We start from the raw sequence: 56,447 nt of genomic DNA on the forward strand, positions 1-56,447 counted from the left end.
ACGCGAGCGAGGCCGACTCGCTGACGGTGAGCTACTGGATCCAGAAGGGCTCTGACGCGTTCAGCGAGAACCCCGACCCGAACACCGGCGAGGACCTGATCGTCGAGTACCTCGACCAGAACGGCGACTGGGTCGAACTCGACCGCGTCGAGGACACCGTCGAGTCCGGCGCCGAGTTCACGACGAACTTCACCGTCGAGGCCGACGCCGCGCTCCACGACGGCTTCCAACTCCGATTCCGGCAAGAGGGCGCGTCGGTCACGTCCGGCGACTACTGGCACGTCGACGACGTGTCGGTCGCCGCGACCGACGGGGCCGAGACCGCCCCAATCCAGAAGTCGGGCCAGACGGTCTCGCACGCGTTCGATCAGGCCGGTACCTACGACGTGACCCTGACGGTCGCCGACGGCGACGGCGCGACCGACGCGGTGACGAAGCCCGTCGAGGTGATCGAGGACCAACAACAGCCCCAGTCGATTCCGGAGGCGGTCGCGGGTCAGGACGGCACGGTCGACACCGGCGAGATCCAGCAGGCGATCAGCTGGTGGGTGAACGACGAGCCGGTTCCGGACACCGACGGCGAGACCATAGACACCCAGACGATACAGACGCTCATCGACCTGTGGGTCGAGAACGCGACGGTCGCAAACGGGGGTGAGTCCCCGTGACCCGCGAGGTCGGCGCCACGTTCGGGCGAGCGCTCGCGCTCGCCGTCGCCGCGCTGGTGGCGGTCGCCGCGATCGGCCCCGCGGCCGCGATCCCCCAACCCGCCGGCGCAATCGGACTCGCACAGACGCCCGAGACCACGACTGTCGCCCCCGGTGAGACGGTCACCCTTGAAACGACGATCAACGCGACGGGCTACAACGCGCCCGGGCTCGCGGTGAGCCTGCCCGACGGCTGGAGCGTCCAGAGCCAGTCGACCGACGGGCCGTTCACGTACAAGTCCGCCACCGACGAGTGGGTCGGGCTCTCGGGCGGCGAGTACACCGTGACCTACACCGTCGCCGTCCCCGACGACGCCGCGGCCGGCGAGTACACCGTGAGTGCCGACGGCTCGGCTATCGACCCCGAGACCGACGCGTTCGTCGAGGCCACCGACGGCTCCACGGTGACGGTCCAGGACGACTCCACGACCGATCCCGAGCCGGAGCCCGATCCCGACCCGACGACCGTGTCGGTGAGCCAGTCAGCGAGCGGTCAGGTCGCGCCCGGCGGAACGGTGACGATGACCGCGCAGGTCGACGCGACCGGACTCGACGCGCCCGCGCTCGCGGTGGACCTGCCCGACGGCTGGAGCGTTCAGAGCCAGACCGCCGACGGCCCCGCGAGCTACAAGCCGGCCACCGGCGAGTGGGTCTGGCTCGCCGGCGACGTCGATGCCGTCTACACCGTCGAGTACGTGGTGGCGGTCCCCTCGAACGTGCCCGCGGGCGAGTACACCCTCACGGCTGAGGCGTCGGCGCTCGACGCCGAGGACACGCAGGTGACCGACGCGGCCGAGACGACCGTCACCGTCGCCGAGGACGACGGCCAACAGCCCGCCGGACCGTCGACGGCCGCCCGTCTCTCGCCGTCGAGCGAGTTCGCAGGCGTCGATCAGATGGCGACATTTGACGTGGTCGTCGACGCCGCAGACGGCGGCATCGGAGTCACCGACTTCACCGTGTCGGTCGCCGACACCGAGGTCGCCGCCATCACCGACGCGTCGCTCGCGGAGAACGGCACGGAGGGTCTCAGCGACGTCGAGATCGCCGAGGACGGCTCGTCGGTGAGCGTCGAGTCAGTACTCATGGACACCGGCGACACCGGGTCGGTGACCCTCGCGACTGTCACCGTCGAGACGGCCGCGGAGGGCGCGACCGACCTCGATCTCACCGTCTCGGCGCTCGGGACCGAGGGCGGGACCGCCTACGTGGTGACCGAGACCGTCGGCGCGACGCTCGACGTCTCGGAGCTGGTGGTCGGCGACGCGGCGAATCCGGCCGCCGACCCCGACGGCGACGGCGTCTACGAGGACGTCAACGGCGACGGCGCCGTCGACATCACCGACGTGCAAGCGCTCTGGAGCGCCCGAAACGACCCGACGGTCGCGAACAACCCCGGCGCGTTCGACTTCAACGGCGACGGGTCGTTCAGCATCCTCGACGTGCAGGCGCTCTACAGCCAGGAGCTGGGGGCCTGACCCTCATGACGAGAACGATCGAGACGCGACCCGCGACGATCGCGGTCGCGGGGCTCGTGGCGCTCGTGCTGGCGGTGCCGGCGGTCGGCGCCGCGGGCGGGGCGGCGGTCGGCCTCTCGTCGGCCGCCGAGCGGACCGCGGTCGGCCAGACCGCGACGTTCGACGTGGTCGTCGACAGCGCAGACGGCGGCGTCGGCGCCTACACCGCGACCGTCTCGGTGGCGGACCCCGACGTCGCGGCGATCACGGGCGTCGAACTCGCCGGCGATCCCGTCGAGTCGGTCGAAGTCGCCGAGGACGGCTCGTCGGCCGACATCGAGGCCGCGCTGATGAACACCAGCGACGCCGGATCGGTGGTCGTCGCGACCGTCACGGTCGAAGGCGAGGCGGCGGGTGCGACCGATCTGGCCCTCTCGGTGTCCGAACTCGGCGACGAGGACGGCACCGCGTACACGGTGACCGACGAGACCGGCGCGACGCTCGACGTTCGAGCGAACGACGCCGAAGGCGACGGTGCACAAGAAAACAGTGAGGACGCGAACGGCGACGGCGACGCCGACGTCGTCGGCGCCGACGGTGAGAGCAGTGGCGACCCCGACAGCGACGACGACACCGACGCCGCTACCAGCGACGGCGACGGGGCCGACTCGACGTCGCTCGCGACCACGACGACCGTCGCCGACGGGTCGGCCGACACCGCGTCGACGGCGACTGAGACGACGGTCGACCGAACGTCGGCTCAGACCGATCCGGGATCGGCCGACGACGGCGACGGGGGCGCCGACCGCTCGGACGGTCCGGCCCTCTCGGCCGTGTTCCTGCTCGTCGCGGTCCTCGCGGCGCTCGCGGCCGGCGCGGTCGTCGCGTTCCGCGACCGATAGCGCCGGCTATCGTCCCGGAGCTCTCACGCCGGGACTCAGGTCGGCGCTAACGCGTGATCGTGTGAGCGTAACGTCCATAGGCGCTCAACAACCAAGTTCGTGCGAGCCGTCGTCGGTCACGCGACGACGGCGCCAGCGGAGTCCCCCGCCGCGACGCCGATCGCGCGATACGCGCCATGACCGACACCGCCCGCCTCAAGGACGTGGTCGAGATTCTGGGCATCTTCTCGATGTTCGGGCTGAGCGTCTTCGCCTACCTCGCGTGGTGGCTCGCGTTTCACAACGGCGGGACCGTCCGGATCGACGTGACCGCGTTCGGCGAACTGTGGCTCGAATACCTGCTCTGGCTGGTCGTCACGCCGCTGATCACCCTCGGGCTGTACTACTACGTCGAACGGGGCGGGCGCTCGGGGTGAGACGCCGGCGAACGGAAACGATTTTGCCGGGTGTCGTCCAACTCGGCGAGCGTGTTCGGCGTAGACGAGGCGGGCAAGGGTCCGGTGTTGGGGTCGATGTTCGCGGCCGCGGTCGCGGTCGCCGACCCCGCGGTCCTGCCCGCTGACGTGGACGACTCGAAGCGCATCGCGCCCGACCGCCGCGAGGCGCTCGCGGCGGGTCTCCGGGCCGACGACCGGGTCGCCGTCGGCGTCGCGGAGGTCCCGACCGACCGGATCGACGACCCCGAGACCGACATGAACACCCTGACCGTCGCGGCCCAGGCAGAGGCGCTCTCGGCGGTCGCCGCCGACGGCGCGTCGGGGGTCGTCGACGCGGGCGACACCAGCGAGCGACGGTTCGCCCGACGGGTCGCCGACCGGGTCGACGCCGACGTCGATCTGACCGCGGAACACGGCGCCGACGAGCGTCACGCGGTCGTCGGCGCGGCGAGCGTCCTCGCCAAGGTGGCCCGCGATGCCCACGTCGCGGAGCTCGCCGCCGAGTACGGCGAGGTCGGATCGGGCTACCCGAGCGACCCGACGACCCGCGAGTTCCTCGCGAGCTACGTCGCAGAGCACGCCGAACTGCCCGAATGTGCGCGCCGGAGCTGGTCGACCTGCGAGGACGTGCTGGCGGCCCACGAGCAGTCGGGGCTGGCGGAGTTCTAAGCGGGGTCGGGAGAGACCCGGTCGCGGTCGCCCGAGACGAACCGATCCCCGCCGGTCGATTCGGCCCGGTCGTCCGAGAGGGGGAGTTCGACCGCGAACGCGGTCCCGTCGGGGCCGGTCTCGACCAGTTCGACCGTCCCGCCGTAGCGCTCGACCAGCGTCCGAACGAGGTAGAGCCCGAGGCCGTGGGTGCCGCCGGTGTTGTCGCTTCGCTCGAACAGCGCGTCGCGCTCGTCGGCGGGGATTCCGGGGCCGTTGTCGGCGACCCGGACCGTCACCGTCTCCGCCGACTCCTCGACGATAACCTCGACCCGCGGCGTCTCGCTGTCGTTGTGCTCGACCGCGTTCGTGAGCAGGTTCGAGAACACCCGGGGCAGGAGGTCGTCGGCCTCGACGCGAACGTCGGCCGGGACCGACGCTTCGATTTCGACCGACTCGGCGGTGGCTCGGAGGTCCGCCACCTCGGCGAGAACTATCGCCGAGAGGTTCTCGTCTCGCAACTCGACGGTGCCCCGAGTCGCGGCTATCAGCACCTTCACGTCCCGGATGACGCCCGTCATGTCCCGGCCCTGCCGGTGAATCGTTTCGAGGCGTTCGCGGGCGTCGTCGTCGAGGTCGGCGTCGTCGAGGACCATCGAGGCGTAGCCCGTGATGACGTTGGCGGTGTTGAGCACCTCGTGTCGGAGGAGGCTGTTGAGGTAATCGAGGTGCTGGTGGTGCATCTCGGCCTGCTCGGCGCGGACGGTGGCACGCTCGGCGGCGCGCTCGCGCTGGATGGAGCGGGCCTCCACGACGCCCACGAGGAGGCCTCCGATGCCGCCGACGGTCACCGTAAAGCGCACCCACCCGGCCAGGACCAGGGCGGAGTCCGGCGACCAGACCGCCATTATCGGGGCGTTTATGCCGAGGTAGAATCCCATCCCGCCGAAGAACCACGTTTCGATGCGCGGATACCGGTCGGGAGTGAGTTCACTCCGGTGGAGCCAGTACCCGCCGTACAGAATCACCGCACTGGCCAAGAGGGTGATCGAGAGGCTGACGAGAAACCCCGTCGAGAGGTACGCGTTCACGTTCACTCCCTTGAACACCACCCACTCCGCAGCGAAGATGAGAACGAACAGTACCCCGGAACCCGATATCATCGCGGGCGTTCGATTCGAAGAGAAAAACCGAGACGAGATGGCGTCCATACCCTTTGGTTCGAAACGCGAATTAAATAAGTTGACACCAATTACCAGCGCTGATAACGAGGCGGGAGGCGCGGTGGCGTTCTTACGTGTCGGTCATCAGTCGCCGGAGGATGTCGCCGTACGCCGGCCGCGTGATCAACACCCCGACGAGGACGCCGAGGATGGTCACGATGGCGAAGCCCTGGAGGTCGCCGAGCGACAGCACGGCGAGCGGGCTCATCGCGATGATGGTGGTCGCCGCCGCGGCACCGATGACCCAGAACGCCTTCCGGAACCGGCTCTGGAAGACGCGGTTGGAGTTGACGTCGCCCTCGGCCATCACCTCGTCGGCGATGATGATGAGGTCGTCGACCCCGGTCCCGATGACCGCGATGAAACCCGCGATGTGACTCAGGTCCAGCGGCAACTGGACCGCCGCCGCGAACCCGAGCAGGATGACGACCTCCGAGAGCGCGGTCACCAGCATCGGCGCGGCGACCTTCGGATCGCCGTACCGGAAGAAGACGGTGAGGGCGACCGCGAGCACCGCGACCAGCCCGGTGATCAGCGAGTAGAGCTTGAACTCCTCGGCGAGGCTGGGCGCGAGGAAGTACGAGGTGCCGTCGTCGAGGTTCAGCGCCGCCGGGAGCGACCCCGCGTTCAGGTGGATCTGGAGCTCGCGGGCCTCGGACATGTTCGTCGTCTGCATGATGAATCCGGGGTCCTGGACGAACTCGCCGCTCTGCATCGTTCTGGCGAGACCCGAGCCCATGCTCGCGGCGTAGACGGTCTCGTTGTCGACCACGGTGTACAGGCAGTAGCCGGGGTTCTCGGGGTCGTCGCGGTACCGACAGGACTCGACGCCCTCGCCGGTGAACCCGAACTCGTTCATCGCGTTCGAGTAGTTCCGGGCGGCGTCTTCTTCCAGCGTGAGCGGGACGTGGGGTCCCCGGCGAGCCGAGTCCTGGGCCGAACTGATCCGGCTGAAGTCACCCTGCGTGAGCAGGGGTACTCGGCGGTACTCGGTTCCGTTGTCGCCCTGAACCGGGAAGCCGGCGACGACCTGGACCTTCCCGCGTTCGGTGACGAGGTCCTCGACCTGACTCTGGTTGGCGTTTGGCATCTCGATGACCACGAAGTTCTCGCCGTCGGCGGTCTGGACCTCCTGGACCCGGCCGCCGGCGAGCCCGGCTTGGGAGATCTTGTCGCGGAGGATCCGGACGATGGTGTTACGGGTCGCGTCGGTGACGCCGGCCTGGATCCGGTCGTACTCGTAGCCCGCCGCATCGAGCGCCGAGCCGAACCGCTCGGTTGAGACGTTGCCCACGAGGAGTTCGACCGTCGTCGTCTCGTTGGCCGACTGGGCGAGCCGGACGGTCACGTCCGAGGCGTCGGCGGCCGAGATGTTCGCGGCCACCCGTCGCTCGATCTGTCCGGGCGAGGTCTCGCGGGGCACGTCGACTTCGTAGGCGGTCTGGCCGTCGACGGGCGCCCGAATCCGGGTCCCGCCCGACAGTTCGAGCCCGAACGCGAGGTTCGTCGGGCCGCCGGCCTCCGCGACCAGCGACTCGTTGGTCGCGGCGTCGTCGCTACCGCCGACGCCGGGCGCGACCAGCGCGTAGACGCTGACCGCGATGAAGATCGCGAGCAGGATGACCCGCCAGTTGTCGCGCCAGTTCATCGGGCCACCCCCTCGAACTTCCACCAGCGAAGCAGACTCAGGTTCAACATGTAGGTGTTCATCAGGTCGGTCGCGAGCCCGAGCACGAGCACGAGCCCGATCGACGCCAGCAGATCGATGCCGAACAGGTACGCGACGAGCGCCATCACCGCCATCGCCGACAGCGAGGTGAGCGTCATCGTCACGCCGGTCCGCATCGCCCGGTAGGTGCTCTCGTAGAAGCCGCCCGACCGGCGGATGATGTGGTTGTTCAGCAGGATGTCGGAGTCGACCGAGTACCCGATCAACATCAGCAGGGCCGCGACGGTGCCCAGCGAGAGCTCGATCCCGAGGAGGTTCATCAGCGCGAGCGGGATCACGATGTCGCTGAACGCCGAGAGCACGACGGCGATCGAGGGGACGAACGTCCGGAACATCAGGAACACGAGCACGCTCATCCCGGCGAACGCGAGCCCGAGGCCGTAGAGGGCGAGCTGTTGGGTCGAGGACCCGAAGCTCGCGGAGGTCCCCTGCACCGACTTGACGGGGTCGCAGTCGGGGTTCTGGGCGCAGGCCTGGGTGGGCTCTAAGTTAGAACGCGCCTGCTCGGCGATGTTCTCGGCCTCCGGCGGGAACGTGACGATGTACGTGTTCGCCTCCGACCGGACCGGACTGACCGACACGACGTCGGCGTCGAACTGGTCGGGGAGTTCGGAGGACGGCGTCGCGGTCTGGACTCTGAGCTCGGTACCGCCGGTGAACTCGGTGCCGAGCTGTACGGGCGCACCGGTGGTGACGTACCACCCGGCGAGCACCAACAGCGCGACGGCGAGCAGGGCGAGAGGGATCGCCGCGAGCTGTCGGTTCGTGTACCGGGTGTAGTCGACCTCCGGCACTTCGAACGCTACCATATGGGAGAGGAATGTGGGTCGGCCGTGGATAAGTGTTCTTATCGCCGCTCACGGCACGCAACGTATCCCACGGGAACAAGGCTCAAAGCGTTCGCGCGCGTAGTCCCGAGCATGGGAACCGAGACCGACTCCGAGGCCGACCTGCGTGACCGCCACAGCGACCTCTCGCCGGCCGACCGGGTGGTCGTCTCCTACCCGGAGGACCTGAGCGACTGGGGCCGATTTCAGGTCGAGAAGCCCTCCTTCCGAGGGTTCCTCCGGAAGACCAAGACCGACCGCGTCAGGCAGGGCGACGTCTGGGAGGAGTTCGTCGGCGTCGGCTGTTGTGGCAACACGTTAGACGTGCCGCTTCGCGTCGAGCGAATCGAAGGCGGCGAGACGTTCGGCCCGGACACCGAGATCACCTACGAGGTGCGAGAGGCCTGCGACATCGCCGGCGGCTGGCAGGTCCAGAGCGAGGGCGGCCCGAACGAGGTGTAAGCCCGGCGTCCGGGGATCGTCGAGATCGGGTGTCCCGCCCGCGCCGACCCGGCCCCGTCCCACTCGGAGTGGCGACGCAATCTCCGTCCCACTCGGAGTGGCGACGCAACCCTCGGCCCGGTCGTGAGTCGTTCTCCGACGACCGGATCGCCGCCGACCGCTACTCGGCCGCGTGGTTCTCGACGGCCTCGTCGAGGCGGAACTCGGTCCGGAGTCGGAGCCGGGGGACGGATCCGACGGTCCCTTTCGTGCCCGGCTTGCGCGTGGTCGCGCGTTCGACGGTAGCCGAAACGTCGGCGCCGAGGCGGTCCCGAAGCTCCGCTTCGAGCCGACGGCCGCTCTCCTCGGCGTCGAGCAACACGTCGACGGCGTCGGATCGCGGGCGCACGTCGACGACCTCGGGACGGCGTTCGACCCACGCCGTGAGTTCGGGGTACGCCGTCTCGCCCAGCGTGTCGCCGATCGCGGCGTACGTGCCCGTGAGGTCGGCGAGCCGCCAGTATCTGGTGAGCGCGTACGGGTCGATGACGTTCTGGCGGCGGGTCTCGGAATACGCGTTCGCGACGACGTCGGCGTCGGCGAGTCGGTCGTAGTCGGCTTCGAACACGACCCGGCGCTCGTCGGTCGAGTCGCCGTCGGGGGTCCACGTCGCCTGCCACTGATACATGGCGGCGGGTATTCGACCCCCTCCTATCAACTTTCACCTTTCGGCCGTCTCGGATCGAACTCGCTCGACATCCCGGATCGACGGCGGCGGCGAACAGCTCGACCGGACCACTGCCGGCGAACCGGTGGCTCACGCGGTCGAAAAACAGATTCTCGCGGTCTGTTCACGGCATGTAGCGGACGCTCACCACGCCCGCCTCCGACCGGACCTCGACGCGCGAGACCCCGAGCCGGGCGGCCCGCGTGAGCGTCGCTTCGTCGTCGAGGACGTCTTCGACCGCGCTCTCGGTGTCCTCGGGCGGCACGGTCAGGACGTGAATCTCACCGGTCCCGGCCCGCTCCTCGCGGGCGACCTCCCCGACCGGCTGGGCGTCCGCGAGTTCGCGCTCTTGGACCGTCGGCGGCTCGTCGCTCCGCTCGGTCGCGAGCGGGCGCCGCTCGTCGACTTCGATCACCGACCACGTCAGGTTCATCGGCGGGTCGGGCGCGACCGTCGCCTCGACGGCGTCTCGCTCCTCGACGCCGGGGTTCGACGAGAGGGTGTGGACCTGTCCGCCCTCGACGTCCTTCAGCACCGCCGATTCGTTCTCGGCGTGAGTGACGAGGAAGGTGCTCGTCTTCTCGGACTCGTCGGTCATGGGCGTCGGTAGGCGCCGCGCGCTTTTCCCGATTGCGTTTGCTACCGCGCGAGCCGGTGGACCGCGAGGATCGCCGCGATCCCGAGCGCCGGCGGCGCGAGCGCGTAGACGGCCGGGAGTGCGTAGAGGAACTCCACCGCGGGCGCGAGGAGCGCCGGCGGCGCCTCGCGGGCGTCCGGCGGTGCGGAGATCAAAAGCGAGACGTACAGCGAGGCGACGAACAGGTAGCCGGCGAGCGCCGCCAGCAGGTCGGCGCGGGCGCTCGCGGTGCCGCGGCGGTGCTTGCGGGCGGTCGAGAGGACGGGCCCGATCAGCACCGCGAGGAGCAAGGCTCCCCCGACGATCAGGAAGGCCCGCGAGAAGGTGGCGAACTCCGAGCCGCCCACGGTGGCGAAGATCCACACCGGGAGCGCGAGCACGACGAACGTCGCGAGCAGCGCCGACAGCAGTGCGGCGACGACCGCGTACGACTGGAGCAGTCGGGAGTCGGTCTCGGCGAACGCGGTCCGAAACGACCCCCTGATGAGGCTCCGGGAGTCGTCGGTCCGGGGCCGGGCGTCGGCCTCGACGTCGGGCTGGTCGGCCATCTCGTCCGGACGTTGGGACGACGGGCTCAAAAGCGGTGCGATGGGTCGACCCGGCCGGCGGCGGGCCCGGACCACCGCACTTTTTGTCGGCGCCCGACGCGGATTCGGACGACACCATGCGCGTAGACCTCGGCAACGCACTCTCGGACGTCGCCGACCCCGGCGTCTCCCGCACAGCCCTCGAGGAGCTCGACGACCGCGTCGCGGACGCCAACGAGCGGATCGAGGCGGGCCGGGCGGACCGCGAGCACGGCTACGCCGCGCTGAACCTCCCCGAGACCGCAGACCCCGACGCGATCCGGGCGGCGGTCGAGCCGTTCGCGGACGCCGAGGCGGTGCTCACCGTCGGCATCGGCGGCTCCGCGCTCGGGGCGGCGACGATCGCCGACGCGCTCGACGCCGAGACCGAGGCGTACTTCCTCGACAACGTCGACCCCGAGCGCGTCTCGGCGCTACTCGACGATCTCCCGCTCGACGCCACTGCGGTCAACGTCGTCTCGCGGTCGGGCACCACCGCCGAGACGCTCGCGAACTTCCTCGTCGTCCGGGAGGCGATGGCCGACGCCGGCGTCGATTGGACCGACCGGACCTTCGTCACCACGGGCGAGGAGGGGAACCTCCGGCGGCTCGCCGCGAAGCACGATCTGCCCGCGCTCGACGTGCCCGAGGGCGTCCCCGGGCGATTCTCGGCGCTGTCGACCGTGGGGCTCGCGTGCGCGGCCATTCAGGGTCACGACCTCGACGCGATCCTCGCGGGCGCGAGCGAGGAGGCCGACCGGCTCGCGGGCTCGCTGTACGACTCGCCCGCCTACGCGTACGGCGCGGCGACCTACGCGCTCGAACAGCGGGGCGCGGCGGTCAACGCGATGATGCCCTACGCCGAGTCCCTGGAGACGTTCGCGGAGTGGTTCGCACAGCTGTGGGCCGAGAGTCTCGGGAAGGACGGTCGGGGCCAGACGCCGGCCCGCGCGCTCGGCGCGACCGACCAGCACTCCCAGCTTCAGCTCTATCGGGCCGGCCCGCGCGACAAGCTGGTCACGCTCGTCCGGCCCGCCAACCGCGACGACCGGGCGATCCCCGAGACCGACCTCGACGGGCTCTCGTACCTCGGGGGCTCGACGCTCGGCGAGCTCCTCGACGCCGAGTTCGAGGCGACCGAGGCAAGCCTCGCGGCGGCCGGCCGGCCCAGCGTCCGGCTCGAGATCGACCGGGTCGACGAGCGGGGGCTCGGCGAGCTCCTCTACGGAATGGAGGCCGCTTGCGTCCTCTACGGCGAGCTCGCGGCGATCGAGACGTTCACACAGCCGGCGGTCGAGTGGGGCAAGCGGGCCGCCCGGGGACTGCTGGGCGGGGGCGACTTCGAGGAGGTCGACGCCGTCGCCGACAAGACCCGACTGCTCGTCGAGTAGACCGCAAACGCAGGGCCTTTAGCTCGGCCGTTCGTCCCCCGTGGCATGGAAGAGCGTTCGTTCGCGACGGCGGGAGTCGCCCTCGGCGGCGTCGCGCTCGCGTCGGCGGGCCTGCCGTGGGACGCCGCGGGCGCCGGACCGGTCGAGAACGTCGTCCTCGCCGGGCTCGGCGCGGCCGTGACCGCGGCCTTCTCGCTCCGGCGCCACGGCCTGCTCGCCGCCGGCCCCGGCGGACTGCTCGCGGGCGTCGCCAGCCTCGCGGTGGTCGGCCACGCCGCGACCGCGGTCGGCGGCGTCGCGGCCGGCGTGACCTCGCCGCTCGGGGTGGCGCTCGCACTGATCGGCGGGGTCGGCGGCGCGGTCGCCGCCTACGGCGACGCTCGCGGGATTCCCGACCGCGCCGGCGCCGCCATGGGGGCGTTCGCCCGCGGTCTCGGGCTCGGGTTCGCCGGACTGGTGGCGATCAGCGCGTGGACGAGCGTCGCGGTGTCGCTGTGGGCCGCGGTCGTCCCCGGCGAGATCGGTCGGCTCCAACAGCTCGTCGTCGGCTCGGTCGCACTCGGGCTCGGTACCGCCACGGTCGCGCTGGTCTACTTCGGGGCGACCGACCGCGAGTGGTCGTACGTCGACGTTCGAGCGCCGGATCTAACCGACGCGGGCTACGCGCTCGCCGGCGTCGCGATCCTGTTGGGGCTTCAGTACCTCCTGACCGTCGCGTTCGGACAGCTCGGCATCACTACCGCCAGCCACAGCATCGAGCGCGCGGCACGGCAGGGCAATCACGAGCTGTTGTTGTGGCTGATCCCGACGGCGTTTCTCGTCATCGGGCCGGGCGAGGAACTGCTGTACCGCAACATCGTCCAGAAGTCCTTCTACGAGACGTTCTCCGAACGGGGCGCGGTGGTGGCCGCGAGCGTGGTGTTCGCGATCGTCCACGTCCTCGCGTACCTCAGCCCCGACGTCGGCGCGACCCTCGCGACGCTCTCGGTCGTGTTCGTGCTGTCGCTGGTGCTCGGGGTCGCGTACCGCCGAACCGGGAACCTCGTCGTTCCGATCTTCATCCACGGCGCGTACGATGCGGTGACGTTCGGGGCGCTGTACCTCGAACTCGCCGGCCAGACGGGACTGGTGTGAGGGCGGCGGGCTCGCCGGCGTCCGCCCCGCGTCGGCTTCACGTCTGACGTAGCTTTAACAACGACAGCTACATTTGGAAGAAGCGATGGAGCGTAGTTACTCGATTACCTTCGATCCGGACCGCGCAAAGCGGGTCGAGGCGCTGGCTCGCGAGTACGACCTCACGACTCAGGAGGTCCTCGAACAGCTCGTGGCGGTCGGGCTCGAAGAGATCGATCCCGAAAGTTAGGCGTTCGAGGGGTTCTTGCGCGAGAGTTCGCTCCCGCAGATCGGACACCGGTCTTTGTTCTCGTCGAACTCCCGACCACAGCCCTGACACTGGAACCGCCAGTCGCGCTGTTCGGAGATGCCCTCGCGGGCGATCACCTCGACCGCCACCTCCATGTGCTCGGCGACGTTCTGCATCGCGTAGTCGTCGGTCACGAGCGTCGCGTCGAGCTCGAACGCGGCCGCGATGAGTCGGATGTCGGTGGTCGACAGCTCCTCGCGGTCGCCGGTCTCCCCGGACGCCCGCCTGACCTTCTCGACGGTGTCGTCTCTGGGGATGTGGATGTGCATCCCCGATCCCTCCATCGCGTCGAAGCGATAGGCGCTCTCGTCTTCGAGCTCCTCGCGGACCATCGGGATGGTCGCGGTCTGCTCGTCGGTGTGGTACTCGTTGATAAACGTAGAGGAGTCTAGAACGTTCATTTACCGCTGGACGACGATGTAGTCTTTGACTGCCTGCACGCGCGTGACCGGTACCTGAAAGCGGCCCCGGTCGTCGGCGTCGAACGCTACCGAGCCGGCGTCAAGCTCCTCGTCGGGCTCGACGAGGAGATCGGCGAGTTCGCCGGTCTTCAGGTCCATCGTGATGTTGTACAACATGCCGAGCTCTGTCCCGTCCGACCCCATGACTGCTTTCCCCGAGAGGTTTTCGGCGAGGATTTCGGGCATACCCGCCAGTTATTGAGCGCACCCACATAAACTGTTTGGGGTGCGGGCGGGGAGCGTCGCCCCGGCCAACGAGCGCCGTCGGGAGCGCAACCGCTCGATTTCCGGGGCGCGGTCGGATCGGGCGCCGAGCGGGGAGCCTCGCAAAAGTTAAATGCCGCGCCCGGTACCTTCACAGTAAGAGACCTTCTCTCCGGGTGGTATCCATGTCTGACACCGACGCGCGCGAGAACGCGCAAGGACTTCGAACGCCTATCGTCGCGGTGCTGGGCCACGTCGACCACGGCAAGACTAGCCTGCTTGATAAGATTCGCGGCTCGACGGTGATCGAGGGCGAGGCCGGCGCGATCACCCAGCACATCGGGGCGACCGCCATCCCGCTCGACGTGGTGTCGAAGGTCGCGGGGAGCCTCGTCGACCCCACCGACTTCGACCTCCCCGGCCTGCTTTTCATCGACACGCCGGGCCACCACTCGTTTACGACCCTGCGCTCGCGGGGCGGGGCGCTGGCCGACATCGCCATCCTCGTGGTGGACGTCAACGACGGCTTCCAGCCCCAGACGCTCGAAGCGATCAACATCCTCAAGCAGTCCCAGACGCCGTTCGTGGTCGCCGCGAACAAGATCGACACGACGCCCGGGTGGAACCCGAACGAGGACACCCCCGTCCAGCAGACCTACGACGACCAGAGCGACCGGGTCCGGGGAGACCTCGACGAGAAGCTCTACGAGATCATCGGCGAGCTCAGCGACGAGGGATTCTCGGCGGACATGTACTGGCGGGTCCAGGACTTCCGGGGCAACATCGGCGTGGTGCCGGTGAGCGCCGAGACCGGCGAGGGCGTCCCCGACCTCCTGACTGTGCTGATGGGGCTGGCCCAGCGGTATCTCAAAGAGGACATGGCGATCGACGTGACCGGCCCGGGCGCGGGCACGGTGCTCGAAGTCAAAGAGGAGAAGGGGTTCGGCACGACCCTCGACGTGGTGCTGTACGACGGCATCGTGCGCGAGGACGAGACCGTGGTGGTCGGCGGGAAGAACGAACCCATCGTGACCGACGTGCGCGCGCTACTCAAGCCGCGCCCGCTCGCCGAGATCCGGACCGAAGACCGGTTCGAGAAAGTCGAGGAGATCGCGGCCGCCGCCGGGGTGAAGATCGCCGCGCCCGAACTCGACGACGCGATGGCCGGCGCGCCGGTCCGGGTGGTCCGCGATCGGGACATCGGCGAGGTCATCGCCGAGGTCGAGGCCGAACTCTCCGAGATCGAGGTCGCCACCCAAGAGCAGGGCGTGGTCGTGAAAGCCGACACCCTCGGGAGCCTGGAGGCCATCGCCAACGCGATGGCGGAGGCCGAGATCCCGATCATGCGCGCGGAGGTCGGCGACGTCGCGCCCCGCGACATCAGCGTCGCCTCCACCGCGGCCGAGGACAAGCACAAGACCATCCTCGCGTTCAACGTCGACGTGCTGACCGACGCGGCCGAGCAGGCCGAGGAGTCGGACGTGAAGCTGTTCGAGAGCGACGTGATCTACCGGCTCATCGAGGAGTACGAGGAGTACGTCGAGGAGCGCGAGCGCGCCCAGCAGGAGACGGTCCTCGACAACATCACCCGGCCCGCGCGCTTCCAGATCCTGCCCGATCACACGTTCCGCCAGAACGACCCCGCGGTGGTCGGCGTCGAGATCCTCTCGGGCACGATCCGGAAGAACAGCCACGTCGCGATGTTCGAGGGCAACGAGCCCACGCGCGTCGGCGAGCTCAAGGGGATCCAAGAGCAGGGCGACGACGTCGACGAGGCCCGAAGCGGCAACCGGGTCAGCGTCGCGATCGACGGGCCGACTGTCGGTCGCCAGATCGAGGAGGGCGACGAGCTCTGGATCGAGATCCCCGAGAAACACGCCAAGATCCTCGAACAGGAGCTCTCGGAGGACATCCCGGGCGACGAACTCGAAGCGCTCCAGATGTACCTCGACAAACAGCGCAAGCGCGACCCCTTCTGGGGGAAGTGATCGGGCCCCCGAGACCACGTATTCCGGACTGTTTATAACCCGAATTAGTACTGGGCTGCCAGGTATTAAAAAAAATGCCATAAATCCGGTTTATTGGACTTCTGGGAACTTCTACTACGTCTTTAAACGGTTTGAACGCCGAAAAACGGTCGTGTTTAGTTAAGGCTGAAAAGTGAGGCGTGGTGATTTTATGCTGGTCTATGGCAGAAATCACACGCCTCAGTGGCTGTAGCGACTGGATCGAGTTAGATTTTGTGGAGCGAGAGCGGACACCGAGCGAGCTGATGAGCCTCGGTATTCGACTTCATTTAGCTGGACTCTCGCTTTCGAATACCGTTAATGAACTTGAGAAGTTCGGTGTCCAACGGTCACGGAAAGCCGTTCATGATTGGGTGCAGAAAGCTAATCTACAGCCCGCCATCGACGCCAGTCCGGATCAGATTGCGGTGGACGAAACGGTGATCCGCATCGACGGCCAGCAGTACTGGCTGTACGCTGCCGTCAATCCCGACTCGAACAAATTCCTGCACATGCGGTTGTTTTCGACGACAACAACGGCGTTGACTGAACGGTTTCTGCAGGAGTTACGCGAGAAACACGATGTTGAAGATGCGGTGTTTCTGGTTGATCACGCCCAGCATCTCAAAACAGCACTCCAGCGAGTCGGGCTCCGATTCCAGACCGTTCGGCATGGGAATCGGAATGCTGTCGAACGTGTTTTCCGAGAGATAAAACGCCGAACTTCCTCGTTTAGTAATAGTTTCAGCCATGTCGATCCAACAACAGCGGAATCGTGGCTCCAAGCCTTCGCCGTCTGGTGGAACTCGCTAAACTAAACACGATGCGAAAAACGGGGCCGCCATTGAAGTGCGAGCCGTGGCTCACCGCCGAACGGTCCCGCCGGTAGCCGAATGACGCTCTGAAAACACGTCGGGGGCGTTCGGTTCTCGCTCGGGCGGGGGTCGTGCTGTCGGCGCTCGCGGTCGCCGAGCCGTCGGTTTCGACTCGACCACCGAAGCGGGTGAGTCGGCGGCCGGCTATCGAGCCGTCGGCGTGATGTCGTCGCCCATGGCCTGCTTGACCTGGAGAGCGGCGCTCGCGGCGAGGCCGCGGGCGACTTCGGTCTCCTCGTGGGCAACGAGGTCGTCGCCGTCGAAGTCCTCGGCGTCGGGCTGGAACCCGGCGCTGACGGGGTGGCCGACCGGCGGCTGGACCGCCACCTGGGCCTGCGGGCCGTTCCCGTCGTTCGAGACCTGCGAGCCCACGACGTACTCGTCGGGCAGGAAGTCCCGCGTTCGGGCGGCGATGGAGGCGACGCTGGTGCGAAGCGACTCCTTCTGCTCGGCCGAGAGTTCGGGGACGTCCGTGTTCGCGCGATGCCCGGCCTGCGTCACGCCGGGGCTACCCGCGTAGGGGGTGTTGCCGTTCATCTATCTGACGACAGTCCATTAGGGCCCCACCTAATAAAACCTCTCGACCGCGGAAGATTCAACAGATCGGCTCGCTCTCGCCGTAGACGGCGAGTACGACCGCCGTCGCGTACGTTCCCGGCTCGGCGTCGGCGCTCGCGGTCTCGATCCGCTCGTCGTCGAACGTCCACTCCCGGAGGTCTCGGCCGGCTTCCAGCCCCGCCCCGACGCGCTCGCGGACGTCCTCGGGGTCGGCCTCGCCCGCGACCTCGTAGAACAGCCCCGGGCCGGGGCCGGTCGTCCAGCCGAGTCCCGCGGTGACGCCGCCGGGACCCGCCCGGGTCGCGCGGGCCTCGACCACCGTGAGTCGCTCGCCCGCGGGCCCGAGGTCCGGGGCGGTCCCGACCGCCTCGACCGCCGCGTCCGCCGGGACGACCGACGAGACGGCCACGAGGTTGTAGTTGTGGACGTTGGCGTCCGCGAGCGCGGCGTCGTAGGAAGCCATCTCGGTTGGGCCGGTGGCGGTTCCCCACACGACCCGAATCGTGCTCATAGCCGGAGGGAGTCGTCGCGAGCGCTAAGGGATTGCGATTCGGGGAGCCCGTGGGGGCCGGCGTCGGGCGAACCGACGCCTACTTTCGGCCCGCACGCCAACGCCACGTCCATGGCGATACGCTTCGTGACGAGCAACGAGGGGAAAGTTCGGGAGGCCCGCGAGTACCTGACCGACGAAGTCGAGCAGATCGACTACGACTACACCGAGATCCAGAGCGACGACCTCGCGGAGATCGCGGTCGCCGGCGCCCGGGAGGCCTTCGAGGCGACCGGAAGCGACGAGCCCGTCGTCGTCGACGACGCGGGCCTGTTCGTCGAGGCGCTGGGCGGATTTCCCGGGCCGTATTCGGCGTACGTCGAGGACACCGTCGGCGTCGAGCGCGTCTGGCGGCTCGCAAAACCGGAGGACAACCGGCGGGCGCGATTCCGGGGCGTGGTGGCGTACTACGACGGCGAGCGCGCCGAGACGTTCGCGGGCGCGGTGCCCGGCCGCATCGTCGCGCCCCGCGGCGAAGGCGGGTTCGGCTACGACCCGATCTTCGAACACGAGGGCGAGACGCTGGCGGAGATGAGCACCGAACGCAAGAACGCCATCTCCCACCGCGGGCGCGCGCTGGCGAAGTTCGCCGACTGGCTGGCCGAGCGCGAGGACTGACCAGATCCGGGCGCGGCGGTCGACGCGGGCCGATTTCGAGGCGCGCTCGGCCCGGAATTGGGCCGTTACGCCGCCCGATATCCGAGTAATCGCGTGCTACTTGGACAGCCAGCCCGTCTACCGCCGCCAGTACGACGGCGTGAACACGATCAGCACCGACAGTATCTCCAGCCGACCGATCCACATCAGAAACACCATGTAGAGCTTCGCGGGAATCGAGAACGGCAGGAAGCTGTTCATCGGTCCGACGATGCCGACGCCGGGACCGATGTTGCCGAGGGTCGCGATGGTGACGCTGATGGCTTCGAGCCCCGTGAGGTCGACGCCAGTCCGGAGCGCGTCGAGGAAGATGAGGACGGTCGAAACAGCGAAGATCGAGAAGAACGCGAGGACGAACACGAACACGCCCCGGAGCGCCCCCTCGTCGATCACCGTCTCGGAGAGCCTGATCGGGCGGACCGCTTCGGGGTGGACCGTCGTGAACAGCTCCCGGCCGATCGACTTGCGGATCAGGTACCACCGGACGATCTTGATCGAGCCCGCCGCCGACCCGGCCGATCCCCCGAGAAACATCGCGAGCAGGAGGACGACCTGCGCCGAGGCGTCCCACGTATTGAAGTCCATGCTCGCGTAGCCGGTGGTCGTCACCACCGCCGCGGTCTGAAAGAGGCTCTGGCGGAGCGCGTTCTCGAAGGCGCCCGGGATCGCGCCGACGTTCTCCGGTACCGATTCGAGGCCGAGTCCGCTGAACAACAACCCCCAGAGGAGCGCCCCGACGACGCCCATCGCGAACAGGTACGATCGAAACTCGGCGTTGTCGGTGAGCCGGCGGGGCTCGCCGTTCAGAGCGTGCCAGAACAGCGCGAAGTTCGTCCCGGCGACGATCATAAAGGCGATCATGGCCCACTGGATCGCGGCGCTGAACGCCTCCGCGCTCCGGGCTTCGGGCGAGAATCCGCCGGTGGGGAGTGTCGTCAGCGCGTGGGCGACGGCGTGGTAGAAGTCCATGTTCGGCGCGGCGCCCACGTAGCCGAGCGCGTAGTAGACCCCGATTGCGAGCACGGTGAACCCGGCGTAGATCTTCCAGAGCGCCCGGGCGGTGTCCTGAATCCGGGGTGTGAGCTTCTCGAGCGAGAGGCCCGGAGCCTCCTCTTTTATCACCTGTGCGCCACCGACCGACAGCTCCGGGAGGATAGCGACCATGAGGACGATGATTCCCATCCCGCCGAGCCACTGGGTGAGCTGTCGCCACAGCAGTACCGACCGCGAGTGGGTCTCGAACGAGATGTCGCCGAGCACGGTCGACCCCGTGGTGGTGAAACCGCTCATGCTCTCGAAGAGGGCGTTGACCGGGTGAGCGATCGTCCCGTCGCCCGCCACCAGATACGGGATCGTTCCCACGATCGGCACCGCCAGCCAGGTGAGCGCGACGAACAGGAACCCCTCACGACTCCCGAGTTCACGGTCCGAGCCGAGGCGTTCGAGCCCGGCACCGAGCACGACCATCGCGGCGATAGTCACCAGAAACGGTACCGGGCTCTCGCGGTAGTAGAGGGCCGCGACCAACGGAAACAGCGGCGTCACCGCCAAGTACTTCAGAACACGTCCCAGAAGGCGTAGGGTCGCTTTGTAGTCGACGTAGACGCCGGATCGCATGCTCATACGGAGGAATGACGCCCCAGCACTGAATAGGCGATGCCTCTCGGCTCGCCTACCCGCCCACAGTCCGAACACCGCCGACCGGACACATACGCGAACCCGCAGTTCCGACTGGAACAACACCACGGTCTCTGGCCGGCGACCGCGAGGCCCCACCGCGGGCGTCGGCGTCGAGTCGCGCCGACCCCAAGCACGTCGGCGCCCGTCGAGACGGACTGACTCCCGCGTTGGCGCGAGCGGGGTGCGAAACGCCGAGGGAACCGATTCTACTATATAAATTGTTCGGCCGTTGCACCGGTTTTTTGTTTCATTACTCTCTCTAACCGTTCTATAAACGGTTTCACCGCTTCTCGGCCAATAATGAGTCATAATCGCGGTACGTGGCGCCGATGAACGATTCGAACGCCACCCAACAGAAGGGGGTTTTTATGCTCGTATCAGCGCAAGAGGAGACCGAGAGGAAAGTCACGATGGCTACACAAAACCAGGGGTTCGAGGCGATCTCGGAAACGTGCGATGAATGCGGCCGCGAGACGCCACACGAGGTGTCCGTCCAGATTCGGACCGAGAGTCAAAAGCGCGAGAACGCGGAATTCTCCCGCGAACCGTACCGTGTCACTGAGTGTCAGGTCTGTGGCGCGTCGGCGAGCCAGCGGATGAACAACGCCTGAGAGCTTATCTCGGGGGGTGTCGTGCGTCGTGGTTCGGTGCGGCGCAGTTTTCACGCCGCCTACTTCGTCGTGATCTCACAGCCGTCCTCGGTCACGATGATGGTGTGTTCTTTCTGGCTGACCAGCGCGCCGTCCTCCTCTTTTAGCACCGGGTAGCCGTGGACGATGTCGTTCATCTTGAGCCGGCGCAACGCCATCTCCGCCCGCGAGACGTCGAGCCACCGGGTGGCGAACGGGAGCGTCCGGAACTCCTCGGTGATCTGTTCGAGCGCCTGGCGGGCCTGACGGTCACGGACCGACCCCTCGCGTTCGAGCGCGAAGATCTCCTCGTCGTTGCCCTCCGTCACCTTCCCGGTGCCGTCGGTTGCGAACGGCTCGATCGCGACCACGTCGCCGACTTCGAGCTCGACCCCCTGCGAGACCGCACGGTTCGGGATGTTGGGCGCGGTGTGTTGCTCGTAGTGGTCGAGGCCGTGGCCGGTGAGGTTCACCACGGGGTTGTAGCCGTAGCCGTCGATGACCGACTCGATCTCGGCGCCGATGTCGCCGGTCTCGACGCCGGGCTCGACCATCTCGACCGCCGCCTCTAGGGCCTCCTCGCTGGCTTCGACGAGCTCGGGGGTGCCCGAGAGGTCCACCGTGATCGCGGTGTCGGCGATCCAGCCGTCGACGTGGACCCCGATGTCGAGGTTCACCATCTCCTCGCCGAACTCGGTGTCGTCGCCCGCCGCCGGGGTTGCGTGGGCCGCCTCCTCGTCGACGCTGATGTTGACCGGGAAGGCGGGCTCGCCGCCGAGTTCGCGGATGCGGTCTTCTGCGTACTGGGCGACGTCGAGTTGGGTCGCGCCGACTTCGACCCGTTCGGCGGTTTCGGCCCGCACCTGCGCGAGGATCTCGCCCGCCTCGCGGTGCTTCTCGTACTTCTCGGCCTCGAGATCTACGTGACTCATGGCTGGTCGTTCGCCCGACCGAGCAAAATGGTTTGCGTCTCGGCGCGTGTGTCCGAAAACGCGGCTCGCAGGGCGGGATCTGTGGCGACACCGCTGGCGATATTTGCGGGCGTTCACATGTCACTAACTTATTAGGGGCCTCGTACCGGCCGCTTAATCCTCCTGTAACCCGGGTAATAGCCCGTCAACCCGCCAAACGGTGCGAAACGGTAGGCCCTGTTTATTGGCGGGTCCGGCGATATGATGGCACGCCTATGCAACGAGAAACTGGCGCAGTAGTGATGGCGATGCTCCTGATGGTCGCCGGCGTCCCGCTGGCGACCGCCGGGGGGTCGTCGACGACTGACGCCGCGAGTCCGAACGGAGTTACCCTCCAAAACGCGACCGTAGATAGCCTCCAACTGGAGAACGTCACGGTCGAGAACGCGACGATCGAACAGTTGAACGTCGACACGGTCGAGGTAGAGAGTCGCGACGAGACCCTCGAAGACGCGACCCTCGAAAACGTCCGGCTCGGGGACCTCTCCTTCGAGAACGTGACGGTCGAGAGCCTCGAGACCGGCTCCGAGAGCCTCTCCCAGCAGTTGAGCGGGAACGCCTCCGTCGAGGCGGTCACCGTCTCGGAACTCACTATCGAGCAGATGAACGTCTCGGAGCTGACCGTCGACAGCCTCCGTCTCTCCAGCGGGGCCGGCGCGGAGACGGCCGAGGACACGGACGCCGAGGCTGACGAAGGGACCACCGAGGAAGAAGCCGATGCCGCGGCTGACGAAGAGACCACCGAGGAAGACGCCGATGCCGCGGCTGACGAGGAAACGACCGAAGCGGGCGCAGACGAAGAGACGACTGAGGCCGACGACGGCCTCGGTGCCGACGAAGAAACGACCGAAGAGGCCGACGCGCCGGAAGAGACGACCGAAGGCGCGGTCGGCGCGGACGAGGAGACGACAGAGGAGGCCGCGCTTCAGGAAGAGACCACGACCGACGAAGACGCGGCGGCCGACGAAGAAACGACTGAAGCAGACGCGGCGGCCGACGAAGAAACGACCGACGAAGACGCGCCAGAAGAGACGACCGAGGATGCTGACACGGCTGACGAGGAGACGACCGAAGAGGCAAACGCTACCGAGACCGCCGAGTCCGACCAGCAAATGGACTCCGTCGACCTCGATAGTGCGACCATCCAGACTGTGGACGTGCAGTCGATGAGCATCTCGAATCTCGTCGTCCAGAACCTCGACACCGGCGACGTGGGGGCTGACACGGCCGGCGAGGAGGAGACGACAGAAGACGCCGAAACGACCGAGGAAGACGCCGACGCGGCGGCCGACGAAGAGACGACTGAAGAGGCCGACGACGGACTCGGTGCTGACGAAGAAACGACCGACGAAGACGCGCCAGAAGAGACGGCCGAAGACGCGGCCGAAACCGCTGAGGAGACGGCTGAAGCGGCCGGCGAGGAAGCCGAAGAGACCGCCGAAGACGCGGTCGGCGCGGACGAGGAGACGACCGAAGAGGCCGCACTCCAGGAAGAGACTACGACCGAGGCAGATGGGGCGGCCGACGAGGAGACGACCGAGGAAGACGCCGACGCGGCGGCTGAGGACGAAGCGACCACCGAAGCCGATGACGGTCTCGGTGCTGACGAAGCGACCACCGAAGAAGCTGACGCGCCAGAAGAGACGGCCGAAGACGCGGCCGGCGGGGAGGACGCCGAGCAGGAAACGACCGCATCCGGCGAGACGATGATCGAGAGCGTCTCGGTCCAGAGCGTGAGCGTCGAGGACGCGACCGTCGGTAGCGCCACCAGCGACCGGTCGACGGCCGGCGACGGCGACATCACCATCCTGACGATTCAGGATCTCTCGGCGCCCTCGGAGGTCCAGACCGGTGACGACTACACCGTCGAGGCCACCGTCGTCAACAGCGGCCAGAGCCAGGCCGTCGAGCAGGTGTCCTACCGCATCGCGGGCAACGTCATCAAGTCCCAGTTGACCCAGATCCCGGCCGGCAACGCGACCACCGTGACGTTCAACGTCTCGGAGATCTCGTTCCCCGGCGGCGAGTACACCCACGGGGTGTACACCCGCGGCACCAACCAGACGGGCACGCTGATGATCAACGAATCCGAGCAGGCAGACGAGCAGATGAACGTCGACGAGGAGACCACGACCGAAGCGGCCGAGGAGACCACCGAGGACGGCGCTGAAGCGGAGGAGACGGCCGAAGAAGAAGCCGGCGGGGCTGAGGAGGAGACGACCGAAGAGGAAGCTGACGCGGCCGAAGAAGAAACGACCGAAGAAGACGCCGACGCCGCGGCCGACGAGGAAACGACTGAGGAAGAAGCTGACGCGGCCGACGAAGAAGAGACTACCGAGGAAGACGCCGACGCGGCGGCTGACGAGGAAACAACTGAGGGAGAAGCTGACGCGGCCGACGAAGAGACCACGACCGCAGAGGCCTGAGCCGCCACTGGACTCGCGGGCTTTTCTTTCTACGCAGTCCGACTCGCGTAGCGACGCGGTCAGTCGCCGCTGTGTACCGCGGTCTGCATCCCGTCGCTGTTGAACGCGCTCCCGGCCTCGCCGTCGGCGTCGAGAACGATGACGCCCGCCGACGCGCCGGTGAGCTCTGCGAACTCCTCGATGGCGCGGTCCGCGGCGCGCTGGGCGCCGAGCCCGGATTCGAGGTGACGGACCGCGCGTCGGGTGAGCGTCGCCTTCGCGATGTCTTCGCCCGCCCCCGTGGCGCTGGCCGCGCCCGCCGGGGCCGCGAAGAAGCCGCTACCGATCTGGGGGACGTCGCCGACTCGCCCCGCCAGCGCGAGCCACCGCCCGCCCGTGGAGGTGGCGGCGGCGAACGCCTCGCCGTCGGTGGCGACCGCGCCCACCGTGTCGGCGCCGCCGAACTTCTCGCGGAGCCACTCGAGGTGCTCGCTCGGGGAGCCCTCGGGCGTGTCGTAGCCCTCCCAGCGCTCGCGGGACGACTCGGTCCACAGGTCGACGCCGGTCTCGACGCCGAAGTCGGCCGCGAGATCGACCGCGCGGTCGCCCGAGACGAGGACGTGGGGGGTCTCTTCCAGCACGACGCGGGCCGCCGAGACGGCGTGTTCGACGCCCGGCATCGAGCAGGCCGCGCCCGCCCGGCGGTCGTCGGTCATCACGCCCGCGTCGGTCCGGACTTCGCCGTCGCTCTGGACGGCGCCGCCGACGCCCGCGTTGAACCGCGGCGACGATTCGAGGACTCGGACCGCGCTTTCGACCGCGTCGACGACCGACGACGCCTCGGCGCCGGTCGCGGCCGCGTCGTTCAGGACCTGCTGTCTGGGCTCGGGTTCGTCGGGGGTGTCGCCCGCACCGCCGTGTACGATGACCTTCATGTCAGGGTGTGGCTCGGGAGACGATTTAAACCAACCGAACCGGTGGCGCGGCGGTCCGGCGACCGATCGGGGTCGGCCGCGAGAATCCGACTCGAAAGCCCGCCGAACGCCGACGGCGTGAGGCGACGCGGGCGGACGGTATCGGTGGACATATGCCGGGGCGCTGACCCACCACCAGTATGGATCGAGCAACGCTCGTCGCGGTCGTCGCCGGCGTTCTCCAGGGGATCTTCGAGTGGCTCCCCATCTCCAGCGAGGGCAACATCACCGTCTTTCTCACCGCGCTCGGATCGACGCCCGCGGCCGCGGTCCAGTTCTCGCTTTTCCTCCACGCCGGCACCGCGATATCGGCGGCCGTCTACTACCGCGACGAACTTCGGAGCGTCCTCGCCGGGCTCTCGTCGTGGCGACCGCGCGAGGCGTTCGCCGACGGACACGCCACCCTCACGTTCCTCGCGGTCGCGACCCTCGCGTCGGGAGTCGTGGGGATCGCGGCGTACGCCACGCTTGAAACCGCCGTCTCGGCGCTGACCGGCGGGGCGTTCGTCGCGGTCGTCGGCGTCTTGCTCGTGGCGACTGGCGTCCTCCTCCGCGTGGCCGGCGACGGCGAGCGCGACTCGCGCCGGCCGCCGTCGGACGGCACCGGGTTCGGCACCCGCGACGACCCCGACCTCCTCGACGCCGTGCTCGTCGGCTCGCTCCAGGGGCTCGCTATTCTCCCGGGCGTCTCGCGGTCGGGGACGACCACCTCCGCCCTGCTGTTCCGGGGCCACGACGGCCCGTCGTCGTTCCGGCTCTCGTTTCTGCTGTCGATACCGGCGGCGCTCGGCGCGGGCGTGCTCACGCTCGCCGACGGCGGCGTCCCCGGGGTCGCGCCCGCCGCCGGCGCCGTCGCGCTCGCGACCGCGGCGGTCGTCGGCTACCTCACCATCGACGCGCTGATGCGGGTGGTCGAACGGGTCCCGTTCTGGGGGATCTGTGTGGGGCTGGGCGCGCTGGCGATGCTCGGGGGCGCGGCGCTGGCGGTCTGATCGCGGCGTCCCAGCCGATACACCCAGATCTCGTCGACTCCGCCCGACACAAAGGTTTTGTCGGCTCGATCCGTCACACCGGACGAGCCGCCCTGATTCGGCTCGGTGTAACGATGGACATAGATAAATTCAGATCCGAACACGTCCCGACCGACTCCGACGAGACGTTCCAACTCGAAAACAGCTACACCCTCGACGTGGCCGTCGACGGCTCCGTGATGGCGAAAGCCGGTTCGATGGTCGCCTACACGGGCGACCTCTCGTTCACCGGCCAAGCCTCGGCCGAGGGCGGCATCAAGGGGTTCCTCAAGGAGGCCGCCTCCGGCGAGGGCACGCCGGTGATGGCCGTCGAAGGCGAGGGCCACGTCTACCTCGCGGACCACCAGAAGAAAGTGCAGGTGCTCGAACTCGGCGCCGACGACGCCATCACTGTCAACGGCGAGGACGTCCTCGCGTTCGAGTCGGGGCTCTCCTACGAGATCGACACCATCGACAGCCTTGCGGGGTCGTTCGCGGGCGGGCTCACGAACGTCTACCTCCAGGGGCCGGGCCACGTCGCGATCACGACCCACGGCGACCCGCTGGTTCTCGACCCGCCGGTATCGACCGACCCGAGCGCGACCGTCGCTTGGAGCGGGACCTCGCCCGACGTGGAGATCAACAAGAGCCTCTCCGATATGGTCGGTCAGGAGTCGGGCGAGCGCTTCCAGTTGAACTTCGACGGGCCGGACGGCTTCGTCGTCGTCCAGCCCTACGAGGAGCTGTAATCGGGTCGCTCCGACCGCGGCTCGGGCCGTCGGCGAACCGTCGATCCGCGAAAGCCGAACCTTGATACGCCTTCTGCTTGTTGCACTACCTATGACAGTTCGCGCCGCCGTCGTGTTGGCCGCGGGCGAGGGCACCCGACTCCGGCCTCTCACCCGCAACCGCCCGAAGCCGATGCTCCCGGCCGCAGACCGCCCCATCCTCGAACACGTCTTCGACGCGCTCATCGGGGCCGGGATCGAACGCCTCCACGTCGTCGTCGGCTACAAGCGCGACCGCGTCCAGGACTACTTCGGCCCGACCTACCGGAACGTCCCGGTCAACTACGTGGCCCAGAACAAGCAACTCGGGAGCGGCCACGCCCTCCTCGAGGCTCGCGAGGCCGTCGCGAGCGAGGACGGCTTCCTGGTGGTCAACGGCGATCAGGTGATCGAACAGCGGATGGTCGAGGACGTGCTCGACGCCTTCGAGGACGACGACGGGGGCGCGATGCTGGCGGTCACCGAGCAGTCCGACGTCTCTCACTACGGCGCGGTCCGCACCGAGGGCGACCGCGTGATCGAACTGGTCGAGAAGCCCGAGACCGACGAGTACCGCCTGCTCAACGCCGGCGTCTACGCCTTCGACGCCTCCATCTTCGACGCCGTCGACGAGACCCCCCGCGTGCGAGGCGAGCTCGCGCTGACCGACACGCTGTCGCGGCTGATCGACGAGGACGTGGCGGTCGGCGGGGTCACCACCGAGGGGCTCTGGGTCGACGCGACCTACCCGTGGGACCTGCTCGACGTGTCTCGGGAACTCCTCTTGGGGGGTCGGGTGACCGAGCCCGAGCGCGGGGAGGCGGTCTGGGTCGCCGACACCGCGAACGTCCACGAGGACGCGACCCTTCAGGGGCCGGTCGTCGTCGGGCCCGACTCGGAGGTCCGACCGGGCGCGGTCGTCGGTCCGTTCGCGGCGGTCGGTCGGAACGCGACCGTCGGCGCGAACGCGGTCGTCTCGCGGTCGGTGCTCGACACCGACACGCGCGTCGGGCCGAACGCCACCCTGCTGGACTGCGTGACCGGACAGGCCGTCTCGCTGGGCGCCGGCACGACGGTGCCGGGCGGGCCGGGCGACGTGCGCGTCGAGGACTCCGTCTACGAAGGCCAGCGCCTCGGCACGCTGGTGGCCGACCGCGTCCGGGCGGCCGGCGACGTGAGCTTCGCGCCCGGCACGCTGGTCGGGCCGAACGCCACCCTCCACACCGGCGTCTCGATTTCCGAAAACGTCACGGAGGGCGCGGAGGTGTTCCGGTAGCATGTGCGGCATCATCGGGTGTACGGGCCGGGAGACCGAGACCCTCGACGTCCTCCTCCACGGGCTCGACACCCTCGAGTACCGCGGCTACGACTCGGCGGGCGTCGCGCTCGCCAACGGGACGGTCGAGGTCTGCAAGCGCGAGGGCGAGATCGACCGCCTCCGGGCGGCGGTCGACCCCGCGATGGACGGCCCGGTCGGTATCGGCCACACGCGGTGGTCGACCCACGGGCCGCCGACCGACGAAAACGCCCACCCACACACAGACTGCACCGGCGACGTGGCCGTGGTTCACAACGGGATCATCGAGAACTACGACGAGCTCAAGGCCGAGCTGACGGCGGCGGGCCACGAGCTCGAGAGCGACACCGACACCGAGGTCGTCCCCCACTTCATCGAGGACGCGCTCGCCGACGGGATGAGCCGCGACGAGGCGTTCCGGTCGGCGGTCGCCCGCATCGAGGGGAGCTACGCGCTCGCGGCCGTGTTCGCCGGCTCCGAGGCGATTTTGGCGACCCGCGAGGGATCGCCGCTGGTGGTCGGAGTCGGCGACGACGCGGCGTACCTCGCGAGCGACGTCCCCGCCTTCCTCGAGTACACCGACCGCGTGGTGTACCTCGACGACGGCGAGTTCGCGCGGCTCGAATCCGGCTCGTGGACCGTGACCGACGCCGAGGGCCGACTGCTCGAGAAGTCGATCTCGCAGGTCGAGTGGGACGCCGAGGAGACCGCAAAGAGCGGCTACGACCACTACATGCTCAAGGAGATCCACGAACAGCCCCGGGCGCTCCGGAAGTGTCTGCGGGGCCGGGTCGACGAGCTGACCGGGACGGTCGACGTCGAGGCGCTCGAGGGGCTGACCGCCGAGTCGGTCCAGTTCGTCGCCTGCGGGACGAGCTACCACGCCGCCCTCTACGGCGCCCAGCGCCTCCAGGCGGCCGGCGTGCCCGCACAGGCGTTTCTCGCAAGCGAGTACGCGACCGCGCCCGCGCCGGTCACCGAGGGGACGCTCGTGGTCGGCGTGACCCAGAGCGGCGAGACCGCCGACACGCTGGCGGCGCTCCGGCGTGCGCAGGCCCGAGGCGTCGAGACGCTCGCGATGACGAACGTCGTCGGCTCGACCGCCGCCCGCGACTGCGACCGGACGCTGTTGATCCGGGCCGGCCCCGAGATCGGGGTGGCGGCGACCAAGACCTTCTCCTCGCAGGTGGTCGCGTGCAACCTGCTGTCGGCGACGCTTGCCGACCGCGGCGACTCCCGAGAGATCGTACAGGCGCTCCGGGACCTGCCCGGACAGATCCAGGAGGTGCTCGACGCCTCGCGCGCGGAGGCGGTCGCCGAGCGGTTCGTCGACAGCGACGGCTACTTCTTCATCGGACGGGGCCACCAGCACCCCGTCGCGCTCGAGGGCGCGCTCAAGATGAAAGAGATCACCTACAAACACGCCGAGGGGTTCCCGGCGGGCGAGCTGAAACACGGGCCGCTCGCGCTCGTGACCGGCCGGACGCCCGTGTTCGCGATCGTCACCGGCACCGACGAGGAGGCGACCAAGACCGTCGGGAACGTCAAGGAGGTCGAGGCCCGCGACGCCCCCGTGGTCGCGGTGACCGACGGCGCCTCGACGGTCGACCGCTACGCAGACGCGGTGTTAGAGCTCCCAGAGACGGAACCGTGCGTCGCGCCCGTGCTGGCGAACGTCCAGTTACAGCTGGTGGCCTACCACGTCGCGAACAAGCTCGGCCGATCGATCGACAAGCCCCGGAATCTGGCCAAGAGCGTGACGGTCGAGTGAGGCGACCGACCGCCCGTCGCGGTGTCGGTCCGGGCCCTCGACCCGCACGATTTATTCTCGCGCGGCGGGAGGTCAGCCCATGGCTCGCGTCCCGTACGTCGATCCGGAAGACCTGCCCCCGGACAGACAGTCGCTACTGGACACGCTCTCGGACGAGGCCGAATCGAGCGACGCCCACTCGCTGGGCGGCGAGACGCTGAACGTCTATCGGGCGATGGGGAACAACGCCGACCTCCTGGCGGCGTTTCAGACCTACGGGTCGGCGGTGTGGGACGAGAGCGGACTGTCGGCCCGCGAGCGGGAGTTCGTGATCCTGTCGGTCGCGTTCCACGCCGACTCGGCATACGAGTGGCACCAGCACGTCCGGGTCGCGCTCGACGAAGGGCTGACCGTCGAGGAGATCCGGGCGGTCTCGGGCGGGGACCGCGAACGGTTGGACGAAGACGCCCGCACGCTCGTCGCGTACGTCGGCGCGTTCGTCGACGGGACCGTCGACGACGACGACCACGACCGGCTCGCCGCCCGCTACGACGACGAGACGGTCGTCGGCATCGACCTGCTCGCGGGCACCTATCTTGGCCTCGGGCGGGCGCTCGACGCGCTCGCGGTCGAGACCGAGGTCGAGTTCGTCGGGTGGGACCTACAGAACCGCTGAGCGCGGCTCGGACCGCGGGTCGGGCGACGGCGGTCCTCAGGCCGTCTCGCACCAGTCGACGGCGGTGAGCGCGACGGTCTGGGCGACTTCGACGAGCGAGTCGACGTCGACGTACTCGTCGGCGCCGTGGACGCGGCCGCCGGTCGGCCCGACGCTCGGACACGGGATGTCGTAGTAGTTGACGTAGAACCGCTCGTCGAGCCCGGCGAGCCCGCCGGTCCACTCGCCGTCGGCGCCACAGACCGCCTCGGCGTTGCGTTTGGTCAACTGGGCGAACTCGTGGTCCGTGTCGAGGTAGTGGGGGTTCGCGTTCCACCCGAACCACTCCAACTCCGGGGGGTTGTCGGCGAGCCACTCGTCGGCCTCGACGACCGACCCGACGGCCTCGCGGACCTGTTCGCGGACCTCCTCGCGGGTCTCGCCGGGCGGCCACCCGATGCGACACTCGACGGTCGCCTCGTCGGGAACCGTCGAGGGCCAGTCGCCGGACTCGAAGATGCCGACGTTGAGGTTGGTCACCTCGCCCTCGGCGTCCGGATACTGGTTTACCGCCGGCTCGAACGAGATCCGGGACTTGCGCTCTCGGTCGAGGTCCGCGAGCGCCTGAACGATGTCGACCGCTTTGTTGATGGCGTTGACGCCGGCGAACCCGTGTGCGGCGTGGGCCGCCGTTCCGGGCACCGTGATCTGGAAGTACATCGCGCCGGCGCTCGCGACGCCGACGTTCGGGACGCCGTACGGCTCGGTGATGATGGCGGCGTCGGGGCGATACCCGCGTTCGAGCGCCGAGAGCGCGCCGCCGGTCCCGCCCGCCTCCTCGTCGATGGTCGACTCGATCACCACGTCGCCGGCCAGTTCGACGCCGAGGTCCCGCAACGCTTCGATGGCAAAGACGTTGGCCGCGAGGCCGCCCTTCATGTCGCAGGCCCCGCGACCGTACACCCTGCCGTCCTCGCGGGTCGCGGTCCACGGGTCGTGGGTCCACTTGTCTTCGGTGACCGAGACCACGTCGATGTGACCCGCGAGCGCGATCGACCGGCCGGTTCCGGTCCCCTCGACGGTGGCCGCGACGTTCGGCCGGTCGTCGTAGCCGTGTTCCTCGTAGGTGTTGGTGTCGAAGTATCCGGGGTGGTCCCGGAGGGCCTCGACGTCGGGCTCCCAGACGTCGACGTCGAGTCCCATCGACTCCAGCTTCTCGACGACGACCGACTGGGCCGCTTTCTCGTGGCCGGAGACCGACGGTTCCTCGATCAGGTCCGCGAGCAACGACAGCATCCGATCGCGGTTCTCGTCGACGTACGAGCGAATCTCGCGGCGGAGCTCGGAGTTCATGCGTGAGTATGTCACGCAAATGACTGCAAAAAGTCTACGGGTCTCGGAGGGAGAGTCCCGACGGAAAACCGCACGGTCGGCCCCGCGGCGACTCGGACGGCGAGCGGTCGCCGTCAGTCCCGGATCAGCGCGTCGACCACCGACGGGCCGGCGGCGTCGACGGCCTCCCGGATCGTCGCTTCGATCTCGTCGGGCGACTCCGCGCGGTGGGCGGTCGCCCCGTGGCTCTCGGCGTTGGCCGCGAAGTCGACCCCGGGGTCGAAGTCCATGCCGGTGAACTCGTAGTCGGACTCCTCGCCGCCGAGCATCCGGAGCGTGTTGTCTTTCAGGATGCGGTAGTTGCCGTTGTTCGCGACCACGACCGTCAGATCGACGTCGTAGCGAGCCGCGCTGTACAGCGTCTGGGGGTAGTAGAGGTACGAGCCGTCGCCCACGAACCCGATCACGTCTCGGTCGCCGCCGGCTTCGGTCTCGGCCATGGCCGCCCCGACGGCCGCCGGCAGGCCGTACCCGAGCCCGCCGCTCTTGTTCGAGAGGTAGCCCTCGGCCTCGAAGTCCATCTCCCGGCGCAGGGCGATCCCGCTCGTGACGGCCTCGTTGACGACGAGCGCGTCGTCCGTGGCGTTTCGAATCGCCTCTGCCAGTTGGGTCTTGGTCGCCGGGCCGTCCGCCGGGGGCGATTCGTCGCTTCCGCCGACCGAGTCGGAGACCTCCCGCACGCGGGCCAGCCGCCGCTCTCGCTCGGCGTCGTCGACCCTGCCGGCGACGTCGTCAGCGATGGCGCCGAGGATGCGTCCCGGATCGCCGACGACCGCGACGTCCGCCGGCTCGTTCTTGCCGACCTCCCACGCGTCGTCGCTGACGTGGACGAGCGTGGCGTCGCTGGGAAGCCGCTCGCCGGCGTACTTGAAGGAGGTCGTGTCGGTCGACCGCCCGACCAGCAAGAGCACGTCGGCGCCGTCGGTCAACTCCGCGACCGCGTCGCCGTCGCCGGGGAAGCTCGACACCCACTGCTCGTGGCCGGTCGGCATGTTCACCTCGCTCGTGATGTACTCGCCGTGGACGCGGGCGCCGCTGACCTCGGCGAGTCGCGTCGCGCTCTCGACCGCGTCGCTCCCCGACCGGGCGATGGCGTCCCCGAGGACGAACACCGGCTCGTCGGCGTCGACGATGGCGTCGGCGGCCGCGGCCACCTGCTCGGGGTCGCCGGCGCCGGCGTCGGGGATCGCTCCGAGTCGCTCGGGCGCGTCGTCGGTCTCGTCTCGCATCACGTTGGCCGGGAGCCCGAGGAAGACCGGCCCGGTCGGCGGGGTCAGCGCGACCCGGACCGCGCGCCGAAGCATCGTCGGCAACGCCTCGACGTCGGTCACCTCCGCGCTCCACTTGGTGAAGGGCTCGGCCATCTCCGCGACGTCGCCGTGGAGGATGGGCTCCTCGTGCTGGAAGTCGGTGCTGTAGTTGCCCGCGGTCACGAGCAGGGGCGCTCCCGCGAACTCCGCCCCGTAGAGGTTCCCGAGCCCGTGGGCCAGCCCCGGTGCGACGTGGAGGTTCACGACGCCCAGCGGGAGGACGTCCGGGTCGACGTCGGCGTGCTGGCGGCGCGTGGACGCATAGCCCGCGGCCATCCCGACCGCGACGTCCTCGTGGAGGCCGAGCACGTAGTCGATCCCGGTGTCGGGCAGGGCGTGGACCACCGGCAGTTCCGTCGTCCCGGGGTTCCCGAAGAGTTTGCTCACGCCGTACTGGTCTAACGCGTCGAGGAACAGGTCGGCTCCAGTCCGTGGCATTCGGTACGATATCTCAGCAAAGCGCCTTAACTGTTCGTGCCGCTCGCCGGGACACGACGGGGGCTACTCGCGGTCGGGCCGGTCGGGCGGCTCCGGCGGTTCGAGCGCGGCCCGGAGGAGCCGAACCGAGCGCGCTCTCGCGAGGGCGTCCCACGGCGCCGTGATCCGGGTTCCCGCGAGCGCGAGTCCGAGCGCGACGACGCGGACGAGGATCGCCTCGGTCGAGAGCGAACCGGCGAGTCCGACGAGGGCGGTGTTCGCGAACACGCCGAGCGCCGCGACGAAGCTCACAGCGCGAATCGGGGCGTCCCGGAGCGCAGTCGTCGTTTCGGCGCCGAGCTCCCGGAGACCCGAGGCCAGCCAGACGCGCTCGACGACCGGCCCGACGCGGTCGAGGAGCGCGACGAGCGGACCGACCGCGTAGGTGTCTCGGAGGTCGATGACGATGACGTCGGGGTCGGGGTCGGTCGTGAGCCATCGATACAGCGCGGCGTTCCGGACGTATCGTCCGAGGCGTCGGCCCGCGCGCGCCAGCGTCGACTGGCTACTCGCGACACCGAGATCGCGCGCCGACCCCGCCCAGACGCCGGCGAGCCACGAGGCCGCGAGCCAGACTCGGACCGACTCCACGGCAGACCGGGCGACCCCGACCGCCGTCGACCCGTCCGTCGCACGGTCGGATTCGGCGACCATCAGTTCCCGGGTGAAAACGCCGTGACGTGTCCGTCGAGGGTCACCGGGCCGAAGTCGAGTTTCAGCTGTCGGCCGACTTCCAGGGGTTCGCCCTCGAAGCGGACGCCGTCGTCGGTCTCGGTGGTGTTGAGAGTCAGTTCGAGTGTCACGGTCTGCTTTCGCGGGTGGGTCCGCTCGTGGAGGTTCCCGTTCTGGTCCTTGACTACGACTTCGGTCGGCCGGACCGACTTGTTCTCGACGGCCGCGACCGATTCGGAGTCGATCGGCCCCTCGGGGACGGCGTCGGCGACGTACGGCTGGACGCCGCTGATTTCGAAGGCGACGGTGGTGGTCGTCTGGCGATCAGTGTTCGTCTGTTGACCGTCGTCGCCGAGGACCAACGCCGCGCCGGCGGCGACGACCGCGAGAACGAGGAGGACGGCGAGCGCGTCGATGATGTTGACGGTGCCGAAGAGCCGGCCCTTGTCGTCGATGAGATCCATAGTTCGTGACTCCGTCTCTGTGTTCACAAGCGTGGTCAGGCCGGTCGTTAAACTGTTGTGTTTCTCGCGCGGATCGCCTCCAGTACGGGGGAGCGGTTGCCGCCACCCTCGTCTCGACGTTCCACGTCGAACTGAGCCGCGAGATTCCGGCGCTATTTCGCCACACGCCACCGGAAACAAACAGGTAAGCTGACGTTTTGGGGTGAGTAGGGATCGGTATGCTACAGATTGACGCGGACCGATTCCGGGAGAGCTTCGAGTCGTACTCCGAGATCGGCGCCACCGACGACGGCGGCCTGCATCGCCTCGCGCTGACCGACGCCGACGAGCGGGTCCGCGAGACCTTCGTCGCGGACCTCGAATCGCTGGGGCTCGACGTCCGGGTCGACGCGGTCGGCAACGTCTTCGGCCGGCGCGAGGGGACGAATCCGGACGCCGATCCCGTCCTCGTCGGCTCTCATCTGGACTCCCAGCCGTACGGCGGGCGCTACGACGGCCAACTGGGCGTGCTCGCGGCCCTGGAGACGCTCCGAACGCTCGACGACGAGGGGATCGAGACCGACCGCCCGATCGAGATCGTCGACTGGACGAACGAGGAGGGGTCTCGCTTCCAGCACGCGATGCTGGGAAGCGGGGTGTTCGCGGGCGTCACCGACCTCGACGAGGCGCTCGCGCTGACCGACGCCGACGGCGCCAGTCTGGGCGAGGAACTCGAACGCATCGGCTACGCCGGCGACGCCGACGTCTCGCCGTTCGACGTCCACAGCCACCTCGAACTCCACGTCGAACAGGGGCCGACTCTCGACGCCAACGAGACGTCCGTGGGGGTCGTAGAGGGCGTCTTCGGCATGGCGTGGCAACGAGTCACCATCCGCGGGGAGTCCGACCACGCCGGGCCGTCGCCGATGCACACCCGCACCGACGCGATGGCCGCCGCCGCGGACGCCGCCTCGGAGCTCAACGACCTGCCGAACCGACTCGGCCCGGACGCGGTGGCCACCATCGGGGAGTTCTCGGTCGAGCCCGACTCGGTGAACGTCATCCCGAGCCGCGCCGAGTTCACCGTCGACGTCCGATCGTACGACGACGCGCTGGTCGCCGATGCCAAGGCCGCGATCCGCGACGAGGTCGAGGCGGCGTGTCGGCGCCACGGTACGGACTACGAGATCGAAGACGTCTGGGAGATCCCCCACACCGAGTACGATCCGGAAGTGCGGAAGGTGGTCGCCGACGCCGCCGAAAGAGCCGACGTTTCGTACGAACGAATCGTCAGCGGGGCGGGCCACGACGCCAAGTACGTCAACAATCTGGCGCCGACCGCGATGGTGTTCGTGCCCTCGGTCGACGGCATCACTCACAACGAGGCGGAGTTCACCGAGTGGGACGACTGTGTCGCCGGCGCGAACGTCTTCGCGAATGCGACCGTAGAGCTGGCGACGGAGTGACGCTCACTCGATCACGTCGACGGGATCGCCGACGCGGAGCGTTCGTCCCCGGTCGGACTCGGGAACCCGGGCGATGAGCATCAGCGTGTAGTAGTGGTCGAACGCCTCCTCGTCGGCCCAGTCGGGGAACGTCTCCTCGCGTTTTTGGACGAATCGCTCGCGGAACTCGGAAAGCGGCTCGCCCGTGTCCGGGTCGCGCTCGGGGACGACACACCGACCGCAGGGCGTGACGCCCTCGAACCGAACGCCGCCGACCGCGAACGCGGGCGCGTCCTCGCCGACGAATCGGTCCTCCCAGAACGCCGGGACGCCCGAAACCTCGACGTTGGCCCGGTGGCGTCGACGCGCGCTCTCGACGCTCATTCCGTCGAACCACGAGGCGACGGTCTCCAGCGTGGCGGTGCTGACGACCGACGGACCCATCTCCCGGCGGTCGACGAACCCGAGCGTCCGATCCCGACGGAGCGTCAGGTCGGCCTCGAAGGCGTCGCCGAACCAGTCTTCGGCGCGTTCGCGGTCGCGAGCGTCGTCGAGGTCGAACCGATTGGTCTCGTCGCCGGGGCTCGTGACCGTGAACTCGCCCGACTCGGGGTCGAAGTCCGTCCGTAGGTCGTGGACCCGGTCGGTTCGCTTGCCGTTGATCACGTCGCCGTCGGCGTCGAACAGCGCGAACTCCCGGTCGCGCGCGAGGGTACCGCTGTCGAGGATCGCTGTCGCGTCGACGTCGATTCCGTCGAGGCCCTTCACGGGGTAGACCGTGAGCCGTTCGAGCTCTGGCATGGGTGCTGTTCTCCTAACGGCGCGCCACGTATTTCAGTCTACGTGTGGAGCCCGCCCGTCCCGGTGCGTGGGCCCGGGTCCGGCTCGACGCGCTGGCGGCGCACGTCGAGCGGTCGGGCTGGCTGTCGTCGGCTCACTCGTCGACTCGGAGCGGCGGCGACGCGCTGACGACGAACAGCGCGCCACTCCCGACAGCCGCCGCGAGCACGCTCATTCCCACGCCCACGACCTGCACGGACAGTTCGAATCCGAGTCGGGGCGTCGCGGCGCCGATGGCACCGCCCATCACGATGGGCGTGAGCGTCGAGGTCAGCCGCCCGGTCCCCTCGCCGAGGCTCACGAGGCCGCCCCGGAGGTCCGGGGGCGCCAGCGTGGTGATGATACTCCGGTACAGCGAGAGCACGATCCCGAACCCGACGCCCATAACGACGACCCCGAGGAAGGCGATCGGAAGGCTCCCGGCGGCGAACACCACACAGAGCCCGCCGCCCATCGCGGCGTTCATCGCGACGAGCGGGTAGAGCCGGCTCTCGAAGCGCGCCGTGATGCGACCGGCCTGGGTCGCCGCCAAGGCGTAGCTCAGGCTCCCGACGGCCGCCAGGAGCCCCGCCTGGGCCGGAGAGCCGCCGAGGAGATCGACCACGAGGATCGAGTTGTAGGTGAGAAACCCGAGCCAGACGACGTTTGGCGTGCCCCGCGCGAGGATCATCGCCCACGCGCGCCGCTGGGCGACGAGTTCCCGGAGGTCGGCGAGCTGACGCCGAACGGGCGCGTCGTCGGCGGTCGGGTCGACGTCGGGGTCGACCGGCTCCTCGAACCAGACGTAGACGACCGCGGCGATGGGGAACGCGATGGCATACAGCAAGAACGGGTACTGCCACGCCACGCCGACCAACACGCCCGCGCCGAGCGGGAACACTGTCTGGGAGAGCCCCGAGCCCGTGAATCGGAGTCCCTGTGCGGTCGCCTCCTTCGTTCCCGCATAGAGGTCGCCGATGCTGGTGATGATGATCGGCGTGAGCGAGGCGAACCCGATGCCCTGGAGTAATCGGAGAAAGAGTGCGACCCGGAAGTCGGTGGTGAGCGCGATCGCGGTGCCGGCCGACCCGAACACGAGGAGTCCGAACAGGATCACCGGTCGTCGCCCGTACCGGTCGGCGATCACGCCGATGATCGGGATGACGACGACGGCGGGCGCCGTGAACGCCGACATCAGCAGTCCGATGTTCGCCGGCGTCGCGCCGAACGGGCCGATGAGCGACCCGAGGACCGGCGAGAGCAGCGCCGTGCCGAGCGGCGGGAGCAGGTTCGCGACGAAGAGCAGTTGGAACGGTCGCTCGGTGAGGACTTCGGCGTCCGCTCCGAGGACCGACGAGAGGGAGGCCACAGGTAGTGGTTGCTGCGGTGGGGATTAAATATGGCTGTCCGTCTCTGCTGGGCTTTCAGGTTGGTAGGTAGTAACATTGTGTCCGCGGCGAGGCGAATGGCTCGCAGGTTCTGGGCGAGTACGATCGCGAGTGACCTACCAATTATACTGAGGCGGGCTACGCGCTATTGCTTTGATCGTTCCGCTGAAGGTCTGTCTGTGCATGGTTATCAACCCCAGAATCGGGGATGGGAATCATTTCCTCTTGAATCCCTGTCCCGTAATTGGTCTATCAGGTTTGCAATTCGCCCGTTAGAGCGATGTCCTTCTTGATCGGGTGGTCGCAGTGGTGAACCGTCCCATTCTGGGTCGTGAGGACGACTCATGCAGGTTCGATTCGTGTGTTGGTGATACGTGCGCGACGGCTCCGCAGCCTCGTTTGACTGTTCCGGCTGTGATGCCGTTCACTGTCTCCGATTCGTTGCCAAAAGGTTTGATTGTGGCTGTCGTGGTTGTCTGTTTGCCCGGAAAAATGTTGCCGTTTCGATTGATGACCAGTAATGTGTGAGTATCCGTGAGGATTGAGAGTGTTTGACCGAGTCGGACCGGGCGGCCGAAGAACTCCCGCTGATCGTTCAGATACACCGTCTAATAATTTACACCGAGAGCGACGCGTTTCTTCTGGGCGCACTGTCTAGTTGAGCCAGTTTGAGGAACGAGCAGGCCGTTGAGTTTCTTGATCAAGATGCTCGCAGACCTGCTCAAACGGAACGTAGAGACGGACTTAGAAGAAACTGGGGAGGATAAACGGACGGCGGCGCCCGTTAGGGCGTTCGCCGTCCGGCTTCACGAAACAGGCTGTTCGCTTCGGGAAACAACAGTAATTTGTCGGTCTTAGACGTTCAACGGTCTCACGGAGCGGTCTGGAGGTGGGTGCATCTGCTGGCTGACAGCGGGTCGCGGTTGACGAGACCGCTGTCAAGATTAACGGTGAGTGGTCTTGGGTGTATGCTGCAATCGACATCGAGACAAAGGTACTGCTCGATGTCGCGTTGTTTGGGCGGCGTGGCACTGACCCAGCAGCTACGTCTGCATCAACTCACCGAGAAATACGATCTCTCGGATGCAACGTTTCTCGTCGATGGTTACGTCTATCTGACTGCCGTCTTACGGTTAAGATTGATCAATCGGCTCGACTACACTGACCGAAACCACGTCGAAAACTGTGCCGTTTCGAGTAGTTAAATCCGGCGCGAGCGCGTCATATTCGGTTTGATGGGAACACAGATTGACTCACCGATCGACAGTTCATCTCCATCATCCGTCGGGGCTGAGTTCTACTCGCTGCTCGACGCAGTCGACAGCGAGTCTATAGCCGATGATTTCGAGATCGGCACCTACACCGCCAAACACGACTTTGTCAACCATCTCAAAGTCGCCGTCTTCGAGGGTGTACACCCATCCGACTCGCTCGACGAGCTCGCTGAGAGAACGGACACGCACGATGAGTTAGAGTACATGGCTGGCTCGACCTTCTCTCGACTGACGAACGACCGCGACTACCGCGCGGTCGTTCGTCTCTTCTTCGAGCTACTCCACTCACCTCAGCTCTACCACCAACGTGGTGTCCAACGCAAACAACTCGACTGGCTAGAGCGAGCTGTTGTGGCGACTGATTCCACGAATCTCACCCTTACCCGGTCGGTCGCAGTCCCTAGCGAGAGCCGTGCTACCGAGATTTTGCACGTGATAGAACCAGGTGAGAAGGGCCTTCATTTCAATCTTGCCGCACGCGTTGACGGCAACGCCAAGCATCCGCTTGGCGTGACGCTCACGCCAGGCGTGATGCGGGAACCGACTCAGTTCGACCATCTCCAGAGCGATGTCGAGGTCTTTGCAGACCTCGACTCGCCGATTCACGTGTTCGATCGTGGCTATCTCGATTACGAGCGATTCTGCTCACTCAAGAAGCAAAACAAGGACTTCATTTGTCCGCTCCAGACAGACGCGCGCGTCGACGTCCTGGAACACGTCCAGGACGTCGAGATTACCGACGAACAGGGGACACGACACCTCCGCGATGAACGAATCGAGCTCGCTGAGACCAACGAAGAATTCCGCCGCATCGTCTTCGAAGACGTCGATAGCGAAGAACTCGCGTACCTGACGACGTTGTCGTCAGGATACGCTCCCGTAGAGGTGATCAGCATCTACACGCTTCGAACCATGGTCGAAATCCTCTTTCGAGAACTGAAACAGTACACGAATATTGAGAATTTCCACTCACAGTCGCTGAATGGCGTCTTATTCAAGATATTCTGTACGTTGATTGGGTATGTGCTTGTCGAGTGGTTCCGGCAACGCCACCCCCTGCAGGGTGGCGTGCCGGGAACGATTCGCACAATCCGAACGCGGTGGAACACGTCGCTGCGAACCTATGGCTGAATACGTCTCGCGGCGATTGGAGCGCCGCCGCTCCAGCGGCGGCACTCCTCAGTCGGTTAGTTTCTCGTCAACATCCGGGAGCTGATCCGAGATGGACGCCCTCTCTCCAGGTTGTTCTTCCTGAGAATGTTGTGCTGCTCGAGCACAGATACGGTCGTCGACTCGAATCTATTGCGTCGCTTGCTCGGTGACTTTATCAACTCGAAATGGGACAGGTCGAAAAGTGGTTTCACACCCCCAAGATGCGGATCGACCGCTTCCACAACTCAGGGGTGGGCAGTCAGGCGAGCGTCCGCGAGTAGCTTGAACAGTTTGTGCATTACTATAATCGGCAGCGACCGCACCAAGTACTCGACGGAAGGACACTAACTGAGGAGGTGCTGAACTAGGCAGTGAGCTTCTGGGTAATTAGAATCCAAAAGTACTTATTCATACAGCAGTAGATGACAAGTAATCAATGGCAATCGTTCCTTCCCCTCGCTCCATCTCACGCTTCGTACTTGACGTTACGGATAGGGTCCAAACGGACGGAAAATCAGGATTAACATGGGCGGGACTTCGAGCGTATCAGCGACTCTGCGTCGACAATTTTCCAGAGCTATTTGACTATCCATGGACAAATGCTTTTAAACGTGATTGGGATGTCCTTATTCTTCTTGACGCTTGTCGACTTGACTTACTCCAAGACGTCGAAACCCAGTACGACTTCCTAAAAAATGCACAGCAAGATTCAGTGTATTCACCAAGTGGACTCTCGCATGGATGGATGGAAGCTACGATAACGGAAGATGTTATTAATACTATAATAAAATCCACGTATATTACTGGAAACCCTCACACAGAATTTGTTGAGATGACAAACCAGTTTGCTCAACTTGACGAAGCATGGCGTAATGACTGGGACGATAGTTTAGGAACAATTCCAGCGAGACCACTCACTAACCGTGCTATTTGGTATTGGCGGAACACGGATACTGACCGGATGATCGTCCACTATATGCAACCACACTTCCCCTCTATTCCGTGTATTGAGATAGGTTCTGAGTTGAGTATAGATAAAATTGGATCTGAATGGAAAAATAGCGTTTGGGATAGACTGCGAAAAAATGAACTCACTTATGAGCGGGTCTGGGACGCATATAAACAAAACTTAGAATATGTTCTCGATGACGTCCAACTCCTCCTTGAAAATATTGACGCTCAACAAGTAGTAATCAGTGCAGACCACGGTAACGCTATCGGAGAATACGGTTTCTACGGCCATGGGAAGATACCACTCACCTGCGTTAGAGAAGTTCCATGGTACGAAGTATCTGCCACAGATGATAGAACACACGAACCCCCGAAACCAAATCGGAACCCTGAGGATAGTGTCGGAACTAAATCTAAGCTACGCTCACTAGGTTACCTTGAATAACCACCATGAAATTGTCAGTTCTCCACTTAACTAATAATCTAAAAAGTGGAGCAATTCCACACACTATTATTGAGCTCTCCCCACACCTCTCAAAAGAGTTCAACATATTTGCGGGCGGGCTTCTGGCAGGAAGTGATGCCCGAGTTAACGAAGAAGTAATTAATGAGTTAGAAGAGGTAGGAGTGACCCCACTACGATTCCAGTTTGACGTAAAACCGTTCTACAAGGCCATTCGTGAATTATATAATTCATTAGAATGTATAGATATATTACATACACATCTCGTCCGATCCGGCATCTTTGGGCGTGTTCTTGGCAATATCGCCGGTACACCCTGTATAGTTTCAACTGAACAGTCTGTGCATACGGCTGACCAATACAATAAGAAACAGCGCTTTCTAAACAGTGTAACACTTCCACTCGCAGATTATGTAGTACCCATCTCATCAGCAGTAGAGAAATCGTTTAATTGGTGGGTGAAGTCAACGATACCTTCAAATCGTCGGAGAATTATTCACAATCCAGTTGATGGTAAAAAGATTCAATCATATCGTGAGGGGTCGATTGCTAGTCCAATTAGACCATTCATTTCGCAATCTTCACCGATTGTAGGTAGCGTAGGCAGACTTGCACCGGTAAAGAACCACGAACTTCTTCTGGACGCTGTTGCACCACTTACTGACCAGTATCCTGACCTTGGAGTCGTACTCGTCGGGGATGGTCCTCTTGAAGCAACTCTTCGTGAACAGGTGCAGCAGTTGGGTATAGAAGATTCGGTGCTATTTACGGGCCGAATCGAACGGAGTATGGTTTACACTCTCCTACACGAATTCGACGTGTTCGGAATGCCATCACTCCACGAAGGACAGGGGATCGCGCTCTGTGAGGCGATGTGCGCTGGGACACCGATTGTAGCGTCAGATATCCCAGTATTTCGTGACATTCTCGGTGACTCGGGACGACTCGTTGACTTCCATGCCGAAGACTGGTCGTCCGAACTTCGTCAAGCAATTTCGGAGAACGACGTAAGAGAGGATCTTCAAGTTCGCGCACAAGAGAAATTTTCCCCGCAAAAGACAGCCGCCTTATATGAAGAAATATATAAAAACTCATTGAGGAACAGTGACTGAGGGGTTGTGATTAACTTGAAATAATATCTCGCAAGGATCTAATTATTAATGTGATCTCGTCTCTAGAAACACCACCGATACCATATAGTATTATAAAGTAAAGTACAGCCGATGAGAGAATGGTGAACCAAATATTCTCGATCCACAACTGTCTGGCCAGGATATACATGAGGATGGCCGCGGTTCCAATCTTATTGACACCGGGAAAATGACTGTGAATTCCTAATTTCGAGCGAGACCATAATAGGATCACTGACAATACTAGCAGATATGAAACAACCGTCGTGATTACTGCTCCGAATAAGCCGAGTATCGGGATGAGGATAGCATTCAGGATGACGTTAATTACTGCGCCAGAGAACCGAATAGAGGCTATCCTCTTCGGGGATTCTGCCGCAAAAAACAAACTACTATAAAGACGAATCAGACTCCAAAGTGCTATGCCTATCCCGAGAGCAGGCAAAAGGTTCGCTGCCTGGACTGCGATTGACTCAGGTGCGATTAATCTTAGCAGAGACTCTCCTACAAGGAGGAATCCCAAGATTGAGGGGACACAAAGCGTTAGAAAATACCGCACGCCAGAGTTGAGGTATTGAATCGCCCTCTGACTTTCTCCGTCTTCCCAGAGGTTACTAAATTCGGGGAAAAATGAATTATTCAGCGGGAGTGCGAACAGGAGTATGAGGTTAGAAACTTTGTATGCAGTAGTGTAAACACCAACTGCGGTCGGCCCAAGGAAATAGCCAATGAGAAGTCGATCTGCACGGCTTAGAAATCCGCTCGAAACCTGACTAATCATAAATAGTGCTGAGTAATCAAATATACCTGGAATAGTTTGGAATTTAGGTACAGTGATTCCGATTCTCCGAATGACATCCGCCTGTAAAATAAGGAAAAAACAAATTTCTATGCCAATGATAGCAGTAACGACATCAGATAAGGATCCTGACATTATTACAACAATATAACTCACCATGCCTATCGTCACATACGTTTTCAAACCGTCTATGATCGAATAGAGTTTCAAAAACCTAGACGACTTGTAATAGTTTTTGACTATTCTGTTTAGGATACTAAGTGGCACAAGAACTGAACCCATCTGATACATTGCAGTATACTCTGTGTCTCCTAACGTCAGAGTTGAGATCTGACTTGAGTAAAAATAAAGAATCGCAGATATAGCGAACCCTATTAATGCAACAAAAGCTAATACGTCAAAATATATAATACATTTTTCTTTTTTATCTGTGCATCGCTGGAAATATCTGATGAGACCAGCATGGAGCCCTAGCCCAAATATTCCTGCAAATAAATTTGTGACGACAAGGAGCTGAGCGTAGGCTCCATAGGCGCTGGTACCGAGATAAAATGTGATAATGGGTATGAAGAAAATACCACGTCCTTTTTGTGCTATCTTAACAACTGTAGAAACAATAACATCTGATATTATCTTATCTTTCATTTTTATTTCTATAATATATAAAAATAATAGGAGAAAGTAATAATAAATGGTTCGAAATCAACCAGAGAGCATTATTACCTAACTCTCCAGAGGCTACCGAGGCAAGACAGACACTGTACACAAGTAAAAAAACAGGAGAGTGGCGGTTCTTTACGAGAGTCTGGTAGAGAAGTCGAAGTGTGAACCCAAATAAGAGTGCTCCAACAATGATAGCAACGAGGCCACCATCAACGTATAACCGACCAATCATTCCGGGAGGTCTTCCACCATTTGCATCTGGACGGAATATTCTTCGAATTAATGAACCCACCGTAAGTACCGGTTTATCGGGCCAGACTGATCGAGGAATATAGTTGAGTGGAACTCGGAAAACAAATGTCCCCCAGAAGTACCCAATCTGTTCCGGAACAATTGATACTGTTACGAGGAGGTTATCTAAGTGACTATTATGGATGCCGAAGGTCAATATTTCGATGAGCCTGGCAGTATCGAACGACCCCGTTAGATCTCCCCCACTACGAAGACCACCCGAAACGACCGTACCGATTCCGATAAGTACGCCGAGCACTGGGAGTGACAACTGCTTCACTCGACGGTGTAAGCGATCAGCAGTGAAGTGGATATGACCCGACTTCGTTTCGAGAACGGGATATATATGCACGTAGTACATCATAATAACTGAGATTAATATTATCAGAATAACCTGTCCGCGACCTCCTAATAGGAAGAAGAAACCAGAAATAGGAATGAGTGGAAGTAAGTGCGCGATCCCTGTTCGATTCCCGTCAATAAGCGTCCCAGTTATCCAAACAAGATAACCAATGTACATCGAACGGGCACCCAACTTGAAATGCGTCGCTCCATCGAACACGTTACTTCGCGGTTCCATCGTCGTATAGAGATATAAGAGGTTCCAATCAAGTGCAGACGCCACGAGTAGGATGTAGGACAACGTACCAAAGACCATGTACAGTAATCCAGCACGGCGGAACATCGTTCCGTCGTGGTCCCCGGAATCAGAAAAGAAAGTAGGTACCGTAATCCACCGCTCGATTTTAAAGTAATAGCCAATCAGCAACATCCCGTAGAATAGCACGTATAGTACTGAAACAATGAAAAACGCCGTAGAAAACTCCCAAGAAACCCACTTAGGATATCTAAAGTAGGGGTCTTGGAGATACACACGATCGAATATCGCTACGGTGGTCATGAACATAAATATTGAATAAAATACAATTGGTTCGAAGATATCGAACGTACCTCGAATGAGAGAAACAACGGTCGGAATCGCACAAACTAGAAAGAGTAATGCAATCAGCACAGATTGTAAGCCAAAGAAAAAGGAAAGGAGACCGCTAAGTGTACCGACTACTACGGCTACAAGTGCGACAGACACGTTCCGGTATTTGCCCTCCACAGCTGTATTCATTGAGCGTCCTTGGTTAGTAACATGCTTGTTTCTAGGAATACTGTTTCTAACTACGTGGCAAGGGATTCGAGCAATTTCTCATATCGTTCGACATAGCGTCCCATAGAGTACTCCTGAACAATATGTTCGCGCCCAGAAGTCCCAAGATCAGTCGCATACCCGGGGTTTTCGATGAGCGTTCCTAATGCTTGCGTTATCGATTGGGCATTTCCAGGTTCGACAAGTAATCCCGTTTCACCGTCTTGAACGACCTCGCTAGTGCCACCGACGTCAGTAGCAACGACAGGACGCTCCATGGCGAGAGCCTCCCGTACAGCACCGGGTATCCCTTCACCAAACGACGGCAGCACAAACACGTCAAGGTCGTCGAGAAACGTGGGCATGTCTTCAACCCAACCGACAAAGGTCACGATATCATCTATTCCCTTTTCCTTTACTCTATTCTCAAGTCGTTGTTTATATGGGCTATCACTGACATTTGGTGGCTTACCAGCAATTCGCAGTTCGATACTCATGCCATTTTTGTACAGATCTTCAATTGCTTCGATGAGATACTCAATTCCCTTCCTTTCGGAAAGCACAGCAGCAGTTCCAATCACTGTCGGGAATTCCCCAGGACTTGGTTGTTTTGATGGAGAAAACTCATCCACATCTATTCCTTTATGGAAAAAAGTGAATTTATTACTATAAGTATTTTGTTGTCTATTTGTAAATACTTGGTCCGCTTGCTCTTCGTACTCCATGAATACAGTATCTGCGACTCGTAGTCCCAGTTCATTCAGATATGCCATTTTACCCTTTGATTGGAGTCCGAGCCCGATATTCCAGATGATAGATGCATCTACAACGAATGTATTTGGGACGAGAGTAAGGACTTCACGAATGTTTTTACACCATATAACATCAGATTTCTTAAGTAAATATTTAGCCTCAACGTTAAATTGGAAAATCCGAGCCCCTGTTTTCATCACCTTAGCGGGTGAGAACGAAAGTAGCTCTCGATTATATGTGTCTAATATCCCACGAAAGGGAACGATTTCGACTTCGATTCCTTGTTCTGCTGCACGTTGGCATAACTCATCAGAAGACTGCGAAAGAACAATTGGAAGAAACTTGTCTCGATCAATTGATGTTAGTAATCGGAGGAGCATCTGCGATGCACCACCAAATGATTCGTAAGCAGTGTGGAAAAAAAGGACGGTCGTACGGTCACTCATTGTAATGGCTCCTCTGCACCTGTAATACTTTACTTTAAGGATTTGAGTCGATGACTCACCCATCTGAATATCGTTACGTCTAAATCCCGTTAGTTGGTTTAATGCTAGCTGAACGCTTAGACAAACCCACCTAAAATCGCTGACTCATGAATTCTCCTAACATCGTACTAGTGGTGATGGATACTGCCTGCGCTAATGAAATAATACCACAAAATGCACCGAATATAACGGATATCGCAAAGTCAGGAACCCAATTCTCAAACACATTTGCTACTGCTCCATGGACACTTCCTTCCCATGCAGGGCTCTTCACTGGAACTTACTCATCGAAGCATGGCGCACATGCAGGCCACAAACAACTGAACGGAAGGTTGGCAACACTTGGAGAAACCTTCCATTCCGCATCATACGAAACCATTGCAATTTCGAATAATACGTGGATCAACGACGAGTTTGGATTTGGGCAGGGATTCAAGACGTTCTACAAGACATGGCAATACCTCCAGTCGGACGTGGATCTCACAGAAACTATCCGTAAAACCGAAGGGTGGGGGAAAATCCAAGCCGTTGCTTCAGAAATTATCGGAGGAAATCCTTTCATCAATTTCGTGAACGCAGCATACCGAAAGTTCGTGCGAAAAAGCGACGATTACGGCGCGAAGCGAACCAACCGGTGGATTTCCAACTGGCTCGACGACCGCGACACCCACCGACCGTTCTTACTCTTCGTGAACTACCTCGAACCGCATCTCGAATACCAGCCGCCGAAGGCACACGCCGAGCGGTTCCTCCCGGACGGCTGTCCCTTCGAGGAAGCGATGGAGGTCCCACAGGACGCCTGGGGGTACATCGCAGGGAACGTTGAAATGTCCGAAAGTGACTTCGAGATACTTCGCGCACTGTACCGAGCCGAGATCTCGTATCTGGACCAGCGAATTGGAGAACTGCGTGACGAACTGATAGAGAGGGGTGAGTGGGAAGACACCGTGTTCGTCGTCACGGGTGACCACGGTGAAAACATAGGAGACCACGGTCTCATGGATCACCAGTACTGCCTCTACGATACGCTGCTCCACGTTCCGCTGGTCATCAACGGCGGCCCCTTCGAAGGCGGCGGAACCGTCGACGACCTCGTTCAACTCGTGGACCTCGCACCGACGCTACTGGACGTCGCGGACATCGACGCACACGAGATGCGAGCCCAGTTCCAAGGGCAATCGTTCCACCCGGACGCGGACCCGACCCGCGACCACGTAATCGCGGAGTACATGGCTCCCCAACCATCGATGGACGCGCTCGAAAAACGCGTCGGGACACTCCCCGAATCGGTGCGAACCTACGACCGCTCGCTTCGCGCAATTCGGACGGAAGACCACAAACTCATACGCGGTTCGGACGGGTCGCGAGAGTGCTACCGAATTGGTGAGGATCCGAAGGAGACGACCGACTGTAGCAACGAGGATCCCGACTGGGCGTCCACGCTCGAAGCCGACCTCGACGACTGGCTCGGTTCGTTCGAACACGCCACCGTCGATGGATCGGTCGCGATGAAAGACGACACGAAACGACAACTCGAGGATCTCGGGTACCTTCAGTGAACGAGCGACCGTAGTTGGCTTGTCGTTTGCTCGACCGTCGTCTCCCATTCTTGAACGCCCGCAACCGACGTTGGGACCTCGTCGGTTTCGAGCCAGTTGTTGACGCTTCGAGCGAACGCTTCCGTTGACTTGATGTCGACCAGTTCGCCGCGCCCATCGACGAGCTCACGGAGCTGGTCCAACTGCGAACACACTGCTGGAACTCCCGACGCCATCGCTTCCAGCACTGTCCGCGGTAGTCCCTCGGCCCTGCTCGGGAGTACCAGCACGTCTCCGCTCCGATACACTCTCGGCATCTCGTCGTAGGGGACGTGTCCGAGGAAGTAAACGGACTCCGAAATACCAAGTTTGGCAACGAGTTCCTCAAGGGTTCCGCGCAGCGGGCCATCGCCGCACAGGTACAGGTTGATCTCTGGGTGTTGCTCCTGAAGGCGAGCCACTGCCCTAATCGCGTCTTCGGGTCGCTTACCTTTCACTAATCGACCCACGAACAGCACCACTAAGCTCTCACTTTCGATCAAATCGCTCTTTGGTCCGTCCGGCGTGAACCGCTGAGTGTCGATTCCGTTTGGAACAACTTCGATCCGCGAGCGCACTCCTAAATCCCGCACGCGTCGTTTGTCTGTCTCTGTGTAACAGAACACCACGTCCGCCTGCTCGAACGTCCACCGACCCAGCGTCCGGAGATACGCGTCGAACACCCGCTCTGTCGCAGACTGCGAGTACAGACCGTGATTCGTGATCGCGAGCGGAACATCTCCCAGTCGTCGCTTTAGCGCGGCCAAGTTCGTCGAGAAGTACAGATGCGAGTGAGCGTGAATTACGTCGAACTCTTCCCCATCGATACCCCACAGATACCGCGCAACGGCCGGGGAGATGTCGTTACCAGCAATCGTCACGCCCGGCGAGAGGCGAACTACCGTGTAACCGCACGTTTCCTCGACCGAGGGTAGGTCGGGGCCCTCTTTCGTCGTCAACACTGTCACGTCGTGGCCCATCTCGGCCTGGTCTCGGCTCATGGCGTGGACATGGTACTGTCCGCCACCCTTGGTATCGGGGTACAACTTCTGTGCGACGCGAAGGATCCGCATTTGCTGTTCGGTTGCTAGTATGCAGGTATCAACGTGACGATGTACATCAGTACTACACATGCTCTCGACTGGATTAGACCGCGCCACAGGAGGTGGACCCGGAATAGGAACCTTGATATGGAGTCATTCAACTACGTCTTATCGTTGATTAATCACGGAACCCTCTACAGCAGGTATGGCCTACTGACCGTAGCTGTAGGAAACAAATGGACGGAGGATATTACATGAGCATTCTCATTACTGGTGGGTCAGGTTTCATCGGCTCTCACCTCGCCGATCACCTACTCGACGAGTCGAACGACAAAATACTCGTCTTGGACGACTTTTCGACCGGGGATGCCGGTAACCTCGACCACCTCGACACTGACCGAGTTGAGGTCCGCGACGGAGATATCCGTGACGCCGAGACCGTCCGCGAGACAGTCGGCGACGCCGACGCCGTCTACCACCTCGCAGCCGCAGTCGGCGTGCAGAACATCGTCGAGAATCCGCTTAACTCCCTGAAGACGAATCTCGAGGGAACCGAGAACGTCCTCGAAGCCGCAGCCGAAGACCGAACCCCGGTCTTCCTTGCCTCCTCGTCGGAGGTGTACGGCAAGTCCGAGGACGTACCTTTCAGCGAGTCCGACGACGCCGTCTACGGCCCGACGACGACGACTCGCTGGGGCTACGCGACCGCGAAGGCGACCGACGAATTCCTTGCCCTCGCCTACGCCGACGAACGTGACCTTCCGGTCGTCATCGGTCGGTACTTCAACATCGTCGGCCCGCGACAGACCGGGCAGTACGGGATGGTGATCCCGACGTTCGTCGAGCAGGCGCTCGCGGGCGAGGACCTCACCGTCTACGGCGACGGCACCCAGACACGGAGTTTCACCCACGTCGCGGACGCGGTCGAACTCACCCACGAACTCCTTGAAAACGAGGACGCCCACGGTGAGATCTTCAACGTCGGCGCACCCGACCCGACGTCCATCAACGACCTCGCCGACCGCGCGATCGAGCTCACCGACTCCGACTCCGAGATCACCCACGTTCCCTTCGAGAAGGTGTACGGCGAGGACTTCGAAGAGCCGGACCAACGTGAACCCGACGTGACGAAACTCCGTGAGACGCTCGGCTGGACTCCGGAGGCGGACCTCGACAGGATCCTGACCGACGTGATCGACGAGCGAACCTCTGAGGAGGTCGTCGCGGAATGACGGACCGTCCAGCAAACGACCTCCAGACGCGACTCCAAGACCGAGACGCGCGAATCGGCGTCATCGGCCTCGGCTACGTCGGTCTTCCCCTGAGCCTCGAATTCACGAATGCAGGCTACTCAGTCGCTGGTTTCGACATTGACACCGATCGCGTCGCGTCCCTCAAAGAGGGTCGGAGCTACGTAGACGACGTGTCCGACGACCAACTCTTGACTGCCCTCGACGCGGGGTTCACGCCCGACGACGACCCATCCGTCGTCACCGACTGTGACGCCTACGTACTCGCAGTCCCGACGGGCATCTCGAACGGAGAACCCCAAATGGACGCCGTCGAGAGTGCGACGCGGACGGTCGGCGAGCAGGCTGGCGACCGTGACACCCTCGTCGTCGTTAGCAGCACCGTCTATCCAGGCGCGACGAACGAGGTTGTCGAGCCCACCCTCCACGAGCACTGCGACCCCGACCGAACCCACATTGCGATGGTCCCCGAACGACTCAACCCCGGCGGGGGTGTCCCGGTCGAGGAGATTCCCCTCGTGGTCGGTGCGGACGACGAGACCGCTCGCACCGCTGCCTCCACGCTCTTCCAGGCGTTCGTCACGGACACGCACCCCGTCGATAGCGTGACGACCGCCGAACTGACGAAGACCCTAGAGAACACCTACCGGATGGTGAACACTGCACTCGTCAACGAGCTCACCGCGTTCGCCGAACGGTTCGACGCCGACGTCTGGAACGCCATCGAGGCCGCCTCGACCAAGCCGTTCGGCTTCCAGGCGTTCTATCCCGGTCCCGGCGTCGGCGGCCACTGCATCCCCATCGACCCGCAGTTCCTCACGTGGCGGGCGTCCGAACTCGGCACCGAACTCTCGCTCGTCGACGAGGCCCAGCGCATCAACGAGTGGATGCCCTCGGTCGTGGTCGAGCGAATCGAGCATGTGCTCGCCGAGCGCGGCGTTGAGCCCTGCGAAGCCTCGATCGTCGCCCTCGGACTGGCATACAAAGCCGATGTCGGCGACACCCGCCGCTCGCCAGCGCTCGAGATCTCGGAGCGCCTCGACCACGACGGGAACGTCATCGCGGTCGACCCCCACGTGGACGCGGTCGAGAGCGACCTCGCAGTCGTCAAATCGACGGCCGAGGTTCCCCTTGAGGACGCGGACCTCGTCGTGCTCCTCGTCGATCACGAGGCATTCGATATAGACGCAATCACGGCTCGTACCCCATTGATATTTGACACGCGCGATGCCGTTTCGGTCGACAGTGATGCGGAAGTCGTCACGCTCGGCGATGAGTCCGCTGCACTGAAACAGTCCGTGAAACGACGTGAGGAGGAGCAACTCAACTCGACTCCCCGTCGGTAACTTTGATCCGGGTTTCGTTCGATAACCGTCTCCATTTCTCGATTAGCGCGCCTACTTCTCGCGCTCGTCCGCTCTAATTTCGAGGAGGTCCTCGAACACCTGCCAGAACTGCCGGACCACGATCTCTACGTCGAACCACGGCGACTGCTTGCGGATGTACTCAATGTCGTACCTGATCTTCTCGGCCGGTTCTTTCCCCGTCGCGTCGTTGATCTGCGCGAGCCCGGTCAGTCCCGGTTTGACGAACCATCGCTGTCGCCAGATGTTCACCTCAGATTCGTATTCAGGCTCCAGTTCGGTTATCGCAGGGCGAGGTCCGACGACGCTCATATCGCCGACGAGGATCGACCACAGCTGGGGGATCTCGTCCAAATGGGTCTTCCGGAGGAACTCGCCAAGGGGCGTCTTCCGATCTCGTTCGATAGCTAAACTCACCTTCTCCTCTGGCTCCGGCTTGAGCGTCCGGAACTTGTATATCTGAAAGGTATCTCCGAATCGATACGTCCGCTCTTGCGTGTAGAACACGGGACCGTGTCCCTCGATTTTGATGGCAAGCGCAATGAGCAGGATAATCGGAGAGAGGGCCAGCAGCGCCGTTCCGGCGAACGCCACGTCGAACAGTTGCTTCAGCAACCGGTCCTGCCAGTCCCACGGTTCAAGGTCGATCTCCACGACGGAGTCGTCCGCATCGCCCGGCGTCAGCACGGTGTCGGAGTGCTTGCGGTGGACCATCGCCCTGACGCCGTGTTCGTGGCAGGCGTGGAGCGCGCCGAAGAATTCGGCCCGGTCGGTCCGGTCGAACGCCAACACTGCCGTATCGACATCGTACTCAACGAAGACCTCGTCGAGTTGCGAAAGGCCGTCGAGCCGTTCGACGGCGTCCGGCGACCATCCGCTCCCGTCAGCGACGACGGGGTTCTCGGCGAGTCGGGGGTCCGTCTCGGTCTCATACGGACTCGGCGGCGCGACGTAGCCGACGACCGGCATGTCGATGGCTTCGAGTACCTCTAGTATCTCCTCGATGTCGTCGCCGACTACCACAGCACGTTTGCTACCTGTAGGCCGACGACCGATTGCTACGAACCACGGCGGAAGAACGACTAGCATTGTCATCACGGCCACCCCAAGCGTAGCGCGTGGCAGTCGATACGAGTAGTTTGCATAGCTGATTGCTGCGAGTGCGAATCCCGAGAGAACCACTCGCTTCTGGACGAGCAAGACCGTATCCAGCAACCGCCGTGGACGAGGCTTGAAAAGCGGAACGAAACTCGCCGTGACCATGGCAACTGTAGTTAGAAGGGCTATCACTAGATCGCCCCCTCCTAGTACAACGGGCGATAGTCGTCGCACGAGGGGGATGTGAGTCGTCACCTCCGATTGGACGACGGGGAGGTTACCGACGAGGACGCCGAGCACAGCCGCGGCGACGGTTCCCCCGACGCTCACGACGCGGTACCGGTGACCGGAGACCATCACGCTATCCCCCACACCCAGTCAGCTTAAAAGCTATGAAGTACCGCCTCTGTATAGTGATTTAATACCTCACGACTTCCGCACGAGCGGTTCGTACCAGTCTCTATTCTCTTGATACCACTCCGTAAACTGCTCGACGCCCTCTCGAATTGTCGTCGTCGGCTCGTAATCGAGCAGCTCTCTCGCCTTCGAGACGTCGGCGTGGGTGTGTTCGGCATCGGCGTCGTTGCGCTCGTCGTACACCAGATCTAGCTCCGGCGCGAGCTGGTCTCGGATTTCTTCGGCCAGCACTCGAATCTCGATGTTGTCCGTACTGCCGATATTCATCGCCTCGCCATCCGCCGCGTTCGTCTCCAGCAGCGTCCCGTTCGCACGCACCACGTCGTCGATGTACGTAAAGTCCCGGGTTTGGGTCCCTTCTCCGTAAATAACGGGCGGCTCGCCGTTCATACACCGCGAGACGAAGTTCGAGATGGCCATATTCGGGCGCATCCGCGGGCCGTACACCGTGAAGTACCGCAGCGACACCGTCGGCAGCCCGTACACCTCGTTGTACACGCGCGCGTACTGTTCCTCGGCGAGCTTCGACGCGCCGTAGGGGCTCACGGGCGTCGTCGGATGCTCCTCGTCGTACGGTAGGTAGTTGGGCTTGCCGTACACCGACGAGGAACTCGCGACGACCACGCGCGTGGTGTCGGAATTGCGGGCTGCCTCCAGTACGTTCAGCGTCCCATCGACGTTGATCTCGTTGACCTTCTGGGGCTGCTCGACGCTCGTCCGAACGCCCGCCTGCGCGGCCTGGTGGAAGACGAAGTCAGCGTCGCCGACGTACTCGTCGATAAGCTCCTCATCACGAATATCCCCCTGAATCAGTTCGTAACTACCGTCACTCTCCTCGGCTGCACGCCGACCCTGTTCGACGTTGTGTTCCTTGATGCCGAGATCGTAGTACGGCTCAAAGTTGTCGAGCGCGACTACGTCGTGGCCGTTATAGGCAAACTGCTCAGCGAGGTGACCACCGATGAAGCCCGCGCCGCCCGTCACGAGGATCTCCATTATGTTCGAGTCCCCGAATTCCCCTTACAAAAAGCCACCGAGTTTGTCACAGTCAGTTCACGGACGCCTCAACCGCGTCTGACTCATCTACTTCGATATCCTCACCACGCAACAACTTCTCGGCCTTCTCACGGTCCTCGGGATAGCCAACATCGATGCGCCAGCCGTCCATCCGGATCGCGTCAATCGTCCGGCCGCTCTGGATTAGCAAATCGATTGCCTCGCTAATCTCGTACTCGCCCCGGTTCGACGGCTGCACTAGATGACAGGCGTGGAAGATAGCTGACGTAAACGTGTAGAAACCAGTCATCACGAGATTCGACGGCGGGTCGTCAGGCTTTTCGACAACATCAGTTATCTCGCCGTAATCGTTCGTGTCACAGACGCCGTACCGACCGGCGTCCTCGTAGGGCACCTCTTCGACCAGGAAGGCAGCATCCGCACGGTCCTCCTGCTGTCGGTTGACCACGTCGCCGAGGTTCGCGTCAAAGACGTTATCGCCGAGCATCAGCATGAAGTCGTCATCGATGTGCTCCTCGACAGTCAGCAGGGCATGGGCGAGCCCCTTCTGTTCGCGCTGGTGCGCGTAGGTCATCGGAATCCCATCGAATTCATCGCCATAGTGGTCGATAATGTCCTGTTTCCGGTAGCCGACGACGACGACGAATTCGTCGGCGCCGAGCTCGGCCAACTGCTCAAAGCAGCGGGTTAGAATGGGCTTTCCGTCGACCTCAACCATCCCCTTGGGCTTGTCCTCGGTCAGCGGCCGCAGGCGAGTTCCCTCGCCGGCCGCGAGTACGACTGCTTTCATGTACTGTTGGCCCTCACTGGAGTATTAAATAGCTTTAGACTCAATGACGGTACCCTCTTTAGATGCGGGTTTCTATTCTTTGTCTCGACTGCGTGATCAACCACCACCTTGGCATACTGAGAGGGTGAGACAGGGTCGGCGAACCCGACAACAATCTCATGAGCGACGCGTATCTCGTCAGCCAAGCACTGCCGTTCTAGCTGGTCGAAGTATGCAGCGAGTCGCAAGATTCAAGCGGCTTGAGAGTTTTCGAGCCTCAATCGCAATTCTGCTAATATACCG

At 63.8% G+C, this 56,447-nt stretch carries 52 protein-coding genes and 2 pseudogenes (1 of these 54 cut by a window edge); 28 read left to right on the plus strand and 26 right to left on the minus strand.

The features are described 5' to 3' along the window. From EPY72_RS10225 to rnhB, 5 genes are all read left to right on the plus strand, one after another. Nucleotides 1–668 carry the final stretch of a PKD domain-containing protein gene (locus tag EPY72_RS10225; protein WP_135806340.1) on the plus strand. Its footprint begins 1,642 nt before the window's first position, so only the last 668 of its 2,310 coding nucleotides appear in the window; its start codon lies beyond the left edge, outside the window; the stop codon is at nt 666–668. Beyond that, on the plus strand, nt 665–2,185 hold the full coding sequence (locus tag EPY72_RS10230) for a dockerin type I domain-containing protein (protein WP_135806341.1): 1,521 nt from the start codon (nt 665–667) through the stop codon (nt 2,183–2,185). The genes EPY72_RS10225 and EPY72_RS10230 overlap by 4 nt, the downstream gene beginning before the upstream one ends. 5 nt (nt 2,186–2,190) lie before the next feature. Next, nucleotides 2,191–3,066, plus strand: a complete 876-nt coding sequence (locus EPY72_RS10235; RefSeq protein WP_135806342.1) for a hypothetical protein — start codon at nt 2,191–2,193, stop codon at nt 3,064–3,066. A gap of 176 nt (nt 3,067–3,242) precedes the next feature. Continuing rightward, on the plus strand, nt 3,243–3,482 hold the full coding sequence (locus tag EPY72_RS10240; RefSeq protein WP_135806343.1) for a hypothetical protein: 240 nt from the start codon (nt 3,243–3,245) through the stop codon (nt 3,480–3,482). 51 nt (nt 3,483–3,533) lie between these two features. Continuing rightward, a complete protein-coding gene (gene rnhB, locus EPY72_RS10245) occupies nt 3,534–4,172 on the plus strand; it encodes a ribonuclease HII (protein WP_135806344.1) in 639 nt (212 codons plus the stop codon). Here the strand turns inward: rnhB and EPY72_RS10250 are convergent. The 3 genes from EPY72_RS10250 to secF all read right to left on the minus strand — a co-directional run bounded on the left by EPY72_RS10250 (nt 4,169) and on the right by secF (nt 7,912). After that, the gene (locus tag EPY72_RS10250) at nt 4,169–5,314 is read right to left on the minus strand and encodes a sensor histidine kinase (RefSeq protein ID WP_167599427.1); all 1,146 of its coding nucleotides are present in this window, start codon (nt 5,312–5,314) and stop codon (nt 4,169–4,171) included. The genes rnhB and EPY72_RS10250 overlap by 4 nt on opposite strands. Nucleotides 5,315–5,444: 130 nt before the next feature. Further along, nucleotides 5,445–7,022 carry a preprotein translocase subunit SecD gene (locus EPY72_RS10255; protein WP_135806345.1) on the minus strand — a complete coding sequence of 526 codons (1,578 nt, stop codon included), beginning with the start codon at nt 7,020–7,022 and terminating at the stop codon, nt 5,445–5,447. After that, nucleotides 7,019–7,912: a protein translocase subunit SecF gene (gene secF, locus EPY72_RS10260; protein ID WP_134670181.1), complete on the minus strand. Its 894-nt coding sequence runs from the start codon at nt 7,910–7,912 to the stop codon at nt 7,019–7,021. The genes EPY72_RS10255 and secF overlap by 4 nt, the downstream gene beginning before the upstream one ends. A gap of 111 nt (nt 7,913–8,023) precedes the next feature. Here secF and EPY72_RS10265 point away from each other — a divergent pair, with 111 nt between their 5' ends. After that, entirely contained in the window at nt 8,024–8,392 is a 369-nt protein-coding gene (locus EPY72_RS10265) for a DUF7968 family protein (protein ID WP_134670183.1), read from the plus strand. A gap of 160 nt (nt 8,393–8,552) precedes the next feature. Here EPY72_RS10265 and EPY72_RS10270 read toward each other — a convergent pair whose 3' ends face one another. The 3 genes from EPY72_RS10270 to EPY72_RS10280 all read right to left on the minus strand — a co-directional run bounded on the left by EPY72_RS10270 (nt 8,553) and on the right by EPY72_RS10280 (nt 10,283). Beyond that, nucleotides 8,553–9,059, minus strand: coding sequence for a hypothetical protein (locus EPY72_RS10270; protein WP_135806346.1), 507 nt, complete (start codon nt 9,057–9,059; stop codon nt 8,553–8,555). A 163-nt stretch (nt 9,060–9,222) separates the two neighbouring features. Beyond that, the gene (locus EPY72_RS10275) at nt 9,223–9,696 is read right to left on the minus strand and encodes a DUF5812 family protein (RefSeq protein WP_134670187.1); all 474 of its coding nucleotides are present in this window, start codon (nt 9,694–9,696) and stop codon (nt 9,223–9,225) included. Nucleotides 9,697–9,737: 41 nt separating this feature from the next. After that, nucleotides 9,738–10,283, minus strand: coding sequence for a DUF8056 family protein (locus EPY72_RS10280; protein ID WP_209019574.1), 546 nt, complete (start codon nt 10,281–10,283; stop codon nt 9,738–9,740). Between the two features lie 116 nt (nt 10,284–10,399). On the opposite strand from EPY72_RS10280, the gene EPY72_RS10285 reads away from it, so the two are divergent. The 3 genes from EPY72_RS10285 to EPY72_RS10295 all read left to right on the plus strand — a co-directional run bounded on the left by EPY72_RS10285 (nt 10,400) and on the right by EPY72_RS10295 (nt 13,055). Further along, entirely contained in the window at nt 10,400–11,692 is a 1,293-nt protein-coding gene (locus EPY72_RS10285; protein ID WP_135806347.1) for a glucose-6-phosphate isomerase, read from the plus strand. 45 nt (nt 11,693–11,737) lie between these two features. Beyond that, nucleotides 11,738–12,826 (plus strand): CPBP family intramembrane glutamic endopeptidase, encoded by a 1,089-nt coding sequence (locus tag EPY72_RS10290; RefSeq protein ID WP_135806348.1) that lies wholly within the window; start codon nt 11,738–11,740, stop codon nt 12,824–12,826. 85 nt (nt 12,827–12,911) lie between these two features. Then, the gene (locus tag EPY72_RS10295) at nt 12,912–13,055 is read left to right on the plus strand and encodes a CopG family transcriptional regulator (RefSeq protein ID WP_134670193.1); all 144 of its coding nucleotides are present in this window, start codon (nt 12,912–12,914) and stop codon (nt 13,053–13,055) included. On the opposite strand, the gene EPY72_RS10300 is transcribed toward EPY72_RS10295, so the two are convergent. Beyond that, nucleotides 13,052–13,516 carry an NOB1 family endonuclease gene (locus EPY72_RS10300; protein ID WP_134670195.1) on the minus strand — a complete coding sequence of 155 codons (465 nt, stop codon included), beginning with the start codon at nt 13,514–13,516 and terminating at the stop codon, nt 13,052–13,054. The two genes, EPY72_RS10295 and EPY72_RS10300, sit on opposite strands and share 4 nt — an antisense overlap. Beyond that, nucleotides 13,517–13,762, minus strand: a complete 246-nt coding sequence (locus EPY72_RS10305) for a PRC-barrel domain-containing protein (RefSeq protein ID WP_134670197.1) — start codon at nt 13,760–13,762, stop codon at nt 13,517–13,519. It abuts the gene before it with no gap. 203 nt (nt 13,763–13,965) lie between these two features. Here EPY72_RS10305 and infB point away from each other — a divergent pair, with 203 nt between their 5' ends. Further along, nucleotides 13,966–15,768, plus strand: coding sequence for a translation initiation factor IF-2 (gene infB, locus EPY72_RS10310; protein WP_134670199.1), 1,803 nt, complete (start codon nt 13,966–13,968; stop codon nt 15,766–15,768). 200 nt (nt 15,769–15,968) lie between these two features. Next, a complete protein-coding gene (locus tag EPY72_RS10315) occupies nt 15,969–16,604 on the plus strand; it encodes an IS6 family transposase (RefSeq protein ID WP_135806349.1) in 636 nt (211 codons plus the stop codon). A 201-nt stretch (nt 16,605–16,805) separates the two neighbouring features. Here the strand turns inward: EPY72_RS10315 and EPY72_RS10320 are convergent, their stop codons facing one another. Next, complete coding sequence (locus EPY72_RS10320; RefSeq protein ID WP_134670201.1) at nt 16,806–17,198, minus strand: DUF5811 family protein; 393 nt, start codon at nt 17,196–17,198, stop codon at nt 16,806–16,808. Nucleotides 17,199–17,256: 58 nt separating this feature from the next. Continuing rightward, nucleotides 17,257–17,730, minus strand: coding sequence for a pyruvoyl-dependent arginine decarboxylase (locus tag EPY72_RS10325; protein ID WP_134670203.1), 474 nt, complete (start codon nt 17,728–17,730; stop codon nt 17,257–17,259). A 111-nt stretch (nt 17,731–17,841) separates the two neighbouring features. Between EPY72_RS10325 and EPY72_RS10330 the strand changes: the two genes are divergently transcribed. Further along, nucleotides 17,842–18,387, plus strand: a complete 546-nt coding sequence (locus EPY72_RS10330; protein WP_134670205.1) for an XTP/dITP diphosphatase — start codon at nt 17,842–17,844, stop codon at nt 18,385–18,387. A gap of 117 nt (nt 18,388–18,504) precedes the next feature. Here the strand turns inward: EPY72_RS10330 and EPY72_RS10335 are convergent, their stop codons facing one another. Then, the gene (locus tag EPY72_RS10335; protein WP_209019575.1) at nt 18,505–20,049 is read right to left on the minus strand and encodes a TrkH family potassium uptake protein; all 1,545 of its coding nucleotides are present in this window, start codon (nt 20,047–20,049) and stop codon (nt 18,505–18,507) included. Between the two features lie 467 nt (nt 20,050–20,516). On the opposite strand from EPY72_RS10335, the gene EPY72_RS10340 reads away from it, so the two are divergent. Further along, nucleotides 20,517–20,717, plus strand: coding sequence for a DUF7835 family putative zinc beta-ribbon protein (locus EPY72_RS10340; protein ID WP_134670319.1), 201 nt, complete (start codon nt 20,517–20,519; stop codon nt 20,715–20,717). Between the two features lie 59 nt (nt 20,718–20,776). Here EPY72_RS10340 and map read toward each other — a convergent pair whose 3' ends face one another. Then, on the minus strand, nt 20,777–21,667 hold the full coding sequence (gene map / locus EPY72_RS10345; protein ID WP_134670206.1) for a type II methionyl aminopeptidase: 891 nt from the start codon (nt 21,665–21,667) through the stop codon (nt 20,777–20,779). 254 nt (nt 21,668–21,921) lie between these two features. Between map and EPY72_RS19410 the strand changes: the two genes are divergently transcribed. Beyond that, complete coding sequence (locus tag EPY72_RS19410) at nt 21,922–24,132, plus strand: midas domain-containing protein (protein WP_168216022.1); 2,211 nt, start codon at nt 21,922–21,924, stop codon at nt 24,130–24,132. A gap of 59 nt (nt 24,133–24,191) precedes the next feature. Here the strand turns inward: EPY72_RS19410 and EPY72_RS10355 are convergent, their stop codons facing one another. Continuing rightward, on the minus strand, nt 24,192–25,046 hold the full coding sequence (locus EPY72_RS10355; RefSeq protein ID WP_135806350.1) for an isoaspartyl peptidase/L-asparaginase: 855 nt from the start codon (nt 25,044–25,046) through the stop codon (nt 24,192–24,194). A gap of 179 nt (nt 25,047–25,225) precedes the next feature. Here EPY72_RS10355 and EPY72_RS10360 point away from each other — a divergent pair, with 179 nt between their 5' ends. The 5 genes from EPY72_RS10360 (at nt 25,226) to EPY72_RS10380 (ending at nt 30,585) form a co-directional block, all read left to right on the plus strand. After that, nucleotides 25,226–26,077 (plus strand): undecaprenyl-diphosphate phosphatase, encoded by an 852-nt coding sequence (locus EPY72_RS10360; RefSeq protein ID WP_135806351.1) that lies wholly within the window; start codon nt 25,226–25,228, stop codon nt 26,075–26,077. Nucleotides 26,078–26,190: 113 nt separating this feature from the next. Further along, entirely contained in the window at nt 26,191–26,844 is a 654-nt protein-coding gene (locus tag EPY72_RS10365) for an AIM24 family protein (RefSeq protein WP_135806352.1), read from the plus strand. A gap of 91 nt (nt 26,845–26,935) precedes the next feature. After that, nucleotides 26,936–28,138: a sugar phosphate nucleotidyltransferase gene (locus tag EPY72_RS10370; protein WP_135806353.1), complete on the plus strand. Its 1,203-nt coding sequence runs from the start codon at nt 26,936–26,938 to the stop codon at nt 28,136–28,138. A 1-nt stretch (nt 28,139) separates the two neighbouring features. Next, entirely contained in the window at nt 28,140–29,930 is a 1,791-nt protein-coding gene (gene glmS, locus EPY72_RS10375) for a glutamine--fructose-6-phosphate transaminase (isomerizing) (RefSeq protein WP_135806354.1), read from the plus strand. 79 nt (nt 29,931–30,009) lie between these two features. Further along, on the plus strand, nt 30,010–30,585 hold the full coding sequence (locus tag EPY72_RS10380; protein ID WP_135806355.1) for a carboxymuconolactone decarboxylase family protein: 576 nt from the start codon (nt 30,010–30,012) through the stop codon (nt 30,583–30,585). Nucleotides 30,586–30,621: 36 nt separating this feature from the next. Here the strand turns inward: EPY72_RS10380 and EPY72_RS10385 are convergent, their stop codons facing one another. The 4 genes from EPY72_RS10385 to EPY72_RS10400 all read right to left on the minus strand — a co-directional run bounded on the left by EPY72_RS10385 (nt 30,622) and on the right by EPY72_RS10400 (nt 34,879). Further along, complete coding sequence (locus tag EPY72_RS10385; RefSeq protein WP_135806356.1) at nt 30,622–31,917, minus strand: ArgE/DapE family deacylase; 1,296 nt, start codon at nt 31,915–31,917, stop codon at nt 30,622–30,624. Between the two features lie 113 nt (nt 31,918–32,030). Then, entirely contained in the window at nt 32,031–33,704 is a 1,674-nt protein-coding gene (locus EPY72_RS10390; protein ID WP_135806357.1) for a thiamine pyrophosphate-binding protein, read from the minus strand. A gap of 63 nt (nt 33,705–33,767) precedes the next feature. Next, nucleotides 33,768–34,397 (minus strand): DUF945 domain-containing protein, encoded by a 630-nt coding sequence (locus EPY72_RS10395; RefSeq protein ID WP_135806358.1) that lies wholly within the window; start codon nt 34,395–34,397, stop codon nt 33,768–33,770. Beyond that, on the minus strand, nt 34,397–34,879 hold the full coding sequence (locus EPY72_RS10400) for a DUF4330 domain-containing protein (protein ID WP_135806359.1): 483 nt from the start codon (nt 34,877–34,879) through the stop codon (nt 34,397–34,399). The genes EPY72_RS10395 and EPY72_RS10400 overlap by 1 nt, the downstream gene beginning before the upstream one ends. 218 nt (nt 34,880–35,097) lie before the next feature. Between EPY72_RS10400 and EPY72_RS10405 the strand changes: the two genes are divergently transcribed. Next, complete coding sequence (locus EPY72_RS10405; RefSeq protein ID WP_135806360.1) at nt 35,098–36,324, plus strand: Zn-dependent hydrolase; 1,227 nt, start codon at nt 35,098–35,100, stop codon at nt 36,322–36,324. Nucleotides 36,325–36,327: 3 nt separating this feature from the next. Here the strand turns inward: EPY72_RS10405 and EPY72_RS10410 are convergent, their stop codons facing one another. Next, a complete protein-coding gene (locus EPY72_RS10410; protein ID WP_135806361.1) occupies nt 36,328–37,104 on the minus strand; it encodes an MOSC domain-containing protein in 777 nt (258 codons plus the stop codon). 133 nt (nt 37,105–37,237) lie between these two features. Next, complete coding sequence (locus EPY72_RS10415; RefSeq protein WP_135806362.1) at nt 37,238–38,491, minus strand: MFS transporter; 1,254 nt, start codon at nt 38,489–38,491, stop codon at nt 37,238–37,240. A 724-nt stretch (nt 38,492–39,215) separates the two neighbouring features. On the opposite strand from EPY72_RS10415, the pseudogene EPY72_RS10420 reads away from it, so the two are divergent. The 5 genes and pseudogenes from EPY72_RS10420 to EPY72_RS10440 all read left to right on the plus strand — a co-directional run. Beyond that, a pseudogene (locus tag EPY72_RS10420) lies at nt 39,216–39,691 on the plus strand (DDE-type integrase/transposase/recombinase); the annotation flags it as partial. Between the two features lie 54 nt (nt 39,692–39,745). Beyond that, on the plus strand, nt 39,746–40,915 hold the full coding sequence (locus EPY72_RS10425; protein ID WP_135806363.1) for an IS4 family transposase: 1,170 nt from the start codon (nt 39,746–39,748) through the stop codon (nt 40,913–40,915). A 215-nt stretch (nt 40,916–41,130) separates the two neighbouring features. Further along, nucleotides 41,131–41,304 (plus strand): annotated as a pseudogene (locus EPY72_RS10430) (integrase core domain-containing protein); the annotation flags it as partial. 377 nt (nt 41,305–41,681) lie between these two features. Beyond that, on the plus strand, nt 41,682–42,332 hold the full coding sequence (locus tag EPY72_RS10435) for a hypothetical protein (RefSeq protein ID WP_135806364.1): 651 nt from the start codon (nt 41,682–41,684) through the stop codon (nt 42,330–42,332). A 5-nt stretch (nt 42,333–42,337) separates the two neighbouring features. Continuing rightward, nucleotides 42,338–43,462, plus strand: coding sequence for a glycosyltransferase family 4 protein (locus tag EPY72_RS10440; protein ID WP_135806365.1), 1,125 nt, complete (start codon nt 42,338–42,340; stop codon nt 43,460–43,462). A 10-nt stretch (nt 43,463–43,472) separates the two neighbouring features. Here the strand turns inward: EPY72_RS10440 and EPY72_RS10445 are convergent, their stop codons facing one another. The 3 genes from EPY72_RS10445 to EPY72_RS10455 all read right to left on the minus strand — a co-directional run bounded on the left by EPY72_RS10445 (nt 43,473) and on the right by EPY72_RS10455 (nt 47,570). Next, the gene (locus EPY72_RS10445) at nt 43,473–44,924 is read right to left on the minus strand and encodes an oligosaccharide flippase family protein (protein WP_135806366.1); all 1,452 of its coding nucleotides are present in this window, start codon (nt 44,922–44,924) and stop codon (nt 43,473–43,475) included. Then, nucleotides 44,914–46,341 carry an O-antigen polymerase gene (locus EPY72_RS10450; RefSeq protein WP_168216023.1) on the minus strand — a complete coding sequence of 476 codons (1,428 nt, stop codon included), beginning with the start codon at nt 46,339–46,341 and terminating at the stop codon, nt 44,914–44,916. Before EPY72_RS10450 ends, EPY72_RS10445 begins: the two co-directional genes overlap by 11 nt. A 62-nt stretch (nt 46,342–46,403) precedes the next feature. Next, on the minus strand, nt 46,404–47,570 hold the full coding sequence (locus EPY72_RS10455) for a glycosyltransferase family 4 protein (RefSeq protein ID WP_135806368.1): 1,167 nt from the start codon (nt 47,568–47,570) through the stop codon (nt 46,404–46,406). A 146-nt stretch (nt 47,571–47,716) separates the two neighbouring features. Between EPY72_RS10455 and EPY72_RS10460 the strand changes: the two genes are divergently transcribed. Then, nucleotides 47,717–49,168, plus strand: coding sequence for a sulfatase (locus tag EPY72_RS10460; RefSeq protein WP_135806369.1), 1,452 nt, complete (start codon nt 47,717–47,719; stop codon nt 49,166–49,168). Here the strand turns inward: EPY72_RS10460 and EPY72_RS10465 are convergent. Beyond that, a complete protein-coding gene (locus EPY72_RS10465) occupies nt 49,162–50,259 on the minus strand; it encodes a glycosyltransferase family 4 protein (protein WP_135806370.1) in 1,098 nt (365 codons plus the stop codon). The two genes, EPY72_RS10460 and EPY72_RS10465, sit on opposite strands and share 7 nt — an antisense overlap. Before the next feature lie 224 nt (nt 50,260–50,483). Here EPY72_RS10465 and EPY72_RS10470 point away from each other — a divergent pair, with 224 nt between their 5' ends. Both EPY72_RS10470 and EPY72_RS10475 read left to right on the plus strand, forming a co-directional pair. After that, nucleotides 50,484–51,461, plus strand: coding sequence for an NAD-dependent epimerase/dehydratase family protein (locus EPY72_RS10470; RefSeq protein WP_135806371.1), 978 nt, complete (start codon nt 50,484–50,486; stop codon nt 51,459–51,461). After that, on the plus strand, nt 51,458–52,825 hold the full coding sequence (locus tag EPY72_RS10475; protein WP_135806372.1) for a nucleotide sugar dehydrogenase: 1,368 nt from the start codon (nt 51,458–51,460) through the stop codon (nt 52,823–52,825). The genes EPY72_RS10470 and EPY72_RS10475 overlap by 4 nt, the downstream gene beginning before the upstream one ends. A 51-nt stretch (nt 52,826–52,876) precedes the next feature. On the opposite strand, the gene EPY72_RS10480 is transcribed toward EPY72_RS10475, so the two are convergent. The 3 genes from EPY72_RS10480 to aglF form a co-directional block, all read right to left on the minus strand. Next, a complete protein-coding gene (locus EPY72_RS10480) occupies nt 52,877–54,298 on the minus strand; it encodes a sugar transferase (protein ID WP_135806373.1) in 1,422 nt (473 codons plus the stop codon). A 69-nt stretch (nt 54,299–54,367) separates the two neighbouring features. After that, the gene (locus EPY72_RS10485; protein ID WP_135806374.1) at nt 54,368–55,354 is read right to left on the minus strand and encodes a GDP-mannose 4,6-dehydratase; all 987 of its coding nucleotides are present in this window, start codon (nt 55,352–55,354) and stop codon (nt 54,368–54,370) included. Nucleotides 55,355–55,406: 52 nt separating this feature from the next. Further along, nucleotides 55,407–56,165, minus strand: a complete 759-nt coding sequence (gene aglF / locus EPY72_RS10490) for a UTP--glucose-1-phosphate uridylyltransferase AglF (protein ID WP_135806375.1) — start codon at nt 56,163–56,165, stop codon at nt 55,407–55,409. Between the last annotated feature and the right edge of the window lie 282 nt (nt 56,166–56,447).

It is taken from the genome of Halorussus marinus, assembly GCF_004765795.1.
Classification (GTDB): domain Archaea; phylum Halobacteriota; class Halobacteria; order Halobacteriales; family Haladaptataceae; genus Halorussus; species Halorussus marinus.

What these genes read in the sequence shown, in the direction of transcription:
- EPY72_RS10235 (WP_135806342.1), top strand. Translation starts at nt 2,191, where the DNA reads ATGACGAGAACGATCGAGACGCGACCCGCGACGATCGCGGTCGCGGGG.
- EPY72_RS10240 (WP_135806343.1), top strand. Translation starts at nt 3,243, where the DNA reads ATGACCGACACCGCCCGCCTCAAGGACGTGGTCGAGATTCTGGGCATC.
- EPY72_RS10250 (WP_167599427.1), bottom strand. Translation starts at nt 5,314, where the DNA reads ATGATATCGGGTTCCGGGGTACTGTTCGTTCTCATCTTCGCTGCGGAG.
- EPY72_RS10255 (WP_135806345.1), bottom strand. Translation starts at nt 7,022, where the DNA reads ATGAACTGGCGCGACAACTGGCGGGTCATCCTGCTCGCGATCTTCATC.
- secF (WP_134670181.1), bottom strand. Translation starts at nt 7,912, where the DNA reads ATGGTAGCGTTCGAAGTGCCGGAGGTCGACTACACCCGGTACACGAAC.
- EPY72_RS10265 (WP_134670183.1), top strand. Translation starts at nt 8,024, where the DNA reads ATGGGAACCGAGACCGACTCCGAGGCCGACCTGCGTGACCGCCACAGC.
- EPY72_RS10270 (WP_135806346.1), bottom strand. Translation starts at nt 9,059, where the DNA reads ATGTATCAGTGGCAGGCGACGTGGACCCCCGACGGCGACTCGACCGAC.
- EPY72_RS10275 (WP_134670187.1), bottom strand. Translation starts at nt 9,696, where the DNA reads ATGACCGACGAGTCCGAGAAGACGAGCACCTTCCTCGTCACTCACGCC.
- EPY72_RS10280 (WP_209019574.1), bottom strand. Translation starts at nt 10,283, where the DNA reads ATGGCCGACCAGCCCGACGTCGAGGCCGACGCCCGGCCCCGGACCGAC.
- EPY72_RS10285 (WP_135806347.1), top strand. Translation starts at nt 10,400, where the DNA reads ATGCGCGTAGACCTCGGCAACGCACTCTCGGACGTCGCCGACCCCGGC.
- EPY72_RS10290 (WP_135806348.1), top strand. Translation starts at nt 11,738, where the DNA reads ATGGAAGAGCGTTCGTTCGCGACGGCGGGAGTCGCCCTCGGCGGCGTC.
- EPY72_RS10295 (WP_134670193.1), top strand. Translation starts at nt 12,912, where the DNA reads ATGGAGCGTAGTTACTCGATTACCTTCGATCCGGACCGCGCAAAGCGG.
- EPY72_RS10300 (WP_134670195.1), bottom strand. Translation starts at nt 13,516, where the DNA reads ATGAACGTTCTAGACTCCTCTACGTTTATCAACGAGTACCACACCGAC.
- EPY72_RS10305 (WP_134670197.1), bottom strand. Translation starts at nt 13,762, where the DNA reads ATGCCCGAAATCCTCGCCGAAAACCTCTCGGGGAAAGCAGTCATGGGG.
- infB (WP_134670199.1), top strand. Translation starts at nt 13,966, where the DNA reads ATGTCTGACACCGACGCGCGCGAGAACGCGCAAGGACTTCGAACGCCT.
- EPY72_RS10315 (WP_135806349.1), top strand. Translation starts at nt 15,969, where the DNA reads ATGGCAGAAATCACACGCCTCAGTGGCTGTAGCGACTGGATCGAGTTA.
- EPY72_RS10320 (WP_134670201.1), bottom strand. Translation starts at nt 17,198, where the DNA reads ATGAACGGCAACACCCCCTACGCGGGTAGCCCCGGCGTGACGCAGGCC.
- EPY72_RS10325 (WP_134670203.1), bottom strand. Translation starts at nt 17,730, where the DNA reads ATGAGCACGATTCGGGTCGTGTGGGGAACCGCCACCGGCCCAACCGAG.
- EPY72_RS10330 (WP_134670205.1), top strand. Translation starts at nt 17,842, where the DNA reads ATGGCGATACGCTTCGTGACGAGCAACGAGGGGAAAGTTCGGGAGGCC.
- EPY72_RS10335 (WP_209019575.1), bottom strand. Translation starts at nt 20,049, where the DNA reads ATGAGCATGCGATCCGGCGTCTACGTCGACTACAAAGCGACCCTACGC.
- EPY72_RS10340 (WP_134670319.1), top strand. Translation starts at nt 20,517, where the DNA reads ATGGCTACACAAAACCAGGGGTTCGAGGCGATCTCGGAAACGTGCGAT.
- map (WP_134670206.1), bottom strand. Translation starts at nt 21,667, where the DNA reads ATGAGTCACGTAGATCTCGAGGCCGAGAAGTACGAGAAGCACCGCGAG.
- EPY72_RS19410 (WP_168216022.1), top strand. Translation starts at nt 21,922, where the DNA reads ATGCAACGAGAAACTGGCGCAGTAGTGATGGCGATGCTCCTGATGGTC.
- EPY72_RS10355 (WP_135806350.1), bottom strand. Translation starts at nt 25,046, where the DNA reads ATGAAGGTCATCGTACACGGCGGTGCGGGCGACACCCCCGACGAACCC.
- EPY72_RS10360 (WP_135806351.1), top strand. Translation starts at nt 25,226, where the DNA reads ATGGATCGAGCAACGCTCGTCGCGGTCGTCGCCGGCGTTCTCCAGGGG.
- EPY72_RS10365 (WP_135806352.1), top strand. Translation starts at nt 26,191, where the DNA reads ATGGACATAGATAAATTCAGATCCGAACACGTCCCGACCGACTCCGAC.
- EPY72_RS10370 (WP_135806353.1), top strand. Translation starts at nt 26,936, where the DNA reads ATGACAGTTCGCGCCGCCGTCGTGTTGGCCGCGGGCGAGGGCACCCGA.
- glmS (WP_135806354.1), top strand. Translation starts at nt 28,140, where the DNA reads ATGTGCGGCATCATCGGGTGTACGGGCCGGGAGACCGAGACCCTCGAC.
- EPY72_RS10380 (WP_135806355.1), top strand. Translation starts at nt 30,010, where the DNA reads ATGGCTCGCGTCCCGTACGTCGATCCGGAAGACCTGCCCCCGGACAGA.
- EPY72_RS10385 (WP_135806356.1), bottom strand. Translation starts at nt 31,917, where the DNA reads ATGAACTCCGAGCTCCGCCGCGAGATTCGCTCGTACGTCGACGAGAAC.
- EPY72_RS10390 (WP_135806357.1), bottom strand. Translation starts at nt 33,704, where the DNA reads ATGCCACGGACTGGAGCCGACCTGTTCCTCGACGCGTTAGACCAGTAC.
- EPY72_RS10395 (WP_135806358.1), bottom strand. Translation starts at nt 34,397, where the DNA reads ATGGTCGCCGAATCCGACCGTGCGACGGACGGGTCGACGGCGGTCGGG.
- EPY72_RS10400 (WP_135806359.1), bottom strand. Translation starts at nt 34,879, where the DNA reads ATGGATCTCATCGACGACAAGGGCCGGCTCTTCGGCACCGTCAACATC.
- EPY72_RS10405 (WP_135806360.1), top strand. Translation starts at nt 35,098, where the DNA reads ATGCTACAGATTGACGCGGACCGATTCCGGGAGAGCTTCGAGTCGTAC.
- EPY72_RS10410 (WP_135806361.1), bottom strand. Translation starts at nt 37,104, where the DNA reads ATGCCAGAGCTCGAACGGCTCACGGTCTACCCCGTGAAGGGCCTCGAC.
- EPY72_RS10425 (WP_135806363.1), top strand. Translation starts at nt 39,746, where the DNA reads ATGGGAACACAGATTGACTCACCGATCGACAGTTCATCTCCATCATCC.
- EPY72_RS10435 (WP_135806364.1), top strand. Translation starts at nt 41,682, where the DNA reads ATGGAAGCTACGATAACGGAAGATGTTATTAATACTATAATAAAATCC.
- EPY72_RS10440 (WP_135806365.1), top strand. Translation starts at nt 42,338, where the DNA reads ATGAAATTGTCAGTTCTCCACTTAACTAATAATCTAAAAAGTGGAGCA.
- EPY72_RS10445 (WP_135806366.1), bottom strand. Translation starts at nt 44,924, where the DNA reads ATGAAAGATAAGATAATATCAGATGTTATTGTTTCTACAGTTGTTAAG.
- EPY72_RS10455 (WP_135806368.1), bottom strand. Translation starts at nt 47,570, where the DNA reads ATGAGTGACCGTACGACCGTCCTTTTTTTCCACACTGCTTACGAATCA.
- EPY72_RS10460 (WP_135806369.1), top strand. Translation starts at nt 47,717, where the DNA reads ATGAATTCTCCTAACATCGTACTAGTGGTGATGGATACTGCCTGCGCT.
- EPY72_RS10465 (WP_135806370.1), bottom strand. Translation starts at nt 50,259, where the DNA reads ATGCGGATCCTTCGCGTCGCACAGAAGTTGTACCCCGATACCAAGGGT.
- EPY72_RS10470 (WP_135806371.1), top strand. Translation starts at nt 50,484, where the DNA reads ATGAGCATTCTCATTACTGGTGGGTCAGGTTTCATCGGCTCTCACCTC.
- EPY72_RS10475 (WP_135806372.1), top strand. Translation starts at nt 51,458, where the DNA reads ATGACGGACCGTCCAGCAAACGACCTCCAGACGCGACTCCAAGACCGA.
- EPY72_RS10480 (WP_135806373.1), bottom strand. Translation starts at nt 54,298, where the DNA reads ATGGTCTCCGGTCACCGGTACCGCGTCGTGAGCGTCGGGGGAACCGTC.
- EPY72_RS10485 (WP_135806374.1), bottom strand. Translation starts at nt 55,354, where the DNA reads ATGGAGATCCTCGTGACGGGCGGCGCGGGCTTCATCGGTGGTCACCTC.
- aglF (WP_135806375.1), bottom strand. Translation starts at nt 56,165, where the DNA reads ATGAAAGCAGTCGTACTCGCGGCCGGCGAGGGAACTCGCCTGCGGCCG.